This is a genomic window from Oceanobacillus sp. J11TS1 (assembly GCF_018333215.1).
GTDB lineage: Bacteria > Bacillota > Bacilli > Bacillales > Amphibacillaceae > Oceanobacillus.
This window is the reverse complement of sequence record NZ_BORO01000001.1, coordinates 1-57,671: the sequence shown is the minus strand read 5'-3', so window position 1 is coordinate 57,671 and position 57,671 is coordinate 1. Positions and strand designations below refer to the sequence as shown.

The 57,671-nt window shown below is 36.9% G+C and carries 59 protein-coding genes, 3 pseudogenes and 1 riboswitch (1 of these 63 running past the window's edge); of the genes and pseudogenes, 20 read left to right on the top strand and 42 right to left on the bottom strand.

All coding sequences use genetic code 11. The features are described from left to right. On the top strand, positions 1-260 hold the 3' portion of the coding sequence (ymzB, locus tag KI343_RS00295; protein ID WP_212924430.1) for a protein YmzB. It extends 91 nt beyond the left edge of the window; 260 of the gene's 351 nt are visible here — the last part of the coding sequence; its start codon lies off the left edge, out of view; it ends in the stop codon at positions 258-260. A gap of 93 nt (positions 261-353) precedes the next feature. Here ymzB and KI343_RS00290 read toward each other — a convergent pair whose 3' ends face one another. After that, entirely contained in the window at positions 354-893 is a 540-nt protein-coding gene (locus KI343_RS00290; RefSeq protein WP_244856627.1) for a GNAT family N-acetyltransferase, read from the bottom strand. Positions 894-1,112: 219 nt separating this feature from the next. Between KI343_RS00290 and KI343_RS20440 the strand changes: the two genes are divergently transcribed. Together KI343_RS20440 and KI343_RS20435 are read left to right on the top strand one after the other, a co-directional pair. Further along, positions 1,113-1,733: an MFS transporter gene (locus KI343_RS20440; protein ID WP_306432528.1), complete on the top strand. Its 621-nt coding sequence runs from the start codon at positions 1,113-1,115 to the stop codon at positions 1,731-1,733. Beyond that, positions 1,730-2,449 carry an MFS transporter gene (locus KI343_RS20435; protein ID WP_306432527.1) on the top strand — a complete coding sequence of 240 codons (720 nt, stop codon included), beginning with the start codon at positions 1,730-1,732 and terminating at the stop codon, positions 2,447-2,449. The genes KI343_RS20440 and KI343_RS20435 overlap by 4 nt, the downstream gene beginning before the upstream one ends. 228 nt (positions 2,450-2,677) lie before the next feature. On the opposite strand, the gene KI343_RS00280 is transcribed toward KI343_RS20435, so the two are convergent. The 12 genes from KI343_RS00280 to KI343_RS00230 form a co-directional block, all read right to left on the bottom strand. Continuing rightward, positions 2,678-3,346, bottom strand: coding sequence for a ribonuclease H family protein (locus tag KI343_RS00280; protein ID WP_212924429.1), 669 nt, complete (start codon positions 3,344-3,346; stop codon positions 2,678-2,680). Positions 3,347-3,753: 407 nt separating this feature from the next. Next, positions 3,754-4,308 carry a DUF7010 family protein gene (locus tag KI343_RS00275; protein WP_212924428.1) on the bottom strand — a complete coding sequence of 185 codons (555 nt, stop codon included), beginning with the start codon at positions 4,306-4,308 and terminating at the stop codon, positions 3,754-3,756. A 621-nt stretch (positions 4,309-4,929) separates the two neighbouring features. After that, positions 4,930-5,052: a hypothetical protein gene (locus KI343_RS20290; RefSeq protein WP_280530099.1), complete on the bottom strand. Its 123-nt coding sequence runs from the start codon at positions 5,050-5,052 to the stop codon at positions 4,930-4,932. Positions 5,053-5,206: 154 nt separating this feature from the next. After that, positions 5,207-5,617, bottom strand: a complete 411-nt coding sequence (locus KI343_RS00270) for a hypothetical protein (RefSeq protein ID WP_212924427.1) — start codon at positions 5,615-5,617, stop codon at positions 5,207-5,209. Between the two features lie 124 nt (positions 5,618-5,741). Beyond that, entirely contained in the window at positions 5,742-5,948 is a 207-nt protein-coding gene (locus KI343_RS00265; protein ID WP_212924426.1) for a hypothetical protein, read from the bottom strand. Positions 5,949-6,079: 131 nt separating this feature from the next. Next, positions 6,080-6,271, bottom strand: a complete 192-nt coding sequence (locus tag KI343_RS00260) for a hypothetical protein (protein ID WP_212924425.1) — start codon at positions 6,269-6,271, stop codon at positions 6,080-6,082. Positions 6,272-6,379: 108 nt separating this feature from the next. After that, on the bottom strand, positions 6,380-6,547 hold the full coding sequence (locus KI343_RS00255; protein ID WP_212924424.1) for a hypothetical protein: 168 nt from the start codon (positions 6,545-6,547) through the stop codon (positions 6,380-6,382). Between the two features lie 107 nt (positions 6,548-6,654). Next, the gene (locus KI343_RS00250; protein ID WP_212924423.1) at positions 6,655-7,728 is read right to left on the bottom strand and encodes a LolA family protein; all 1,074 of its coding nucleotides are present in this window, start codon (positions 7,726-7,728) and stop codon (positions 6,655-6,657) included. A 3-nt stretch (positions 7,729-7,731) separates the two neighbouring features. Then, positions 7,732-9,189: a HAMP domain-containing sensor histidine kinase gene (locus tag KI343_RS00245; protein ID WP_212924422.1), complete on the bottom strand. Its 1,458-nt coding sequence runs from the start codon at positions 9,187-9,189 to the stop codon at positions 7,732-7,734. Beyond that, positions 9,186-9,896, bottom strand: coding sequence for a response regulator transcription factor (locus KI343_RS00240; protein ID WP_212924421.1), 711 nt, complete (start codon positions 9,894-9,896; stop codon positions 9,186-9,188). The genes KI343_RS00245 and KI343_RS00240 overlap by 4 nt, the downstream gene beginning before the upstream one ends. 132 nt (positions 9,897-10,028) lie before the next feature. Further along, positions 10,029-11,777 carry a sensor histidine kinase gene (locus KI343_RS00235; protein ID WP_212924420.1) on the bottom strand — a complete coding sequence of 583 codons (1,749 nt, stop codon included), beginning with the start codon at positions 11,775-11,777 and terminating at the stop codon, positions 10,029-10,031. Beyond that, positions 11,774-12,487, bottom strand: a complete 714-nt coding sequence (locus KI343_RS00230; RefSeq protein WP_280530098.1) for a response regulator transcription factor — start codon at positions 12,485-12,487, stop codon at positions 11,774-11,776. Before KI343_RS00230 ends, KI343_RS00235 begins: the two co-directional genes overlap by 4 nt. 153 nt (positions 12,488-12,640) lie before the next feature. Here KI343_RS00230 and KI343_RS00225 point away from each other — a divergent pair, with 153 nt between their 5' ends. From KI343_RS00225 to KI343_RS00200, 6 genes are all read left to right on the top strand, one after another. Next, positions 12,641-13,054: a DUF4064 domain-containing protein gene (locus KI343_RS00225; RefSeq protein ID WP_212924418.1), complete on the top strand. Its 414-nt coding sequence runs from the start codon at positions 12,641-12,643 to the stop codon at positions 13,052-13,054. A gap of 28 nt (positions 13,055-13,082) precedes the next feature. Next, the gene (locus tag KI343_RS00220) at positions 13,083-13,778 is read left to right on the top strand and encodes an ABC transporter permease (protein WP_212924417.1); all 696 of its coding nucleotides are present in this window, start codon (positions 13,083-13,085) and stop codon (positions 13,776-13,778) included. Continuing rightward, positions 13,778-14,689: an ABC transporter ATP-binding protein gene (locus tag KI343_RS00215; RefSeq protein WP_212924416.1), complete on the top strand. Its 912-nt coding sequence runs from the start codon at positions 13,778-13,780 to the stop codon at positions 14,687-14,689. Before KI343_RS00220 ends, KI343_RS00215 begins: the two co-directional genes overlap by 1 nt. A gap of 156 nt (positions 14,690-14,845) precedes the next feature. Beyond that, the gene (locus KI343_RS00210) at positions 14,846-16,021 is read left to right on the top strand and encodes a DUF418 domain-containing protein (RefSeq protein WP_212924415.1); all 1,176 of its coding nucleotides are present in this window, start codon (positions 14,846-14,848) and stop codon (positions 16,019-16,021) included. 663 nt (positions 16,022-16,684) lie between these two features. Beyond that, the gene (locus KI343_RS00205) at positions 16,685-16,927 is read left to right on the top strand and encodes a hypothetical protein (protein ID WP_212924414.1); all 243 of its coding nucleotides are present in this window, start codon (positions 16,685-16,687) and stop codon (positions 16,925-16,927) included. A 57-nt stretch (positions 16,928-16,984) separates the two neighbouring features. After that, positions 16,985-17,272 carry a hypothetical protein gene (locus tag KI343_RS00200; protein WP_212924413.1) on the top strand — a complete coding sequence of 96 codons (288 nt, stop codon included), beginning with the start codon at positions 16,985-16,987 and terminating at the stop codon, positions 17,270-17,272. A gap of 124 nt (positions 17,273-17,396) precedes the next feature. On the opposite strand, the pseudogene KI343_RS00195 reads toward KI343_RS00200, so the two are convergent. Next, positions 17,397-18,139: pseudogene (locus tag KI343_RS00195) on the bottom strand (SDR family NAD(P)-dependent oxidoreductase). Between the two features lie 193 nt (positions 18,140-18,332). Further along, positions 18,333-19,265, bottom strand: a complete 933-nt coding sequence (locus KI343_RS00190) for a D-2-hydroxyacid dehydrogenase (protein ID WP_212924412.1) — start codon at positions 19,263-19,265, stop codon at positions 18,333-18,335. Positions 19,266-19,690: 425 nt separating this feature from the next. Here KI343_RS00190 and ileS point away from each other — a divergent pair, with 425 nt between their 5' ends. The 3 genes from ileS to bcbE all read left to right on the top strand — a co-directional run bounded on the left by ileS (position 19,691) and on the right by bcbE (position 24,899). Then, positions 19,691-22,777 carry an isoleucine--tRNA ligase gene (gene ileS / locus KI343_RS00185; protein ID WP_212924411.1) on the top strand — a complete coding sequence of 1,029 codons (3,087 nt, stop codon included), beginning with the start codon at positions 19,691-19,693 and terminating at the stop codon, positions 22,775-22,777. Between the two features lie 208 nt (positions 22,778-22,985). Further along, positions 22,986-23,441, top strand: coding sequence for a YndM family protein (locus KI343_RS00180; RefSeq protein ID WP_212924410.1), 456 nt, complete (start codon positions 22,986-22,988; stop codon positions 23,439-23,441). A 240-nt stretch (positions 23,442-23,681) separates the two neighbouring features. Continuing rightward, positions 23,682-24,899, top strand: coding sequence for a bacillibactin exporter BcbE (bcbE, locus tag KI343_RS00175; RefSeq protein WP_212924409.1), 1,218 nt, complete (start codon positions 23,682-23,684; stop codon positions 24,897-24,899). 215 nt (positions 24,900-25,114) lie between these two features. Here bcbE and KI343_RS00170 read toward each other — a convergent pair whose 3' ends face one another. After that, a complete protein-coding gene (locus KI343_RS00170) occupies positions 25,115-25,567 on the bottom strand; it encodes a nucleoside deaminase (RefSeq protein WP_212924408.1) in 453 nt (150 codons plus the stop codon). Positions 25,568-26,233: 666 nt separating this feature from the next. On the opposite strand from KI343_RS00170, the pseudogene KI343_RS20500 reads away from it, so the two are divergent. Beyond that, positions 26,234-27,415, top strand: a pseudogene (locus KI343_RS20500) (metal-dependent hydrolase family protein). A gap of 147 nt (positions 27,416-27,562) precedes the next feature. On the opposite strand, the gene KI343_RS00160 reads toward KI343_RS20500, so the two are convergent. Next, positions 27,563-27,901 carry a DnaJ family domain-containing protein gene (locus KI343_RS00160; RefSeq protein WP_212924407.1) on the bottom strand — a complete coding sequence of 113 codons (339 nt, stop codon included), beginning with the start codon at positions 27,899-27,901 and terminating at the stop codon, positions 27,563-27,565. A gap of 293 nt (positions 27,902-28,194) precedes the next feature. Here KI343_RS00160 and KI343_RS00155 point away from each other — a divergent pair, with 293 nt between their 5' ends. Continuing rightward, positions 28,195-29,601 (top strand): alkaline phosphatase, encoded by a 1,407-nt coding sequence (locus tag KI343_RS00155; protein ID WP_212924795.1) that lies wholly within the window; start codon positions 28,195-28,197, stop codon positions 29,599-29,601. Between the two features lie 75 nt (positions 29,602-29,676). Then, the gene (locus tag KI343_RS00150; RefSeq protein WP_212924406.1) at positions 29,677-30,336 is read left to right on the top strand and encodes a hypothetical protein; all 660 of its coding nucleotides are present in this window, start codon (positions 29,677-29,679) and stop codon (positions 30,334-30,336) included. Positions 30,337-30,398: 62 nt separating this feature from the next. On the opposite strand, the gene KI343_RS00145 is transcribed toward KI343_RS00150, so the two are convergent. The 6 genes from KI343_RS00145 to KI343_RS00120 form a co-directional block, all read right to left on the bottom strand. Then, the gene (locus KI343_RS00145; RefSeq protein ID WP_212924405.1) at positions 30,399-30,839 is read right to left on the bottom strand and encodes a hypothetical protein; all 441 of its coding nucleotides are present in this window, start codon (positions 30,837-30,839) and stop codon (positions 30,399-30,401) included. A gap of 165 nt (positions 30,840-31,004) precedes the next feature. After that, a complete protein-coding gene (locus KI343_RS00140) occupies positions 31,005-33,170 on the bottom strand; it encodes a type IA DNA topoisomerase (RefSeq protein ID WP_212924404.1) in 2,166 nt (721 codons plus the stop codon). 370 nt (positions 33,171-33,540) lie between these two features. Further along, complete coding sequence (locus KI343_RS00135) at positions 33,541-33,846, bottom strand: hypothetical protein (protein ID WP_212924403.1); 306 nt, start codon at positions 33,844-33,846, stop codon at positions 33,541-33,543. A gap of 224 nt (positions 33,847-34,070) precedes the next feature. Beyond that, entirely contained in the window at positions 34,071-34,760 is a 690-nt protein-coding gene (locus tag KI343_RS00130; RefSeq protein ID WP_212924402.1) for a hypothetical protein, read from the bottom strand. Positions 34,761-34,804: 44 nt separating this feature from the next. Then, on the bottom strand, positions 34,805-35,362 hold the full coding sequence (locus KI343_RS00125) for a DEAD/DEAH box helicase family protein (protein WP_212924401.1): 558 nt from the start codon (positions 35,360-35,362) through the stop codon (positions 34,805-34,807). A gap of 135 nt (positions 35,363-35,497) precedes the next feature. Further along, the gene (locus tag KI343_RS00120) at positions 35,498-36,415 is read right to left on the bottom strand and encodes a patatin-like phospholipase family protein (RefSeq protein WP_212924400.1); all 918 of its coding nucleotides are present in this window, start codon (positions 36,413-36,415) and stop codon (positions 35,498-35,500) included. A 553-nt stretch (positions 36,416-36,968) separates the two neighbouring features. Between KI343_RS00120 and KI343_RS00115 the strand changes: the two genes are divergently transcribed. Then, positions 36,969-37,118, top strand: a complete 150-nt coding sequence (locus KI343_RS00115; RefSeq protein WP_212924399.1) for a hypothetical protein — start codon at positions 36,969-36,971, stop codon at positions 37,116-37,118. Between the two features lie 247 nt (positions 37,119-37,365). Next, on the top strand, positions 37,366-38,106 hold the full coding sequence (locus KI343_RS00110; RefSeq protein ID WP_212924398.1) for a hypothetical protein: 741 nt from the start codon (positions 37,366-37,368) through the stop codon (positions 38,104-38,106). A 130-nt stretch (positions 38,107-38,236) separates the two neighbouring features. Here KI343_RS00110 and KI343_RS00105 read toward each other — a convergent pair whose 3' ends face one another. The 11 genes from KI343_RS00105 to KI343_RS00055 form a co-directional block, all read right to left on the bottom strand. Beyond that, positions 38,237-38,941, bottom strand: a complete 705-nt coding sequence (locus tag KI343_RS00105) for a hypothetical protein (RefSeq protein WP_212924397.1) — start codon at positions 38,939-38,941, stop codon at positions 38,237-38,239. Positions 38,942-39,012: 71 nt separating this feature from the next. Then, entirely contained in the window at positions 39,013-39,864 is an 852-nt protein-coding gene (locus KI343_RS00100; RefSeq protein ID WP_212924396.1) for an ABC transporter ATP-binding protein, read from the bottom strand. A gap of 249 nt (positions 39,865-40,113) precedes the next feature. Next, positions 40,114-41,022, bottom strand: a complete 909-nt coding sequence (locus tag KI343_RS00095) for a sensor histidine kinase (RefSeq protein WP_212924395.1) — start codon at positions 41,020-41,022, stop codon at positions 40,114-40,116. Positions 41,023-41,038: 16 nt separating this feature from the next. After that, positions 41,039-41,788, bottom strand: a complete 750-nt coding sequence (locus KI343_RS00090) for an ABC transporter permease (RefSeq protein WP_212924394.1) — start codon at positions 41,786-41,788, stop codon at positions 41,039-41,041. Next, positions 41,785-42,702 carry an ATP-binding cassette domain-containing protein gene (locus KI343_RS00085; RefSeq protein ID WP_212924393.1) on the bottom strand — a complete coding sequence of 306 codons (918 nt, stop codon included), beginning with the start codon at positions 42,700-42,702 and terminating at the stop codon, positions 41,785-41,787. Before KI343_RS00085 ends, KI343_RS00090 begins: the two co-directional genes overlap by 4 nt. Before the next feature lie 107 nt (positions 42,703-42,809). Then, positions 42,810-43,490, bottom strand: a complete 681-nt coding sequence (locus KI343_RS00080; RefSeq protein WP_212924392.1) for a response regulator transcription factor — start codon at positions 43,488-43,490, stop codon at positions 42,810-42,812. 231 nt (positions 43,491-43,721) lie between these two features. Beyond that, complete coding sequence (locus KI343_RS00075; protein WP_212924391.1) at positions 43,722-44,093, bottom strand: cupin domain-containing protein; 372 nt, start codon at positions 44,091-44,093, stop codon at positions 43,722-43,724. A 34-nt stretch (positions 44,094-44,127) separates the two neighbouring features. Beyond that, positions 44,128-44,928 (bottom strand): GNAT family N-acetyltransferase, encoded by an 801-nt coding sequence (locus KI343_RS00070; protein WP_212924390.1) that lies wholly within the window; start codon positions 44,926-44,928, stop codon positions 44,128-44,130. Positions 44,929-44,957: 29 nt separating this feature from the next. Continuing rightward, positions 44,958-46,247 (bottom strand): alpha/beta fold hydrolase, encoded by a 1,290-nt coding sequence (locus KI343_RS00065; protein WP_212924389.1) that lies wholly within the window; start codon positions 46,245-46,247, stop codon positions 44,958-44,960. Between the two features lie 352 nt (positions 46,248-46,599). Beyond that, positions 46,600-47,715, bottom strand: coding sequence for a 5-methyltetrahydropteroyltriglutamate--homocysteine S-methyltransferase (locus tag KI343_RS00060; RefSeq protein WP_212924388.1), 1,116 nt, complete (start codon positions 47,713-47,715; stop codon positions 46,600-46,602). Between the two features lie 98 nt (positions 47,716-47,813). Continuing rightward, a riboswitch (SAM riboswitch) is annotated at positions 47,814-47,916 on the bottom strand. A 721-nt stretch (positions 47,917-48,637) separates the two neighbouring features. Then, positions 48,638-49,102 carry a ClbS/DfsB family four-helix bundle protein gene (locus tag KI343_RS00055; protein ID WP_212924387.1) on the bottom strand — a complete coding sequence of 155 codons (465 nt, stop codon included), beginning with the start codon at positions 49,100-49,102 and terminating at the stop codon, positions 48,638-48,640. A gap of 866 nt (positions 49,103-49,968) precedes the next feature. On the opposite strand from KI343_RS00055, the gene KI343_RS00050 reads away from it, so the two are divergent. After that, a complete protein-coding gene (locus tag KI343_RS00050) occupies positions 49,969-51,480 on the top strand; it encodes an SLC13 family permease (RefSeq protein WP_212924386.1) in 1,512 nt (503 codons plus the stop codon). A 494-nt stretch (positions 51,481-51,974) separates the two neighbouring features. Here KI343_RS00050 and KI343_RS00045 read toward each other — a convergent pair whose 3' ends face one another. The 8 genes and pseudogenes from KI343_RS00045 to KI343_RS00015 all read right to left on the bottom strand — a co-directional run bounded on the left by KI343_RS00045 (position 51,975) and on the right by KI343_RS00015 (position 56,143). Further along, the gene (locus KI343_RS00045; protein ID WP_212924385.1) at positions 51,975-52,295 is read right to left on the bottom strand and encodes a nucleotidyltransferase domain-containing protein; all 321 of its coding nucleotides are present in this window, start codon (positions 52,293-52,295) and stop codon (positions 51,975-51,977) included. Continuing rightward, positions 52,288-52,707 carry a nucleotidyltransferase substrate binding protein gene (locus KI343_RS00040; RefSeq protein WP_212924384.1) on the bottom strand — a complete coding sequence of 140 codons (420 nt, stop codon included), beginning with the start codon at positions 52,705-52,707 and terminating at the stop codon, positions 52,288-52,290. Before KI343_RS00040 ends, KI343_RS00045 begins: the two co-directional genes overlap by 8 nt. 116 nt (positions 52,708-52,823) lie before the next feature. Further along, a pseudogene (locus tag KI343_RS20690) lies at positions 52,824-52,960 on the bottom strand (transposase); the annotation flags it as partial. Positions 52,961-53,029: 69 nt separating this feature from the next. Next, on the bottom strand, positions 53,030-53,383 hold the full coding sequence (locus KI343_RS00035; protein ID WP_212924383.1) for a hypothetical protein: 354 nt from the start codon (positions 53,381-53,383) through the stop codon (positions 53,030-53,032). 79 nt (positions 53,384-53,462) lie between these two features. Next, positions 53,463-54,446, bottom strand: coding sequence for an alpha/beta fold hydrolase (locus KI343_RS00030; RefSeq protein ID WP_244856625.1), 984 nt, complete (start codon positions 54,444-54,446; stop codon positions 53,463-53,465). A 196-nt stretch (positions 54,447-54,642) separates the two neighbouring features. Then, positions 54,643-54,786: an FbpB family small basic protein gene (locus KI343_RS00025; protein ID WP_212924382.1), complete on the bottom strand. Its 144-nt coding sequence runs from the start codon at positions 54,784-54,786 to the stop codon at positions 54,643-54,645. A 331-nt stretch (positions 54,787-55,117) separates the two neighbouring features. Next, complete coding sequence (locus tag KI343_RS00020) at positions 55,118-55,369, bottom strand: hypothetical protein (RefSeq protein ID WP_212924381.1); 252 nt, start codon at positions 55,367-55,369, stop codon at positions 55,118-55,120. A 177-nt stretch (positions 55,370-55,546) separates the two neighbouring features. Then, positions 55,547-56,143 carry a TetR/AcrR family transcriptional regulator gene (locus KI343_RS00015; RefSeq protein ID WP_212924380.1) on the bottom strand — a complete coding sequence of 199 codons (597 nt, stop codon included), beginning with the start codon at positions 56,141-56,143 and terminating at the stop codon, positions 55,547-55,549. A gap of 91 nt (positions 56,144-56,234) precedes the next feature. Here KI343_RS00015 and KI343_RS00010 point away from each other — a divergent pair, with 91 nt between their 5' ends. Further along, the gene (locus tag KI343_RS00010; protein ID WP_212924379.1) at positions 56,235-56,768 is read left to right on the top strand and encodes a hypothetical protein; all 534 of its coding nucleotides are present in this window, start codon (positions 56,235-56,237) and stop codon (positions 56,766-56,768) included. 17 nt (positions 56,769-56,785) lie between these two features. Continuing rightward, positions 56,786-57,307: an HXXEE domain-containing protein gene (locus tag KI343_RS00005; protein ID WP_212924378.1), complete on the top strand. Its 522-nt coding sequence runs from the start codon at positions 56,786-56,788 to the stop codon at positions 57,305-57,307. Positions 57,308-57,671: the final 364 nt, after the last annotated feature.

Sequence of the window (57,671 nt, the reverse complement as noted above, 5' to 3'; positions counted from 1 at the left end):
ATGATGTCGATCAAACAGTAATGAATCTGCGCAATATATCCTATGGCCAGAACACGCGCAGACTCGATGATTATGTACCGAAACACAGCTTACTTTTACACGGAGACGGCCAAATTGAAACATTCACTACAATGAGCAACGAGCCGCTTCCATCATCCAATTATGAAATCCCTCTCCAAGATAATTCCCTATATGAATTTAATGGGGAGAAATTTTTTATTACTACTGATCGTGGGGTTTATAGGATTGAGTTGGCTTAAAAACTATAAAGGGCTGTAAATAGCCCTTTTGACTTTTTTAATAAAAGAAAAATCTAAGTTATGCATAGGGCTCGCTCAACCACTTTAGATGTATTACAACTTTAAAAATTCCGATCCAAGGATGCTCATTCTTAATCGGTCAACAAATCCATCACCTCTTTTTCGATCTTCTCGCAGAATGCCTTCTTCAACAAAACCAGTTCTTTTATAAGATGTAATCGCCCTTTGGTTATCGATATCTACCCTTAACCATATTTTATGGAGATTTAATTCTTGAAATCCCCAATGCAGCATAGCCATCAAAGCAGCCATCCCATACCCTTTCCCCCAAAAAGTTCTTTCCCCAATCGTAATTCCCAGTTCAGCCTGTTGATTGAATGTATCTATATTTTTTAAATCTACCCAGCCAATATGCTGTCCTTCCCCCGTTAAAATAGCTTTTTGTTCATAACCGTTTGATTTATCTATACATTTTTGAATCCAACTTTTTGTCTCTTCCATAGTGAATGGCGGATAGGTATCTGGAGCATTTAAATATCGCGTAACCTCTTTATCTAAGCACCATCTGTAACGATCTTCTGCATCCTCTAGGTTTAACTTTCTTAATTTCACTTCCGGCAGTTTACCATGCAACGATTCAATCCCTCTCTTGCGGTTGTAGCACTTTGAACTATATAAGAGCAGACTATTAAACTAGCGTTCTGTTTCCGACATAAGAAGACATCTGCTACAATTAAACTAATTAATAGGATATTGCTTTCACTCGCAGTAATTTCCGATAGCCAGAAAACTTCCGCTTATCAGAAGTGTTAACAATAGAAACAGATTATTGAAGTAAAGGAAGGAAAACCAATGATACATAAACAAACAAAACGACCTATCGTACTTATTTCCCTCGTATTATCTATGTTTATGTCGGCTATTGAAGGAACAATTATTGCTACAGCGATGCCTAACATCGTGTCCGATTTAGGCGGATTCACGTTGTATAGCTGGGTCTTTTCCAGTTTTTTATTAATGCAGGCAGTCACCACGATGATATACGGCAAACTCGCCGACTTATTTGGCCGCAAACCAATCTTTGTTATCGGTGTCGTTATCTTTTTGATTGGTTCATTATTATGCGGATTAGCGGAAACAATGACTGCCCTTATTGTCTTTCGGTTTATTCAAGGGTTAGGTGCCGGTGCTGTCCATCCGATGGTAACAACCATGGTCGGAGATATGTATAATTTAGAGGAACGTGCCAAAGTGCAGGGGTATTTAGCAAGTGTCTGGGGAATTTCCTCCGTTGCCGGTCCACTTCTGGGAGGAATCATTGTACAATACACTGATTGGGCTTGGATATTCTGGATGAATAGGCGGGGACAAATTGGGCTTGGCTGTCACCGGAAACACTCGGACTGCTCGGACTGTTTGCCATTTGCATCTCCTTATTTATTTGGCAGGAGAAAAGATGCACCGTACCAATGATGCCTTTATATTTATGGAAAAACAAATTAATGGTCGTTGCCAATATCGCTACCTTACTCTCAGGTATGATTATTTTAGGCTTAAGCAGCTCCCTTCCTACCTATGTACAGGGAGTCATGGGAGAGTCGGCGCTTGTAGCCGGTTTTACATTGAGCACCTTATCCATCGGCTGGCCAATTGCATCTACTGCTGCCGGACATTTGGTACTCCGGATTGGCTTTAGAAAAACAGCATTTCTTGGCGGTATTGCATTATTTGCCGGCACATTTCTCTTTTTCCTGCTTGATGCAGAAAAAGGACCCATTTATGCCGGTTTCAGTTCTTTCATTGTTGGAATAGGTATGGGACTGACTTCTACAACATTTATCGTTGCCATTCAAAGTAATGTATCTTGGCAAGCAAGAGGATCGGCTACATCTTTAAATATGTTTATGCGTGTTATTGGCAGTGCGGTTGGTACTGCTCTGTTAGGCGGCATTCTGAACTTGCGCCTGCAGCAATATTATCAGCGGCAAGCGATTGATGGGGATATACCAAATACAGATGCGGTCTTAAATGAAGGTATGAGAGAAACACTTTCCCCTGATACACTAGCTTTGATGCAGGAAGGGCTAACTCATGCATTTCATACGGTATTCTTAGGCTTATTTTTAATTGGTACATTAACCTTTATTATTCTGTGGTTTTTTCCGAAAGATACAATACCTAATCAATGAATTTTTCTTTTCCCGACAGTTCAATATCAACTATTTGGACAATAATATCAGCGGAATACTCTTAACCAGTCCTAAGTAACCCAACCGTAAATTCCAGAAAAAGCAGGAAGTTCCTTTCCTGCTTTTTCTGTGGTTCTTTTCTTTATAAGCCGTGACCCTAATCTGGTTAAGGGTAATGTGCATTACAATAATCAGGAACCAGCCAAGAATCTTTGTATCGATTATTAGCTAGAGCTGGGGGAAATCTACTTCTTTTCTGCTTGTTATTTCCATTCCATTTAGTGCCTGGGTAGCTAACCGGTCTGCTTCCCGATTTTTGTTCCGCGAAATGTGCTTGTACTCCGGGGAAATTCCTAACTGATTGATTTTATTTTCAATTCGATCTGCCCATTTTGACAATTCTTCTTCATAACATGGCCATTCTCCCCTTAATTGATTCACGACAACTTGGGAATCACCATGAAAAGAAACAGGCAGATGGTGAACACCCAGTTGCTCCACTTCCGACAGTGCCAGGTGTAATGCAGCGTATTCCGCTTCATTATTCGAAAGAAGCTCTTCCACCAATGCATTTTTTCGTATGCGGAAAAATTTATCATTTTGTTTATAATAGATGGCACAACCCAACCCGGAATTGCTTGATTCAGGATTGAATCCCCCATCAAAATAAACTTTCACATCATGCGGCTCTGTTTGAATCTCTTCCATCTGCTTGCGTAGTTCTTTTAAACTCCACGTATGCTCCTGAAAATCGATGAATACAATGCCTTTTATACGTCCGGTTTTCTCCATATCCTCAACGATTTTTAAAGCTTTTGACGCACACATTTCCTCTGAGGTAAAATCTGCAACAATCCCTTTCGGTGTTTGGTATGTGCATTCCATTCGTACTTTCATGGTTTTGCCTCCGGTTTATATTTTGGGAAACGAAAAGATTTTTTCTTATTTTTAATAGTATTAGTATTCCCATGTAACAGTGGATAATTCAACAGTCCGAAGCAGGCGTTTCACATCTTGAGATTAAGTGCGAATAAAGGAAATTATCTGGAAATTAACGCTTTTAAAAGGGCACGTGAGAAGTCTACCCAAAAACAATTTTTTTCTTGGTTGCATCCTTTTTATTTTCTGCAGGTGTTGTTTCAGCATTTTTATGGTTAAAAATTGAAAACGAGTCTTTATCTTTTGCATTTGGGCTTCAAATTGGAAGTATGAATAATTCAGGATCTCTATTTGAATTTCCTAAATAATTGATAATGGTAATGAATGAAAATAAATCTGTTATGAATACAGTGTCTAGTTAATTATCACAAAACAGGCTTATTTTGTTTCTTCCTATAATCTATTGTAAGGAAGATAATCAACAGCAGTAAAAGAATAGCAACTGATAAGGGTATAGCCCATAGATGCTCTCCATCTAAATAAAGTCCTAAAATCATAGTAACAATTGCAATTACTGGTGCCATAATATAATAAGACGTTGCATGATAGAACCAGCCATAAGGGAAAAGGTGTGCTCCTGTTATGATTGCAAAAAATAGAATCGCATTCTCTGGAGTTGTTATCATTCCAAAAAATAGAATTGGAAAATAGATAAGCTGAGCTAAATTAAAAATCAATCCCAAATTGCCAAGTGGATTCCCTTTTAACTGCCAATCTGCTTTGATCACCGCAGACATCCCAATAGATAAAGGAAACATAATTCCTGTGGAAATAAGCATGAATATGTTTTTTTGCTGTATGTCCACAGGCAATAAAAATATAATTGTAATAATTGACCAAATAACAGTGGCTGATAATAAAAATCCTATCCCATTTTTAGCTCTAACCGATAATTCATTTCTTATTTCATTCAATTTCAAAAACCTCCCTCCTCTACTTTTCAATTACTTTCATAAATGAAATTATACCACTTAGAAACTTTTTTGTATCAAGGCTTATAGAATAATAACTTACTATAAATCAAAAGGATGAATTATTCATGAATTAAAACTGGATCGTGTTCCAGTTGATTTTATGGATGAACTCCTTAATATATTACCAAAAAGGAATAGCGATACGCATTATTTTCATAAAGCCTCGTCCCAGGCGAAAATTCAGATAATATTTTAATCTCAATGCATCTCGAATAATTGACTATACGACATGAAATGAAGAAACAGGGAAGTAATAAAAGGATATTATGACCTTTTTTCCTCTTGGGAAAGCTGTTCAATTAGAACTCAGATATGTCTGGATACTATGTTATATAATGTTTGGTAAAAAGATAATTTAATCCTTTGGAGAATAATCAATAAGGGAATGAGCATTTTAAAGGTAATTAGACTGGCCTTTGTCGTGATTAGCTCCTCTCGCTCATCTTGCGTGCTAAATTCCCCTTTTTTGTACTATATCCTTCGTTATTCTTTTTCTTCCCATACCAAAATCGGGCCATGCGAAAAATAATAAACCAGCCTAAAAATAAAAACCAAAAAATACTGAAATCAAAAGAAAAAAGGATTGGACCTTTTATTTACAATAGCAGTCAGAACGGTTTGAATCATTGCCACTGTCGCGAACAAAATAAGTATGATATTACCAATTTGTTCGAATATAATTTTCTTCATAACAGAATCACTCCTTTTCTAAATAAAAAATAGCGTGAATATCCGTTCCCACACAAAAATTTAACGGCCGACCGCCGGGCACTACCTTATAATAATAGGTTTGCTTTTTTAATTACATGCTTTGTTTTAGCTAGTTACCATGAATGCGATAAAGTTAAATCAGATACATCATGTAATAAATCATAAAAACTGTAATGAAAAAAGTATCAGCTATACTCCGAAACCAGACAATCCTTGTTTTTGCCAGTTGTTCTACAGTATAGTTAAACATGGCATGATAAACATCCATGATGATAAATATTCCTAAAAGACAAGCAATGAGTATGTTGCTAGTTAGATTAAAAGCTATTAAATAGATAAGCCAGCTCCTAAGAAATGCAAAAATTAAAGTAAAAAGATTCACTGATACACTTTCTATCCTTATAAATATATCTTCTGGATATATATCTTGTAGGCTTTCTTTGATCTGTTTATACTCACGCAAATACGAAATATTAATATACATGAGTATGCAACAATAGATGATGATAAACGGTGCTTGATTTGCTTGAACAAATTCTACCATAAGAAATCCCCCTTACCCATGGTATTTAATTTTTGAACTGATATTTCCCTTTTATCTCTAATCAGCCAAATTAAATCTTGCCTCGCCTCCATTTATCATCCATGGACCCAGAGGTATTTTTACTTCAGTTCTTGTTATTATCGAAGTCCGGCTTTTTGAAAAAGCACAAATAGCTAACACTTAATAAAACAATACCTAAAACAAGTTCCCATTGTATCGTTTCGCCCATTGTTATACTGTAAAAAATAAGTCCTGTTATGCTTAGTACGAAAATCACATCTGCTATCGTGTTTAAAACTTTAAATGTTTTATTTGAAATAATTTCCGCCATTGCATTTGTCTCCTTCTTTTTTTAATAGCTATTTTTCTAGTTCAACGTATATAAACAAAAGTTCCTGTCTGATTTTCTCCTTTACCCCAATCCCTATTAATGTATCTTCTGTGAACAATTTCGATACCTCCTTACCCTTCATTTATTTTCCGATTACGAAAAATACCATAAACAGCCAAAGTTAATGTAAAAAAACATAATACTATGAAAAAAATAGCACCCGACCTATTATCATCATAATGGCGGTAAGCTGATAATCCATTTGCCAATGTATTGATGAATAAGGCGACAATAATAAGCGGATGTATCTTTACTTTTTTCATGATGAATCACCTCTTGTTATAGGATTCTATTTATCTCCGAACTCTGCTCCATACTTTCTTCAAAAAATCCACCATTGTTTAAAGCTTCCGTTCTTTTATCTTCTACAGCTAACTGATTAATTGTTTTTCTTTTGCCATTTGCAACGTATTCTCTAAGATACTGTGCTCCATTAATTCTTTTCCTTGATATACTTTTGATTCGGATAACGTATAATAATCCATTCCCTTTCCTGCTTCAACCGCCTTGCGCATTATTTCTTTTGCAGCTACATTCATATCTTTTCGCCTCCTGATATGGTAAAAGGCTAAATACTACCCTTTGTTCTTTTTACCGGAATTGGATGGTATTTAGCCTTTTGTATGCTGAACTAAGTTGCTATCTGCTACAGTTCTGAACTCAACATCATATCTTCAGTCAACTCTAGAATCTCCTCTTCTATATCTGGATTAGTAATCATTAAGACATAACGCAAACCATCTTCATCCCAATAATAAGCGTTAATGGATTCTTCATATTGCGTAACGTTCCCTCTAATTTGAACATTAGACGCTTCTATTTCCATATCTTCCGGAGCTTCAAAAATCGATAAAAAAAACATTGGTATATCATCATTTGAAATATAGGTTAAATTTAATTCCTTTCTATCCACTGTCTCTACATTATTGATTTCAATATCATTCAAAGTATACGCTTCTTCAGGAAACATATAGAAAGCTTTACCAAGTTCTTCTTCTGCTTCTTCTGCAGATATAGATTCAGTTGAACCAATATCTTCCATATTTGTAATTTCTACATCATCCGGAATATCCAGAGTAAATGTATCTTCCGCAAAATCCGGGGAAAGATCAAGCTCTGTATAGGTTGATTCCATTTTAGAGTCGCCTGTTTCTGAGATTGTTTTTAAAACCATCCACGTCTCCTTATCCACCCACAGCTCCATGTCTCCCATTAAACTATCCGCTTCTTTTGCCTCTAGCTTAATATGGAATGTATCTCTATCCAGCATCTCTTCTTCCCCTATTACTTCATAATCATGAGAGTCTCTCATCCCAGCCAACATTCTCTGAAAAAATTCTTTCGGAGTAAATTGATAATCTGCAAACGCTGTTGTATCCATTTCCTGTGCTGTTTTATTACTTTTATTATACATCACCATTTTTTCACCGTTATTTAGCAATTCTATTTCTTCCTCCGTACCTTGCGATTGTCCATACGTAACAATTTTTCTATCATTACCAGAAACAAATTCTTCCATAATGCTTTCTTCTATCATTTCTTCTCCATCAAACATTTTCATTTCGGATTTACCATAATACTCACTAACTTCCTTCTCCGATTCAATCGCATTATGAATGATTTCTTCAGCGGATACCTCCATATTTTGTGAGCACCCTCCTAATATTAAAATAAAGATACTGATTGCCATAAAACTTGCTTTCCATCTAAACTGAAACATACGTTATCTCCTCTCTTTTATCCAGCAAGCAAATAAAGTTCCTTTTCCTGCTGTTGACCACACATTTATTTTACCTTCTTGATTTTCCATAATAAATTTTGCAATACTTAATCCCAGACCTGAGGTTGTTCCCTTTCCTCTGGAAATATCGTCCTGATAAAATGCCTCAAACACTTTTTGCATTTGTTTTTCTTCCATTCCTTTTCCTTCATTTTGAAACAGTAGTACGGTTCCATCTGTTCTCCACTGGTTCACTTGTTCTTTGAATTCAGGAAAAATCCAATCAGGAAGTGATTTTGTTGATGCTACTGCTCCCATCCAAATTTCACCGTGCTCCGGTGTATGACGGATACTATTATCCACGAGATTATCCACTAGCCGAATCATTTGCTTCGGATCTAATTCGTAGGCATTTCGAACAGACCATTCGGTAGTTAGCTGAATATTTTTCTTTGCACTGGGTTCTTCATATCCTGAAAATAGCATATCAAAAAACTCTTCTCCATTTACTTGTACCGGCTGGAGAATATCTTTCGATGATTGAAGCGCAGTGAAAATAGATAAATCATCAATCATTTGTTTCATATGGCTTAATTTATCATTGAGAATCAATTGATATTCTGTACGTTCTTCTTTTGATAGATTATGGTTTTCCAAAGCCTCCGTATAGGTACGGATTACTGTCAGAGGTGTTTTTAAATCATGCGATAAGGCAGCTACCATATATTCTTTCTCTTCCTGCTGCTTGACAAGTTCCTCTCTCGTCTCTGTAAGTTGTTTTTTCATTGCTTCAAAGTGAGCATTTAGTTCTCCGATTTCATCTTTCGAATGATTCAGTTTATTACCCACGACTCTCCCAACTGCAAAAGCTTGCATATGCTCCTGTAACTGATAAAGCGGGCGATTTAGCTTGCGGTTTATCGCTTTAATTACAATGATATAAAGCAGAATAAAAAAGCTTCCTGAAAGAATGAACGTAAGGAATAACCGCTGATTGGAGGTTTCGACCCAATCCGTTCTTCCCTGTGTAATTTCGTAAACACCAGCCAACTGTCCCTGCTCATCAAATACAGGTTTCTTATAAACGTAAGTTTTTGGTCGTCTCTGCATTTCGTTTAGATTATCAAACATTCTATCTTGGTTTTGCATTGGGTAATATCCTACATTTCGTTCCATCGTTGAAAATACATGAAGACCATCATAACGATATAAATCAATACGCAGATTATCGTCACCAAGCTGGTTTATTTCTTGAAACCGGTTATTTTCTATATGCTTATATAAAGATGGATCATTCAAGGTCTCATTTAAATTCGAAACAAGGATTTGAAAATCAACATATTCTTTTAAATTCTCTTCTTGGTCATAATTCTGCAAACTAACATAAAGCAAATAAACCGCCACAACCGGCAGAAGCATCACCACAAGATGACTCACCATCAGCCAATTTTTAATCTTCATGATATTTCTTCTCCTACAAAGCGATAACCAGCACCCCAAATCGTCTGGATAAATTTCGCCTGCTTTCCGGTATCCATTAACTTCGTACGGAGACTCTTAATATGCACTGTCACTGTATTATTCCCATTCACATTTTTCAGCTGCCAAATATGCTCATAGATTTGAGCTTTCTCAAACGTAATAAACGGATTCTTGGCAAGTAAAAATAAAATTTCCTTTTCCTTCGCAGTTAGAACAAGTAGCTCTCCCTCTAAAAATACCGCATCATTTAAGAAATCAATGGCCAATCCATGCTTATAATGCGAGATTTGCGCATCAAATGTTTTGCTTGTATAACGCTGATACCTTCTTAAATGCGACTGTACACGTGCCGTTAATTCCTTCAAACTAAACGGCTTCGTTAAATAATCATCCGCACCTAAATTCAGTCCGCGTATTTTACTGTCATCCTCTCCTTTTGCACTGACAATCAACAAGGGCACATCACTTTCTAAACGAATTTTTTCACATAGCTCATAGCCATCCATCTCCGGCATCATTAAATCAATGAGTACGATAGAAAAGGCACCTGCTTTAAAATCCTCCCAGCCTTCTACACCAGTTGACGCCCATGTCACTTGAAAGCCTTCCCTATCTAGATGATCCTTCATAATCCGGGCAATTTCATAATCATCTTCTACAATTAGAATTTTTGTCCTCTCTTCCATTGGAACCCCTCTCCTCTGACTACCCTAAGTATAAATCAAGTATAATACTAACTTTGAATTCTTTATTTTTAGTTAATATTTGCTATGTAAGAACCCATTACAGCATGAAAAACACTGTAACGTGTTCTGTTATTAATCTCTATGATATGGTAAAAACACAGTAACCGTAGTTCCTCGGTCTTTTTCTGATTGAACGGAAATAGATCCCTGATGCAGCTTGGCAATTTGTAAGGCAATACTCATGCCAAGTCCTGTTCCTTCATTTCTCTCTTCCGTATTTGTCCCACGATAATAACGGGTAAAGAGATGTTTTTGTGTTTCCTCATCCATCCCGTCTCCATTATCGATAATTTTGATTTCCAATTTCTTTCCGTCTTCCGATTCAGCTGCTTCTATCTTTACAGCTGTTCCAGGCGAATTATGCTTCCAAGCATTATACACCAGATTATCTATCATTCTTTCAAATAACCGCTCATTGACTTCTATTTTTCTATCTGGATGAATGGATTCGTACACAACGGCATAATCCTTAAAGGCTACATCCTTTCGAAACTTCCCTAAAATCTGCTCCATATATTCATTGACATTTATCATGCTAAACGTTAAGCTGCTGGCATCGTTTTTCAATCGAAAACTGAGCGTAAAGTCCTCAATTAAATCAACCATGTAATCACTTTTTTCATGGATTGTATTTCCAATCTCCTGAAGCTCCTGCTTTGACCATTCATATTCCTTATTTTCCAGCAGTCGCCCGTAGCCCTCCATGGTTGTCAGAGGCGTGCGTAAATCATGGGAAATTCCTGCAACCCATTCCTCTCTGCTTTTTTCCAGCTGTGCTCTTTCTTTCCGGGAAGCATCCAGTTTTTCAGCCATATCATCAAATGCTTGAAAGACCTCTTTATATAATTTATACCTTCTTTTTAATTTGCCATTTTTACGATATACTTTTTTCTTCTCCTCTGTTGTTAAAACTTCTTCATAATTTCCATTCCCCATCCGGTTCAGCCAGTTTGCAAAGATAAACAAAGGACTTCCATAGCGGAAACTATTCCAAAAAGCAATAAGCAAGGTTATCAGCAAAATAGCTCCAGCTAAACCACCTGCAACTATAAGGATAGTCTTTTTAAACATTGTTGATGGCAACTTCTGATTTTGCTCGTTCGGTGTAGTTAAAATCCACAAGTTTCCAGATTCTCTATCTAAAAAAGTGTACTTATTGTCAGAGAAATGGTCTGGAGAGGCATCTCTCTCAATCACTTCTAATGGTAATGCTTCTATATGCTCCTTGCTGCCAAATTCCTGAATAATCTCCCCGGTATCATTGTAAATCACAAGTGTTCCTTCCAGTTGATTCAATTTTTCTTCTACCTCAGATTGGTCTGTTTCTGCAATACTGCCATTGGTATTGACATTTTCTATCAGCTCATTCATCAAGAGTGCTCCATGCTCCTCATACCCTAATACAAATAAATACGTGTCCGTAAATAAAGGTTTTTCTAATGTGTATGATATAGAATATTCCCCCAGCTGCTCTCTTTCCTTCATTTGGGCTATGTCGATACTGTTATAACTATCCTTCAAACCTTCTGGCACATTTCCAGATGCAATGACATTTCCCTCTTCATCAATAATTTGCAGCCACATGTTCTCTGCTAATACATCACTAATATCATACCCATTCTTTTTATACTCCAGAGGATCTCCAATATCCATAGCAAGTTCCTCTACCTGATATTGATAATAGTCCGCCTCTCTATCCATCTCACTAAGAAAATATCCGCCTATAAGTGCGGCAAGAAAAACAACGACAATCATTAACAAAGAAATAAAGCCAAACTGAATCGAAAAATGAAAAAATAACCGGCTCCGTAATCTCTTCATGAAGCATTTCCTTTCACCAATTTATATCCTAACCCTCGAACAGTAAGTAAAAATTCCGGCTTACTTGGATTTACCTCAATTCTTTCTCTGATTCTTCTAATATGTACCGAAACAGTATTTTCATCTGCAAAATGCTCAAAGCCCCAAACAGCCTCTAACAAATCCGCTTTGGAAAAGATTCTGTTTGGATGCTTACATAGGTAGAGGAGTAGTAAATAGACCTGAGTCGGACATGGAACGTTTTCTCCATTAACTTTTAGCTCTCCTGCACTTTCATCTAAAACAAAACGACCAAAGTCATATTTGCTGGACTTTTCAGGTGTATATGTTTCTATTTTAGTTGTTCTCCTTAAATAAGCCTTGATTCTTGCCGCTACTTCTAATGGATTAAAAGGTTTTGTTACATAATCATCCCCGCCTGTGGCAAAACCGGTTAACACATCCAGGTCAGACACTTTCGCTGTTAAAAAGAGTATATACGCATCCGTAAGTTCTCTGATTTTCGGACAAAAATCAAAGCCGCTCCCATCCGGCAGCATCACGTCCAAAATAATAACTTCTATTTGATTCTCTTTTAATATATCAATGGCTTCCTGCCCGGTATAAGCTTTATGTACACGCTGGAAACCCTCTTTCTTCAGCATCATTTCTAACATATTCACAATTGCCTTTTCATCGTCAACGATTAAAATATCTGTTTGTTCCTCCACGTATGACACCTCCATAAGTATCGTAACATAGCAAGTTTACGAACAGTTGAACAAATCGAAGCTTTTTTTATTTATCCGTAACGTTCTGTTCAAATAGAAGACAACTGCGACTGCTAGAGTAAAAGTATAGAAACATGAGGAGGAGAAATTACTATGAAACACAAAACAGAAATGATTTTAACAGCAATCGGTATTTTATTATTTGGCGTTTTATTCGCAGGCAGTATTCTGCTATACGGCAACGTCGAAGGAAATCCTGAGACTTTGGATCTTGTTCAGTCTTTTATGCAGGATGAAAAGATAGTTGAATTCAGTGAACAACAAATCATCAGCTATATAGGTAATCTGTTTATTTATTTAGCTGTCATTTCCTTCGCTTGGATAATCTTCGGGGCGGTTGCTATTTATTTGTTAAAAAAAGAGAACAAGGTAAAAACCGCTGGAATTCTGTTAATGGTTACAGCCATACTCAGTACCCTATCAACAATCGGTTTAGGAATTTTCAGTGGTATTATTTATTTGATTGCCGGAATCATGGCTACGGCCCGCAGTCGTTCTGTCAGCTAACATGTAACGAAGTAAAGGAGGTTGATTTATGTTTACAGTCAGTTTTAAAGAATTTAAAAATTTATTTACCAGCATCCGCTCTATTTTAATGATTGTCGTCCTATTTGGCGTAACTGTCGGTGCAGCCAGTTTAGTACGGCAATTTGAAGCTCCCCTGCAGAAATTAGGCCTGGGAGATGACGCTTATGCGATGGGATTAATGCTCTTATTAATTTTAGCTGCTCCTTTGTTTGTAACCAGTTTATCCCATAACACCATTAATAAAGAAATGGATACACGGACGATTCGTTTTCTAGCGACGAAGACAAGCCGGAACAATATTATCCTTGGCAAATTTATCGGAAGCATTTTATTCTGGGGAGTTTGTATTACGGTTGCATTATTGCTTATCGTCCCATTTTCAAAGTCTTTTTCCATTTTGAACTTAGTTCAATCCATTATCTTTGTTTCTTATTTCATCGGGTTGACGCTTTTTCTTTCAACCATCATCTCAAACCCATCTTTAAGTATGTTTTTAGGGATCATTATTTCGATTGCTTTGCCGGTGCTTGGTTTATGGAGTACAGGGACAGATAATCTTTTTGTGAAAGCGATTGGTTACGTAACACCTTATTTTTATTACATGCAGGAAGAAGCCTATGATTACTATGTCTATTTCGTGGCAGTCTTCCCCATTTTATTTATTTTATTAAGCTTATTTATCTTTAGAAAGAGGGATTTATAATGGAAGCTCTGCAGACACATCAATTAACCAAAAAATATGGAAAGAAAACTGTGGTAGATTCTATTGATCTATGTATTCCCCAAGGAACGATTTTTGGTTTCCTAGGAAAAAACGGAGCGGGCAAATCAACCTTTATCAATATGGTAACCGGACTTATCCAACCCAGTTCCGGTTCATATGAAATATTAGGACATCCTCAAAAAAGGCTGGATTCCATCCAGAAAGAGATTGGTGTATTGCCGGATTACTCCACATTTTATGATGATTTAACAGCGTTCAGTCATCTAAACTACTTTCAGAAGTTATTAAAGCAATCACTTTCTAAGCAGGACATCTTACATATCCTAAAACAAGTCGGATTGGAAGGTGCAGAATATATAAAAGTCAAAAAGTATTCGTTTGGCATGAAAAAGAAACTGGGAATTGCTCAAAGTATCATCCATCAGCCCAAGCTGCTCTTTCTTGACGAGCCAACATCCGGCGTGGATGCCAATGCCGTCTTAAATATCCATGCATTAATCAAGCAAATTGCTGCGCAAGGAACGACAATCTTCTTAACATCTCATAACTTAAATGAAGTGGAGAAATTATGTGATGAAATTGCAATTATGAACAAAGGAGGCATACAAACACAGGGAACGATGAAACAGCTGCAGGAACAGCATCAGCAGGATATTGTTATTCATATCCATCACCGTCCCCTTTATGAACAAGAGCAATCGGAATTACAGAATTCTTTTAAAGGACTTGCTGAGAAAATTCAAATCGGGGATACTACTTCGGAATTTACCGTCCAGACAAAGAAGCTTATCCCGCAAGTAAACAAGTATTTTGTGCGACAAGATATTGATGTCTTTCGACTGGAAGTAGAAGAAGCCTCACTGGAGGAAATTTTTCTGAATTTAAAGTGAGGAAGTATGCATAACCTATGGGTAAGTTTCACTCTTGTAATCTACTTCAAACATTCTTAGAAAAATTACCAACCATTGAAAAGTTATGGTAAAATTTTTATTTATAATTCAGCTTATGGTTAATTAATAACATCGAAGGAAAGAGGGAAGATTTTCATGAATCAGAGAGTTAAAATGATTGATGGATTAAGAGGTTTTTGTCTATTGGGAATTCTAATCGCAAATATGCTGATTTTTCAATATGGCATTTTTGGTAAAGACAATATTGAAACCTTTGCTCTATCAATGGAAGATCAAATCGCATACATTTGGACGAAGATTTTTGTTGAAGGAAGCTTTTATCCGATTTTTATGTTTTTATTCGGTTATTCCCTTATGAAGATGAAAGAAAGTATTGCACGAAAAGGAAAAAAGGCAGGAAGGCATTTGATAAGACGATTTTTACTGTTAATGCTTTTTGGATTCTTGCATAGTATGTTTGTCTGGGAGGGGGATGTCTTACTGGCCTATGGACTAACAGGATTTTTCTTATTATTCTTTATCAACCGTAAAAAGAAAACGGTACTGATTTGGGCTATCCTATTATTTATTGGAGGCACATTATTCGGATTTGGAGAAATGGACCAAACTGTAGAAGAAGCAGAAACTATGGAGTCCTATATTCAAAAAGAAACAACCATCTATTCTACAGGTGATTACATGGCCATATTTGATTTTCGTAATAATGAGCCAATCCCATTTGATTTGCCTAAGTCGTTCAGTATTATTGTATTATTATTAACGCCTATTGTAACTGCTCCAATGTTTTTATTTGGCATGTTCGCAGCAAAGAGTAATTGGTTCACAACACCAACTTTAATGAAAAAAGTATATTTACGCACTTCTTTTCTTTTTGTGTCTATTGGGCTCCTATTAAAAAGTAGCCCATATATTATTGATACACCAGCTTGGACAGAAGCTGCTTATATGGCAGGCGGTACCATCTTAGCAATTGGCTATATTTTCACCTTTGCACTATTCTATACAAAGGAAACAGGCAAACTGCTCAGCTATTTTGAACAATATGGCCGTCTATCGATGACAAATTATTTATGCCAAAGCATTATCTGCACAAGCATTTTTTATGGGTACGGATTAGGTGGCTTTGCTAATATCGGTGTATTTAACGGCATATTACTAGCCATTTTTATCTTCAGTATGCAGGTACTGTTAAGTAATCTCTATTTAAAATACTTTAAAATGGGACCTTTTGAAAAGGCTTTGCGTGTGGGAACCTACTTGTCTTGGAGTGGTAAATCTAAACAGACGAAGCCGATGAAAACAGCATCTTAAACGAATAGCTCTAATAGTGTAAATGAAAAAGAATAAACTTCCCCGTTCCTTGTAAGGCGCGGGGTTTTAGGGTAAACAAGAATAAGATCAAATATCCGGTTCTATTGTTTCTGAATTCTCTCGTTTATCAAGATTTGAATAATTCTTTCTGTCTCCACTTCCTCATCCCAATTTGTCTCCGGAAGCAATTCATACCCCGCACCAACACAAGAAAAAATGAAGCAATGGTTCGAATAATCACATCTGGTTCCATATCAACCAGTTGCCCTTTTTCCTGATAAAAACGAACAATCCCAACCTCGCAAAAACCCCTTTCCAACAGCTTCAATAAATTGTCTATTACTTCGGATGAAAGGCAATTTCCTGAATCAGTATCGCAACAATGGCAAATCAGCATAGCCTTTTTCTTCAAATAATTCTGTTGCAGCTTCTAATATTACTATTTTTTTCGTCCATTTCGGTTCATAACTTGTCATTTCAGATTGCGTCTAATCCAATTAAACATATCCTCTATAAATCCGATAACGCTTGTTATATCAACACTTCACCTAAGGTCTTAGAATAATATTAATAAATCAACTCTTTCTTCAAGACAACTGCCAATCCATCATTTTCCTTTTTGAATATATATATCTAGAACTTACTTTAAAGGAGGAATTTGAAATGTGGAAAAAGTATAATTCAAAAGAGTTTGACGAGAATGGAAACCAAAGTTTGAGTGTTTCTAGATCTAAGGCCGATGCGGATGTCGATTTTGATAGCGATATTTATGTAGACAACGATAACGATAATGATAATGACAACGATCTTAGAAATAAAAACCGAAATTTTGCTATCGCTAAAATTAGTAACAGTGGCAATTCTTATGTAGACGTTGATTCTGATGATAGAAAAAAGAAATATTAAGACTTTATGCTGAGGGATTTTTTAATTCCTCAGCATGTAATCAAGGGCGGTGATGTTTTGAAGAAAAAAATTAGAAATATATCTCTTGCTGATTCTATTGAGTCTGCATCTCAAGTTAGCCATAGCGGTAATTCAGATGTAGATGTAAAGGTAATAGTCGATACCACCCCTATAGCCTACGCTATGCTTTGCACACTTCTATCCACAAAACAAATTACTAATGATGAATTTAAGAGATCTGTCAAACAACTTGAGGATTTAATTCAACATGGTAAGGGTCATTGGGTTGAAGATTCTAACGACTTATCATATGTAAAATTAAACCACAAACTATTAAGAGGGTGAATACCTTCTTAATTTTACATAGCAGGAATAACTAGCCATAATTACCGTCTTTCTAAAAATAGATATTTTATAAAAAAAGGCATATCAACCAAGCAATACCCGTTGAAATGCCTTCTGTAATTATTTATAGCGAACTAGTTGCCCCGCCATCAATCGGGAATTCTGCTCCCGTTGTGAAGGATGAATCATCAGACGCTAAGAACAACACGGTTTTAGCTACCTCAGCCCGTTTTCCTAAACGACCAAGCGGATATTGCTTACCGACTTCTTCCGCAGTAGAACCTTGTTGCTCCGCTCCATAATCAGCCATTTGTGTATCGATATAACCTGGGTGAATGGAATTGACACGGATTTGGTCTTTCGCAACTTCCATGGCAACGTCTTTACTCATAATGCGAACAGCTCCTTTGCTTGCACCATACAATGCATGTCCAGGTGCTCCGCCAAGCCCCGCTACAGAAGAAGCATTTATAATCGAGCCGCTTTTCTGTTTTTGCATGACTGGAAGTACGTGTTTCATACCTAAGAAGGTACCTGTCACATTGATATTCATTAGTTTATTCCAAGTATCTAATTCAATTTCAGTGACAGGCTTAATAATATAAATTCCGGCATTGTTGAATAATACGTCAATCGTTCCAAACTGATCAACTGCTTTTTTAACAACTTCTTGCCAATCTTCTTCCTTGCTCACGTCATGGCTTCTGCTCCAAGCTCTTTCACTTCATTTTCTGTTTCTTTTACACCGTCTACATTCACATCTGTCAAAATAAGCTTCGCGCCTTCTTTCGCAAATAAATGAGCTGTCTCTTTTCCAATTCCTGTACCAGCTCCTGTAATCAGTGTAACTTTATCTTTCACTCGCATTTTAGCTTCCTCCTTGAATCGCCTCAATAAAAATCTAAAATTTACTTTCTTTATATTAGTTCCCTTAATTTGTATGGTTAAACATGATTATGATTGGATTTATTTACAAAACCGGAGAGATAATTGATTTTGCAGAAAAGCTACCTCCTCCCATCTCTTATTTCATGTCACAAACTTGCATTTATAACAATCTTCAATACCCTTTTTGAACATCTACTTTATTTTCTAATGACTTCCCTGTCTCCAGCCGTTTTAACGTATCAACAAAACAATCCACTGCTTCCTTCGCTGTTGTTACAGCGGATATATGCGGCGTTATTGCGATGTTAGGATGCTCCCAAAAAGGATGTGCTTCCGGTAACGGCTCATCACGAAAAACATCTAACACCGCAAATCGTACATGCTCCTTATCTATCGCTTCTAACAAAGCTTCGTCAACCACAGACCTTCCCCTGCCTACATTGATAAATCCAATATTTCTAGCTTGCTCAAAAAAGGTTTTATCAAAGAAATCTGCAGTTTTATCTGTTAACGGCAATGTATTTATCACATAATCCGCTTCCTTTATCACCGAAAAATGTGCATCTATAGCCATAACCTGCTCGAAATCTGGCTTGTGTTTTCCACTTAGAGAAATGCCATACACCTTCATTCCAAAAACAGACAGCATTTCTGCTACCTTTCTGCCAATTTCACCAGTTCCATAAATGACAACTTTTTTGCCTCTTAATAATGCAGGGGGAATCTCATTCCAGGATTTTTTCTTCTGCTGTTTGGCAAATTCCTGATGAGCTTGCGTATCTCTTAAAAGGTAACTCAAACAATATTCCCCAATACGCTGTCCAAATGAACAGACTGTCCTTGTTAACAATACATTGTCATCCCAATCCTGATCATACAGAAATCCGTCCACCCCAGCTCCTAAAGAGTGAACCCACTTTACTTTGCTGTAGTTTGTATTTTTCTTAATTTGAAAACCACAAAAAGCATCTGCCCAGTCCAAGTCTTTCTCCGCTAAACTGTCTTCTGTTAAGTAACGGATTTCCTGATCAAGCTTATAATGTTCTATGTACGCTTTGAGTTCCTTTATCATCGGGCTGACAATAACGATTTTTTGAATGTCCATATCAGCTGCCTCCTTCCCTACTATTTTCTATTATACAGGCGGCTGATCATTTGAAAACCCAATGACTAGAGGATGATAAGTAAAACAAGTTGACTTTTCATTTTCAATCCTTTACCATTATCTTTAATTTAATATCTAATTCGATGACGGGAAAGAGTAGTTATCTTTTTCTTATCTACAGAGAGTTGACCTTGTGCTGAAAGTCAACGTTAAGAGAGCTAATGAAAATCCTCCCTGAGAAGCAAAGTTGAAAAATCGGAAAGCATAAACTTTGACGGCATTCAACCGATATCCAGAACGCGTATGATAGTACGTAGTGAAATCCATTCAAAGCCACTACCTATGAGGCTTTTTTTATTTTTATTAAAGAATGAACACATCCCGATTCTCTCTACGCAGAATCGGGATTTTTTAATTAAATTGAGGTGAAAAAATTGAAAGAAACTAGTGCAGAACGTGAATTAAGAATTCGGGAAAGGTGGGAAAAAGATCGTACCTTTCAACGCTCTATTACCAACCGAGAAGGAAGAGAGACGTTTGTTTTTTACGAAGGTCCCCCTACTGCCAACGGCTTGCCACATGCCGGTCATGCGCTCGGAAGAACCATAAAGGATTTCGTAGCTAGATATAAAACAATGTCCGGATATCAGGTGTTACGAAAAGCAGGCTGGGATACCCATGGCTTGCCTGTTGAACTGGAGGTTGAAAAGCAATTAAACATCCGCGGCAAGGAACAAATTGAGGAATATGGTGTTGAGAACTTTATCGCCCAATGTAAAAAAAGTGTTTTTACCTATGAAAATGAATGGAAACAATTCACGAATGCGCTCGGATACTGGGTAGATATGGATCACCCTTACATTACTTTAAATAATGACTATATAGAATCAGTATGGCACATTCTTTCTGACATTCATAAAAAAGGTTATTTATATCAAGGGCATCGTGTGGTCCCTTATTGCCCGCATTGCGAGACATCTTTAAGCTCCCATGAAGTGGCTCAAGGATATAAAGATGTCACCGATTTATCCGCTACAGCTAAGTTTCAAATTAAAGGTAAAGATAATGAATATTTGCTGGGCTGGACAACAACGCCTTGGACGCTTCCAGCCAATGTAGCTCTTGCAGTGAACCCAGAAATGGATTATGTCCGTGTACAAATGGAAAATGAAATATACGTGGTAGCAAAATCCTTGGTTCAAAATGTGATTAAGAAAAATTATGAAGTTCTCGAAGTTATTAAAGGGCAGGATTTAATTGGCCTTTCCTATACGCCGCCATTTGATTACGTTACGGTTTCCAATGGTCATAAAGTGCTCGGGGCAGATTTCGTTACCGAAACAAGCGGAACAGGAATTGTCCATTTAGCACCAGCACATGGAGAAGATGATTATAAAACCATCCAGGAGAATCAGCTTGATTTTATCAATGTCGTGGATACCAAGGGACGCTACAAGGATGTTATTAAGCCGCTCGCAGGAAAATTTGTGAAAGATTGTGATGTCGAGATTATCAAAATGCTTGCTAAAAATGGCCTTTTATTTGATAAAGAAAAATACGAGCACAGCTACCCACATTGCTGGCGCTGTGACTCTCCCCTTCTCTATTACGCAATGGAAGGTTGGTTCATTAAGACAACGGCAGTAAAAGAAAAAATGGTGGAAAATAATCAAGGTGTTGAGTGGTTCCCGGCACATATGAAAGAAGGCAGATTTGGCAATTTCTTAGATAATATGGTCGATTGGAATATCGGGCGTAACCGTTATTGGGGAACACCGCTCAATGTATGGGTTTGTGAAGACTGTGGGGCACAGAAAGCTCCTAGTTCCATCAAAGAACTAAAAGAGCTTTCTATCAATCCAATCCCTGAGAATATTGAATTGCATAAGCCTTATGTCGATAAAATTCATTTTGCTTGTTCTTGTGGAGGCACGATGCATCGAACCACTGAGGTTATAGATGTTTGGTTTGACAGTGGATCCATGCCGTTTGCCCAATATCATGTTCCTTTTGAAAACGAAGCATTATTCCATAGCCAATATCCAGCTGACATTGTTATTGAAGGAGTTGATCAGACCCGGGGTTGGTTTTATAGTTTATTGGCTGTTTCCACTTTGTTTACCGGGAAGTCGCCATACAAACGAGTGCTCTCGCTAGGGCATATCTTAGATGAAAACGGACAAAAAATGTCTAAAAGTAAAGGAAATGCCCTATCGCCAATTGATTTAATCAATGAATTCGGCGCTGACGCACTCAGATGGGCTTTACTTGCTGATAGTTCACCATGGAATAATAAACGTTTTTCTAAAAAGACAGTAAGCCAGGCAAAATCAAAAGTGATGGATACACTTCTAAATGTTTATTCTTTCTATCAGATGTATGCGAAAATCGATGGCTTCCAGCCTGAAAAAGATTTAGGCGGAAATCCAACTATGCTTGACAGATGGGTGCTTTCCCGTTTGAATACTGTAATTCAAGAGGTTACTCAAAGCTTAGATAATTATGATATCACCAAAGGAGCAAGAGTAATTTCCTTATTTATTGATGAGCTCAGCAACTGGTATGTCAGACGTTCCCGGCAACGTTTCTGGAGTGAGGGCATGACGGAGGATAAACAAGCAGCATTCAGTACCTTATTTGAGGTATTAAAAAAACTATCGCAAATCATGGCCCCTTACGCACCATTTGTGACAGAAGAAATTTACTCAAACTTGACTGGTGACAGTGTGCATCTATCTGATTATCCACAATGTGACAGAACACAGATTGATACACAACTAGAAAAAGATATGGATGCGGTATTACAAATTATCGAGCAAGGACGTTCCCTTCGAAATACAGTTGGAATAAAAACCAAGCAACCCTTAGCTCAAATGATCGTTATGCCTTCAGAAGCAACTGATCTATTGACATTAGAAAAATACTCTCCAATTATCGCGGAGGAGCTAAATGTAAAAGAAGTCCAGTTTAAGCAAATGGATTATCAGCTTATACAATTAGTCTTTAAATTAAACTTCTCTGTTGTTGGTCCAAAGGCAGGCAAAGCTGTCGGTGAATTAAAAAATAAAGTAGAAGCATTAGGCATTACCGAAAAGGAAAAATTCCTTGCAAATAAGGAATATCCGTTCATCCTGCAGTCTGGTGAAACAATTACACTGACAACGGAAGAGGTTCTTATAGAAAAAAGAGGAACAGACGGATTTGCATTGGCTGAAGGGAATACATTTATGACGTTGTTAGATACCCGCTTAACAGAGGAGTTAAAAGAGGAAGGCTTTGTAAGAGAATTTGTTCGTGCTGTTCAAACCTATCGTAAAGAGCTGAATCTGCCGGTCGAACAGCGTGTGCAGTTATTCGTGGATACAGAGGAAGCTTTAAAGCGTATCTTAATAAAATTTGATAAACTGGTGCATAAGCATCTTATTCTTGATTCGATTCAGTTTAAGGAAAAGACTGATATGAAGTCCTTTAAAGTGGAAGGACATGAAGTAGCGTTATTTATTCAGGATTAATGAAAAAGCAGATCAAAAGCTACAGTTTGATCTGCTTTTTCTTGTTACTAAAATGAACTATACAAATCTATCTGACCTAATGCTATCTTCATCTGTCATATCGGTGCAACCTTTCACTTAAACATATCCTCTCTACTGTTGTTCTATTTCAAGAAAGAATAAAATCCTTATATAAGCAAACAATAGGAACAAAAAGGAGGAAAGATTCATGAAACATGGAAAGGCTTTATTGATTAAATTTATTGTATCTCTCGTGCTTCTGTACGTTATCCTTGGCCTAATGTATGGAATGATGACGTTCGGTGAGGTTTTACTTTTATCTGTCGCATTAGGAATTGTTTCTTACATCATCGGTGATATGTTAATTTTACCAAGGTCGAATAATACGGTAGCCACGATTGTAGACTTTGTATTGGCTTGGGCGATTATTTATTGGTTTGCGGATGCAATGACTGTTGCTGACAATGTGTTTACGGCTTCTTTAATTTCGGCAATAGTAGTTGGTGTTTTTGAATTGTTTTTCCACCGCTATGTGGCAAACCATGTTTTATCTGACGATGAGAAGAATGGAGCGAGGGGAAACCTTCAATACCACACTGAACTTTCCGATGAGTTAGAAGAGGAACTGTTAGATAGTAGAAATAAAAAGGACAATGATAAATAATTCCCGAGCCGCAGTGAAAAGCTTAAAAACTTTGGCAACTACAATCTTTTGGTCTTAGTTGCCTTACTTGCATAACAAAAAACGCTTGTACCCACGCGTTTTTCATTTATACGGGGTTTTATTTCGTTATATATGAGGGGGGTCCTGTATTCTTCCGGATATTTACAATAAAACAGGAGAAAGTATTACTGAAAACCTAAATTTCATTAACAAATATATTCTAATTAGTGAGGGAAGAATATGAACAAAAAGAAGTGGGATCTACTCGCACTCGCATCAATACCTTTAGCCATGACATTAGGAAATTCTATGCTTATTCCAATCTTGCCTGTTATTGAAAAAGAGATCGGTGTCTCCTCTTTCCAATCAAGTTTGATCATTACTGTATATTCAGTTATCGCTATCTTACTTATCCCATTAGCCGGTTATTTATCTGACAGGATTGGAAGAAAAAAGGTCATTATCCCAAGCTTAATTATAGCTGCAGTAGGCGGTATTATTTCCGCGTGGGCTGCCTGGAAAGGGCAAGATCCGTATATGTGGATTTTAATTGGACGTTTTTTACAGGGGGCTGGAGCGGCCGGTGCTTTTCCAGTTGTTATACCTACTGTCGGCGATATGTTTACAGATGAAAAAGATATGAGTAAAGGCTTGGGAATCATTGAAACATCCAATACATTTGGAAAAGTTTTAAGCCCCATTTTGGGAGCGGTACTTGCCGCATTGATATGGTATCTCCCTTTTGCAGCTATTCCTGTCCTTTCTGTCATTTCCCTTGTTCTGATTATTAAATTCGTGAAAGCACCGGAAAATAAGGAAAAAAAGAAGATAAAAAATTTCCGGGATTTTATGAAGGAAATGAAAGAAACCTTTCAGTATAACGGCAGATGGCTAATGGCTGTGTTTGTTATTGGCTGTCTAAATATGTTTGTTCTATTTGGTTTTTTATTTCATTTATCTTCCCTTTTAGAGGACAAGTATGACATTACTGGTATTCTTAAAGGGGTTATACTGGCTGTCCCTTTGCTTTTTCTATGTTTGGCCTCTTATATCGTTGGTAAGAAAATTGGCGGAAACAAACGTTTCATGCGGTATATTATTTTAGCAAGCAATGGAGCGGCTGCTTTAGCACTCGTTTTTATTAACAAAGAAATCGGACTTGTCCCAATGATACTTTTACTAACCGCTGCTAGTATTGGAATAGGACTTTCTCTGCCTTGCCTGGATGCATTGATAACAATTGGAATTGAAAAAGAAGAAAGAGGAACCATTACCTCTTTTTATAGCAGCATGCGCTTTTTAGGGGTTGCAGCTGGACCTCCCGTCACAGCATTGTTAATAGAAAACACCTCCAATTATATATATATTATTTTTGCCTCCCTAAGCATACTTGCTGTCGTTTACACCTTTTGGGCTATAAAACCAGAAGAAAATGAAGCTAAGGTAGCGGCAGATTAATGAGGAAATAGGTATTAACCAAGCTGGAGTTTATTTTTAAATTATATTGAAGGATATTAAATTCACATAGAAAAGCCACCCAGGACAGGTGACTTTTCTATTTCTCTGCTTTATTTATTCTTTTTTTAATTGCGTTCATGGGCTGTCAGGGGAAATAAAAAATAATAAAAGGTATTAGCCCTCATAAATGGTGAAGGGCTGCCCCTTAACAAAATCTACTTTCGCTCTTTCCATAGCTCCATTGGGTTTTCTTGCTCTTCATCCAACGGCACTTGTATCATTGTAAGCGCTCGTTCTGATTTCGGTTTTTGCAGATCCTCATATATCACTTTTGACTTCTCTAATCCCACTTCGACCGCTTCCTCAAGTGATGCACAATAAAAAACCTTCTCAATCCCCGCATAGTACATCGCAGTTAAACACATTGGGCAAGGTTCTCCACTTGCGTACATGGTAAAACCCGATAGATCATTCGTTTGCAATTCCTTCTGCGCTCTGCGGATAGCCAGCATTTCCGCATGTCCACTAACATCATACGTTTTATGCAGTTCGTTGACTCCTTCTGCTATAACACGGTCATGTTTTACAAGTACTGCACCAAATGGCTGTCCACCGTCTCTTACGTTTTCTACAGCTAGCTCTACTGCCCTTTTCATGAATTTAACCATCTCGATAACCTCCATTTATCAAAGAATAGCAAGGATAACAACTGCTCTATTTGTTATATATGTATTTTACTATCGAGTAAGCTATATAGGCAAACGAATATGTTGAAGGGTTTCCAACCTAAAAATACTATTTCCTCTAAACAAAAAAGACACCTATACATTTAAGTACAAGTGTCTTTACGAAATTTGTGGCGAAAGACCATGTGTTCACATCCACATGAATTGCATCCTTCGTCTTACACAAATCAGCTCATCGCAAAAGTAAGTGTAACATGATTCCATGTACAAGTCACTATATTTCTGAGACAACCTTTCTTTGTCCGACAATTCCTCTTAATTCGCTCCGCAATTTCCATTACCGCTCCTATAATTCTATACTCGCTCCATAATTCCCGTTACCGCTCCAATAATCCTATTCACGCTCCATAATTCCCGTTACCGCTCCTATAATTCTATACTCGCTCCATAATTCCCGTTACCGCTCCAACATTTCTATTCACGCTCCGTAATTCGTTACCACTCCAATAATCCCTATCTCGCTCCAAAATATTAATTAATCTGAGATTCCCTCCCAGTTTTTTCTTAATTTATGTTATATTTAGGATTATCGATTTTTAAACATGATTCACACAACTTTTAGGAATTCTATCATGAGGAGAGAACAAAATGACAACTATTTTATTTCGAAATGCCAACGTATTTACCGGGAAAAATTCAACGTTTGAAGCGATCGATTTTGCAGTAGACACGGAGTCTGGCATATTTATTCAAAAAGATACTGAAAACATAGAAAAAGTTATTGACTTGCAGGGAAAATATGTCATGCCAGGTCTAATCAATGCCCACACACATATTATGCTCGATCCTTTCTTTGAAATCGGCGGTCTTTCTTCTGTTAGCACTACAGAAACGGGAACTGTCGTAAACACGTATATTGCGATAGATAATTTAAACAAACTCTTAAAACATGGTGTTACCTACCTTCGCGATGTTGGATCTTCCGACAATATTGATTTACACCTATCTAAATTGGAATAACAAAATAAAATAACTGCACCAGGTATTATCAGTTCTGGTCCTGCGATTGTAATGACTGGCGGACACGGTGTTGAGTTGGGATTGGAATCTGACGGTGTAGATGAGGTTCGTAAAAATGCACGTCTCAATATCAAAAATGGAGCAAGGAATATTAAATTAATGGCAACCGGCGGTGTAAGCATGGACGGTGAGACACCGAATGATGTTCAACTCAGTGTGGAAGAAATGTGCGCAGGTGTGGAAGAAGCCCACCATAAAGGCTATACAGCTTGTGCGCATGCTCAAGGGACAGAAGGAATCAAGAACGCGATTCGTGCCGGTGTAGATTCAATTGAACACGGGATTTACTTAGATGATGAAGCAATTCAAATGATGCTTGATAATGATACGTATCTAGTCCCAACATTAATGGCGCCTTGGGCTATTAATCAACATCCTGAGGAATTACCTGCATTTATGGTTAAAAAATCTCTTGCTGTTCAGGAGGCGCATATTGAAAGCATTGGCAAAGCAGCTAAAGCAGGCGTTAAAATTGCGATGGGAACGGATGCAGGAACTGCTTATAATGATTTTGAAAATGGGTCTGCTCAAGAGCTTGAGCACATGGTGAAAGCTGGACTAACACCTTTGCAGGCATTACAATCCGCTTCTATCAATGCGGCAGAATTGCTAAAAATTGACGATCATGCTGGCTCCATTGAGACAGGCAAGCTCGCTGATTTTATTATTATAGAAGAAAATCCATTAGAAGATATTAAAGCTGTCCAAAGGAAAAAAATTGTTTATAAAAAAGGAAAAAAAGTAGAATAAGCATTACAAGAAGTCGGCTGATCTTGTAAAATCACCATTTAAAAACGAAGACACTCCCCAACCCCTTGGATGAATGTCTTCATTTTACTTATGCAAATAAGGAAATTCGATATATTCCTGTTGTCCAAGTCCAGTTTTCGTTTGTAGTTACCACTCTCTTTTCGCTGCTTCCAGGGTAGCTAAGCTGACAAAGCCCTTTTGCAACGGCGGTGGACAGATTCGGTTATGCATTTTAATTTGTTTATTAATCTTTTTGATATCCCCTTCTGTTTGAGCTGCCTGCACTAATAAGCTGATCTCTTTTTGCAGCTTCAGCCACGGTGGCAAATAACCAGCATCCTTCGCTATTTTTTGAAAGTGTTGAAACGTATCTTTTTGGATATAATCTTTCGACAAAGGCTTCCCCTTCCCCGTTAAATCCTTCTCATAGCTATAATCATTCCCTTTGATTATATCGCCAATTAAATCATTGTATTCCTTATCCAATCATCTCATCTCCCCTACTTTTATTTCTTACCATCCAACGCACCTTTCGTATACAGAAAATTTAAACAATAGTATCTCCTTTTTAGTATACTGTTTTTTTATCTATTTTTCTATTTATCATCTATACTTCCCCCTTAAATTCTACAAAATTAACAATTTCCTTACATTACCTTTATATTCGTTTAAAATAGGTTCTTTATTATTGGTGATAGATTGAAACATTGAAGGAGGAATTGGCATTGAAATTAGGTAAAAAGCTATTATCCTTAGCAACCGTAACAAGTCTCACATTTATGAGTTTAACTGCTTATGGCAGCACTGATGCTTTAGCCAGCAAGATGGAGAACGCATCAGAGGAAAATAGGAATCAGAATGCGAAAGGAAATGACGCTGAAGTGAAAAATGTCATCTTTTTAATTGGTGATGGAATGGGCGTTTCCTATACTTCTGCGTACCGCTATTTTAAAGATACCGAGAACGAGAAATATGTTCCCCAAACCGTATTTGACAAGTACCTAGTTGGACAGCAAGCTACATATTCTGAAGACCCGCATGAAAATGTCACCGACTCTGCAGCAGCAGCTACAGCGATGTCAACAGGGGTAAAAACATATAATCATGCCGTTGCCGTAGATAATGACCTGTCGGAGGCTAAAACGGTATTAGAGAGTGCAAAAGAATCAGGCAAATCCACCGGCCTTGTTTCTACGTCTGAAATTACACACGCAACACCAGCTTCATTCGGTTCGCATGACGAGACACGAAAGAATATGAATGGTATTGCCGATGATTACTATGATGAGTTAATCAATGATGAACATAAAATAGATGTTTTATTGGGCGGAGGCACAGCTTTATTTGAGCGTGAAGATCGTAATTTAACAGAAGAATTTCAACAGGATGGGTACAGTTACGTTACGGATAAAGAAGCTCTATTAAACGATGATACAGAACAAATTCTAGGCTTGTTTGCGGAAGAAGGGTTGCCGAAAATGATTGACCGTACAGAAGATATCCCTTCCTTGGCTGAAATGACCAATACAGCACTTGACCGTTTAAGCAAAAACGAGGAAGGATTTTTCTTAATGGTGGAAGGCAGCCAAATTGACTGGGCAGGTCATGATAATGACATTGTAGCCGCGATGAGCGAAATGCAAGATTTTGAAGGAGCCTTCCAAGCAGCGATTGAATTTGCAGAGAAGGATGGCAATACATTAGTTGTGGCAACAGCGGACCATTCAACAGGTGGTTTCTCCCTTGCAGCAAATGATGATTACAATTGGTTTACAGAACCACTTCATGCAGCTAAACGGACACCGGACTATATGGCTGAAGAAATTATGAATGGTGCAGATGTTAGAGAAACATTAAGCAAATACATTGATTTAGAATTAACGGATAAAGAGATTCAATCCGTTGAAAAAGCAACAGAGACTGAAGATACATTAGAAGTAGATAACGCGATTGAAGAAATTTTTAATGTTCGTTCCAATACAGGGTGGACAACAGGTGGACATACAGGAGAAGACGTGAATGTATATGCTTTCGGTCCTAAATCCGAACAATTTGCTGGACAAATCGAAAACACAGATCAAGCGAAACTTATCTTCCGTATTTTAGAAGGTAAAGATGAAAAAACAGAAATAAAAGATGCTGATATGGAAGCAGATACGAAACCGGAGAAAGAAGCTACGAAATAGCATATAAATTCGCCTTATATGATGGCTCAGGCCTCGTCATATAAGGCACATTCACCAAAATAAGGGGTATTCATAATGAAAAAAACGATATGTATGTTTATTTTAATGATTGCTTTGGCCGGCTGTTCTCAAGATAGAGAGGCAGAGAAAGCTGATGCTGCTGAAGCTAAGTCTGTTGCAATTTCAGATTCCAATCCACCTGCCGAATATTTAGAAGGATATATGAAGAATCCGCAATTGCCGGACGATAGAGAATTAGTAGAACCAGACCAAATAATAGAAGATTCGAAGGGGCGCTCAACCCTAATAAAGATGAATCAAGTAAATCAGGTTTATAAAATGTGGAATATCGAATTAACTATCAGAGACGCAAAATTGATTCACCTTCGACCAGCTTACAGTATGATCGACTATTTTCATGGTTTAACAGCCGAATCAGAATTTGATTACATAAAATTTTTTGTAGAGGTAAACAACACATCCAGCCAAAATCTCCAATTTAGTCCAATCGCGCAAATAGAGACAAACCATGGGGAACAGGTTCATTGGGAAGATGATGTCTATCTCGAAGGAATAGATGAATTACTGCAACCTGGTCAATCTCGAAAAGGAAATATGGGATTTATCATAGAGAAGGCAGATAACCTATCCTCTATTACGATAACAACAAGTGATGTATATGATGAGGAAGGCAATAAAGTGACAGATGCTCAAACGATAGAGATTGAAATATAACGTTACACAGAAAAAAGCTGTCCAATTAAGTATATACCTAATGGACAGCTTCTCTTATTGTATTAATATTTATCGCGACTTTTTTTCTTTTCTGAGAATAATTTTCCTCTTTCAACCCACTTTTGTTTGGCTAGCTTTCTTCGCTTTACTTCAGCTTTTACAAGCGTTGGGAAATCATTTTCAGCAAAGTCTTGAATACTATCCCAATCCGAGAAAAAAAGTACCTTCATATCCTTTGAACCATCAGCATTACGACGTTTGTTTAGACACACACCAAAAATCCGGTTCGATTTCTCGAGCATTTGTTTAAATAGACGGGGATGTTTTTCCTGATCGCGATATAGCGTATCAACCATTCCCATATAATTCGCATCGTAATGCTGGAATGGCGTATCACCATCGATGATTGTACTGCTGCGATATACTTTACGGTTATTCGCGTATATCCATATTAATGTACCATAACCCAGGTTCTCCTTTGTACTTACGATAACTTGTTTCATATTTGTCATCCTGTCTAGAGGAAAATTAGCATGGTAAATAAAAATTCTTGAAATCTCCGTTTGTGAAAAAATATGCTACCTCTACTCTCAAGTATACACCATTTCAACCTTAAAAGCTTGAAAACTTAAGAAGGTGTCCTTTTTCATTATGGCTATTAGCGTTATTCACTTTAAAAATTCCATTTTCCAGCTATAGTAATCATTCTCCTTATTCTTTTCATAGCTTAAATAGGCATTAAATTTCTTTCCGCCTTTACTCGTCAGACCTTTAACGAAGGCTTTTTTCTCCTTCAATAACATTTTTACCATTGTTTTGGTCGGTTTCTTGCGCATCGAGGCTAAATATTTATCATTTTTCCAAATCGCAAATGTACATCCTTTTTTCCAATTACTGCAGCCAAAGGCTTTATAATTATCTGTCACCTTGCCACCGCATGCAGGGCATGTACCTAATACTTCATTGGTGGCTCGGGAAGAGGTTACCTTGTGAATAATAACGTCCTCTCCACGCTTTATTGTTTCAACCGACTCTGTTGTAAAATGAAAAACAAGTTGAAGGAATTCTTGTTTGCTCACTTTTCCTTTTTGAATATCTGATAACGTTTTTTCGAGACGCCCAGTGAAATCTAAATCGAAAAGATTTTTTACGGGAAAAGTTTCCACAAGCCGGTTGCCAAGCTCTGTACAAAGCAAATTTTTACTTTCAGTTGTAATATAACCTACATCCTTCAGCTTTTTAATTGTTTCTGCTCTGGTTGCAGCTGTACCAATACTAAATCCGGTTAAAATTCCGCCCATTAGTTCTTCGCTTTCATCCTCTTTATAACTTTTCCCACAAGTCTCCATCACACGAAGCAAGGTTCTTTCTGTATGATGTTTTGGCGGCTTCGTTACATGCGAAGTGACTTCAGCCCCTAAGACATGAACACGCTCCTGTTTGCTAACGGATGGCAGCAACGTATCTTTTGATTGGATTTTCTCTACTTTTTTCCAGCCTTCGATAAGCTGTACCTTTCCTTTTGAATGGAAAACACCAGGCAAATCCAGATCTAGAATTTTTGTGATCAGCTTCGTCTCCTCATATTCAGCTATCGGCATGAACTGCATAATAAAGCGATTTTTAATGGCAGTATAGACAATTCCTTCATCTGCTGAAAGTCGCTTAGGCTTCATATATGTTGGAATGATTGCGCTATGGCTTTCTACTTTTGCATTATTAAAAACGCGCTTTGTTTTCATAAATTTAATTTCATCTTTATAAGGAAGCTCCTCGGAATGTACTTTTAATACATGGGCTGTTTTTCCAACCAAGCTTTCTTCTAATGCGATACTAGATGTCCGCGGATAGGTAATCAGCTTTTTCTCATAAAGTGACTGGGCCACCTTTAATACTTTATCAGATGTCCAACCCTTGTATTTACTAGTTATAAACCCTTGCAGATTGGATAAATTGAATAAAAACGGGGGGAATTCCTTTTTCTTCTCCACTTGCTTATCTGTAATAATTGCTTGCTTGTTTTGAATCTTGCTGTGGATTGTTTCTAATAATTCCTTCTTCTTAAATTTCTCATCTTTGTTTTCTACATATATTCCTTCGTATTCATGGTTACTTGCTGTCTGGAATGTTGCAGATAGTTTAAAATAATCTTCTGGCTTAAAATTTTTTATTTCTTGATCACGATCATAGATTATTTTTAATGTTGGGAGGAGTACCCTGCCTATATTTAACGCTTTACTTTTTCCTTGCTGGTATTTTAACGTTGCCACGGATGTCAAATTAATACCAATCACCCAATCAGCCCATTGTCTGCTAATTCCTGCATCCCTTAACGGCTGCATCATCGTGTTTGGTTTAAGATTTTCCAAGCCTTGTAACACTTCATTTTGCGTCCATTCATTCAATAGCAGGCGATATACCGCAGCTTTGGGTTTCACCCCGCCTCGGTAAATAATACTATCCCCTATCAACTGGCCTTCGCGGTCATAATCACAAGCCGAAATAATTGCCTCCACATCACTCCGTCGCATTAGAGAATGAATTGTTCTTAACTGTTTTGCTGCTCCGCCATCTGTTTGGGCTCGATTTCTCGGACTGCTTTTCACTTTATATTTAAATTCAGGAGGGATAAAAGGAAAATTTTCCATCTTCCAACTCCGCATTTTCCCATCATAGTCTTTTGCATCGTATAACTCGACAAGATGGCCAAATGCCCAAGTAATCAAATAATTATCCCCTTCAAAGTAACCATCTTTCTTTGTTTTAATATTTAATGCGTCTGCAATGTTTTTTGCGACGGATGGTTTTTCTGCTAAAATTAATCGAACTCCCATTTCGAATTCATCGCCTTTCCTATAGCCCATATCAGTCGTTTATTATACTTTGATTCGGCCCTACTAGAAACATCCGTTCGGTTCACTACCATTATGCCATAGATTATGCTTTTTTTCTAACGGAATCCTCCGAAAGATCTTTGGGAATTGGATAATTATACCAAATGAACAACCAGGTTATAAAACTATTTCACGGTTAAAAACGCTGCCAGCGACATAAAGTCGCCAGCTTCAGTGAAGGAAATGAATCTCATCTTCTGATAGGGGGGAGAAACATAAAAAGAAACCATTATAAAACTATTAACGTTTGATGTTACGAAGGTCTGGAACTAATATATACATTATCGACTATTCTATTTAACATCTTTTCTTAATCCATTACATGTTCCTCTCCGTTTTCATCAGTATAAGATTCTAAAATTATTTCGTCATTTTTATTTTTATAATAAAAGTACGTATTTGTATCGTTTTCTATTTTTATACTAACCATATAGTTTCTTACCCCTGGTAAATTAGCTACAAAAGCTTTACTAGATACTATATTCTCTTTGGGAATATTTTTTTCAACCATGACGTGTTCAATTACATCATTCTCTAGATTATTCTTTGCGCAGAAAAAATACCCTGAAATACCAATCCCAATAATTAATATTATAATCCAAATAATTTTTTTCATTTTTATCATCCTAAAAAACAGATTATTTATTTTTAAGATTAATATAAAGACCTAGGAGATAAGTATATAAGAAGGGCTGCAATTGACGCTTCAAACTGTTTTCTAAAAGATTTGCCAATTAAATCAACTTACCTTTGGCAAAACAGACTCAAACTTCCAATAATGAATCCGTTCGGCTAAAAACAGTAGCGTTTCCCCTACAACTTAGTGTTGAATTATCGCGCTTAAGGTTTTGTTTCTTCCTTAAAATCGACACTTAATATATCGCCATCTTCTTCATTCATTCCTGCAGGATTGTGATTTTCATCATAAACAGACAAACCGTAACTGTCTCCATGACTAAAATGATGTTCTACCTCAAAGTAAATTCGCTCACCCTGTTCACCGTGGATGGGAATTAAATGTTCACCATTAAAATATTTGTATTCAACCCCTACAAATGTATCTCTTGTCACCTCGTTCCATCCTACTTTACTTGTAAAATCCAAAGGAATCATCACAATACAAACTAGCGGTGCTGCGAATGTAATCCAGCTGTACCATTTAGATGGTTTTAATTTTTCTTTACCAAAGAGAAAAAGCAGAGAAAAAATACCACCCACTGTTCCAGCAATCAATGCGTATTCGATTGGCATCACAATCAGAAAAATGAGGTAACCGAACAAAAGATAAAGCAACATCTGTTTACCCAAAGAAAAACAAGGTATGAATTTCCCAATAATATCAATAATAAAGGAACTAATTAATCCGTAACCAAAAAATAAAACCCAAATCACTGGGGATATAATCAGTTCATGGAATTCAAACAAATTAAACTGACTGATAATGATCATGATGACAAAAAAGATTGATATTGAAAAACTGGCCCCTATCAACTTCTCTAACAGGCGACTAAAGAATGACATTTTTTTCAAGTATTATCAACTCCAACAAACTCACAGCAAACACCTTTCATTTTCTACAAATTAAATTTTCCTGAAATTATCCCAGCTACTTCGTCAGCACTTAATTTAGTATTATTTATTTTTATGTAATTTTCCCTTTTAATTTCACCCTCGAAGGAGTTCAATCTGTGTTTTTCCATCGTCTTAATAAGTTCATTTTCTGACCAATCAATATTTCTTTTTGTAGGTTTGTGTTCGAGCCGGTGTGGGCTTTTATTCCGTTCTATTCTCTCATCCGTATCCGCTTCTAATTCCACAAAGAAAATATCCGCACCTTTGGATTCAAAAATTTCACAAATCTTATCTACATAGTCCCAATCCTCTTGTTGATCAAATGCCCATACATAGGTGAATATCAGTCCTGCTTGATCACTTTTAGCTACTGCTTTGAATATTTCTCCCCTAAATAGATTTGACATTTTCCACATTTCTGTATTAAATCCCAAGAACGGTTCGAGTAATTCGATCGTCATATGATTGTGAAACAGCTTCAAATCCGTTATTTTCTCTAATTCCTGCCCTACTGTCATTTTACCAACTGCTTGAGGTCCAAATATAAGCACAAACTTCATAACTTCCTCCTTATTCTAGGCTAATCCATCTTACCCTCTGAAAAATGCATTGCGCCTTTAGATATCACTTAAATCTTTTGGTCACTCTATCGATGTATGAAATTTTTCTCAAAGGTACTACGTTCGATAAAACCCTCAATTTTTTCGTTCCCTTCGATTTGCCTTATGAGCTTCAAAATCCCAGTTCGCTAGAAATTTTTTGGCTGAGGAATAGCCTGATTGATAGAGATACTCAATTTCATCGTCACTCAACTCAAAATCAGTGGCAGTAATGTCGCCAGTCGGAATTTGAATCGTCCTTTCTCTAGTTCCTTCATTCAAATGACGGAGATCATGTGCTTGGAACATCGTCTTAAAGATATTCACGAAAAGGTGGACCGGTGTTGGAATCACAGCATCTGCATCAATTTGATCTTTCACAAAATGAAACCCGAACGTTGGAAAACGTGGTTCCCCATCTGTATCAAAAATCCAAATTGGAAAATTGCTAAGCAAGCCCCCATCTAAAATATAGGATTTCCTGCCATTTTTGGCTTTCCAAATCACTGGACGGAAGAAAAATGGCATTGAGGCACTCATCGTGACAGCGGTTGATATTTTCACATCTCCAGGTAGCATGCCATACCGATCCAAATCATCTGGCAAAATTAACATCTGGCCATTCGAAATATCCGAAGCGATAATCTTTAGCTTTTCCTTTGGAAGATCAGCAAAGGTCTGAATGCCTTTTTCAGCTAGAAGAACATCAAGCCACTCGCCCAGGTAATTATTTTTATAGAAACCCAAATGAATGAAAAGTTCCAACAGGCTTCCAATAACGGGAACGCGGTGGAGGATGGTTCTCCCCAGAAGTTTCGAAAAATCCAGTTCTTGCAGAAGTTTTCGAATTTCATGGCTTTTATATCCGCCTGCCAAAAGAGCCGCAGTCACCGCTCCCGCTGAGGTCCCCGCCAGCCTTTGCCACTCTACACCTTCCTCCTCCATCGCCTGAATCGCACCGGCAAAAGCAATTCCTCGGATTCCACCACCTTCAAAAACAGCATCTACCTTCATTTTCTCACCTCACAAATGTTACCCCCTAACGAGAGAGGGAAAATCCTGCCCCCTTAAGTAGCCGATCCTAAAAGCTCGGGAGGACCGAACAGTAGGAGATTCCCCCCTAGAGAGCTCCACTTTAGCTTTCAAAGCAGACTGAAAAACTTATAGTTCTGCCCGCCGAAGCTAGGAAAAGCTAGGAGGTTATCCCGGGCTTTTCAGTTATAATATCAAGTATCAATAACCCCTATCGCTTGGCCTTTACCTCTTTACGCATTCTTCCAAATAGCAGGAGCTTCTGCCATTTCAATCTCTTCTGGCACTTCGGATGACGTGGTAAACGTTGCTTCCCTTTTAAAAGTGATCTAACGAGCTTCCTTCACCATTAGCCACCTATTGGCATTGAATTTAATATTATATCCCATTCCCTATATTTTGAAAATTCAAACCGAAATCCAGTTTTAACCTTAAATGAACAAGGTGTTGCTGTACGCTTATAATTTATGACTGTATGGTTAAACTAGCTTCATAGGTGGTTAAAACACCGGGAACATTCACAGGAGGTGCGATGATGTCTGAGCAAAATAAAAATCGTAACAAGGATAAAGGAAAACAAAATAATCGTAATAAATATAATAAACAGGGTAATGATACCGAATTCGCGAGTGAAAATAGTGAGTTTCTGAACTTGGACAATAAGAAAAACAAACGAAAAAGGTAGCATCTTTACAAAAAAGCTAAGCGGTGGGCAATTCTCGACTTAGCTTTTTTGAAATTGAAAAAGATTTCCTTCTTGCTTTTCAGAATTTATTGCAATCACTACCCATTAACATACATAATTATTATTGAATACTATACGTAGACAACCAAAACACTATATGATAATTTTATCAGAGTTATCTATTAATTCAATAAAGAATTAGGATCGATATGAAATAACAATCTTTTAGCCGAAAGGATGGATTACATTGAAGCTATTCATAAAATTAATCTATGGTAATATGGCGCTAATGTCACTGGTCTTTTTTCTCATTGGCTGTTCGAATAATTCAACCGAAGAATCCAAAAATGATTCTGCTGCAAATCATACTGCTGCAGAGCAAACCGAAGATGCTAACAGCCCGACAGATAAGAAATCGGATAATACTGCAACAGATGATTTATCTGATGAAGCAGGAAATAATCGTTCTTCCGCAGATTCTGCAGACAACGAATCTGATAGTAATCCAAGTGAAGACTCAGAAACTGTTCATTCTTATAATAGCGCAGCTGAAGAAAGTGAAGATAACCATACACTATCCAGCTATTCTTCCGAGGAAATTGAGTATGCCCGTGTATGGCTGCAGCTTGGTCCAAATCAAGACATCGATGAATTGTATGTTGAACATCTTCCATCCGGCACACGACTTGATCCCAATGACGAGGACAATGATGTCAGTTACCCAGAAGATGTTATTCAGATATCTGGTTCTCGTATTGCAGATGGCATGATAACATATAGCGGCAATGGAGACGGAACAATTAATGTATATGAAATTCCATACGGAAATCGCTGGTACGGAGGAATGCCCCGACCTGATGAGATTGATTTAGATCAAGTCGAAAAGGAAATGAGAGATATTATTGAAAACACGGAATCTGTCTACATCAATCCTGGTGATAATGACGAGATTATCACTATTATTGAGAAGATACGTGTTGTAGAATGATAGGCTGTTTAAACACGTACTGATAGAGCGAATGGAAGCATTCATTCCATTCGCGTCCTTCTTATCCTGGTCTTTATGTGTTTGAGTTAGGAATGAATTGATTCACAGATTTAACATCTTCTTCCGATAATTATTTCTTAAGCCTAGCTACTTGGAGAAACAAAATAAATAAGACGACGGAATATATGAATATCCAAATAAAAGGAATTAAAGACAATTCCCCTATCATTTCTCCATCCCATTGAATTAATGGTATTTGTGTACTTACAGCTGGAGGAAGAAGCCAAGCTACATATTTTATAAACGAAGGTAATACTTTATAAATTCCTAGCGACGCAAAAGAGAGAATAAGCGTAAGTACCAAGCCTCCGTACGCATTCACTGTACTTTCCATCATCGATTTATTAAAAAAACTAGCTATACTAATACCCAGCGTAGCTAATAAAATATGATTAGCTAGAGATACAAAGCCAACCTTCAGCGAAACTGGTTCAGCAAACATACCAAAAACAAGAGGATAAACAAAAGCAAACACAGCCAACCCCACCGCAATAAGCCATATAGCGATTAGTTTTGCGATATAATATTTATGACTGCTCTTTATATGTAAAATCATGATTTGTCTCTGTACAGGGGCATCTAAAGATAAAACGCTCATACAAAGCCAAGCAGAAGTCACAAACAAAATTAACGCTGTAACTGCGTAACTATCAATAATTGGATTGGGTTTATAGGTGTAAAAAATAAGTATTAATATAAAGTAAGTAGATGTTGGCGGAAAATACTTTTGCGATCGTAAATAATCATGTAAAGTGTATTTGATTAAATCCTTCAAAAAATTCTCTCCCTACAGTTATGAAAAATTGAAATGTAAACAGTCATTCAACATACTAGAAGCTGCGAATCCTAACCTTTTCGTATTTCTTCCATTTCAACAGTAACAACACGTACCACATTTCCTTTTGCTTCAAGGACTCTCGCCAAAACCTGGTCACTATTTTCTAAACCAACAAATAGCAATAAGCTGTCCGCTTGTTCCTCGATGCGTAATATGTCATTCCACCCCTGGATAGTCGAACTTTCTACATGTTTTACTTCGATTAATTTCAAATCTTCCTTTGCTTTTTTAGTTAGAGCCCCTTCGTACAGGAGACCCTCCTTTATTTCATATGTCCGATCCACCATACACTCAAAAATATTCGATTCATGGTATGTCAACAAAATAGTTGTTCCACTTGCTTTTAATTCTTTTAGTATTTTCAATAATTCCTGTTGCGCTTCAGCGTCCAATCCTGATACCGGCTCATCTAATATGAGTAGATCTGGTGGTTGAAGAATTGCTTGAACAATACCTACTTTTTGGATATTTCCTTTTGATAATTCACCAATACGACGATTACTAAATTGGTCCAGTCCGAAACGTTGTAGGAAAGATGGGATTCTCTCTTTCAAGGTTATTGCTGGTATTCCACTAATTTCCCCAATATAATGCAGATACTCTACCGGGGTAAAACGAATATTCTTCGGAAACCGCTCTGGGACATACCCTATCCTTATACTGTTGTTCGTAAATAAAACCTGCCCGGCATTTAAACTTTCTATTCCAGCAATGATGCGTAAAAAAGTACTTTTTCCCGTTCCATTACTACCTAACACTGCGATAACTTGTCCAGGTTCAATGGATAGTGAAATACCTTTTAAAACTTCTTTTCTGCCATATGATTTACGGATATCTCTTAGGCTTACTAACTCCCCCATCTTCTCACCATTCCTAACTACAGATTCTTTAGCATATCTTTTAAGCCGTTCAGATTACGTTAAAACGTCTAATAATCTAGCAACTACCTGCTTGGCCAACTTTAGATAGTTAAATAAATGCAACTTAGAACAAATCCGCCAACTTATAACCTAATAAAAGCCGCTATGAAATAAAGTAGTTTCTCTATTCATCTTTGCTAATACCCTCCCTCGTCCAACGATTATTCGCCTTATTTAAACCCTTGGTCGTTATGTCCATTTCTTAAAAGATACAACGATTTGAAACTGATTCCCTTTGACTTTAGCATCTACCTTTCCGCCTAATTTATTTACCAATTGCCTGACGATATGCAGACCCAATCCAAGCTCACTGCCAGTTCTACTGCTGTCCATCCGATATGTCCGATTAAAAATCCGATGGAGTTCTGTTTCGTTAAACCCAGAAATATCATTCTCTGCCTGAAGCTGGATAAAATCCGCTTCTTCTTTCATTTTAATGGTAAAATAATTTTCCGCATATCGTAAGGCATTTTGAACAATATTGCTGATAATCCGATTGACTGCTTTTTTATCAGCCAAAACAGGGGAGACGGCCGTCTCGTCTACATCTATCTTTAACTTACTTTCCTCAAAATCGTGATAGAACATCAGCATTGTCTCCACGACAAGCTGATCCAAAGATACCTGTTCCATGCTAAAATGCTGGTCGGAAGAGTCTATTTGCGAAAGCTCATAGAATAAATCTACCATCATGGTTAAGTTTTCAATTTTCTTTTGAATAATAGTCAAAAATTCTTTTTTCTCTGCAGCTGACAAGGAAGAATCTGTCAGCAATTCTGAGAATCCTTTAATTGAGGTTAAGGGTGTTCTCAGGTCATGGGAGAGATTAGTGATTTCTTGTTTTAATTCTTCTTCTCTTTTTTGCTGATGTTGTTGATCCTGCTTAAATAAAAGAATCAGCTGGTTTACCTTTGTAATAAACCGAACCACACTTTTACTGTGCGTTTTTGTACGAACCAATTCATTTGTACCGAAATTCTCATTAATTTCTTCCAGCTGGCTTGTTATTCCTCTGATATCCCAATGGAGTAACAGCAGCATCCCAATACAAACGATTAATAGAAAACTCAAAATGACGATAATCAGCCAGCTGCTCACTGTTACCCCTCCTAGGTTAATCAATATCTTGCTTCGTAAATTTGGCCGCACCTATAAATAAGACAATTACACCGATGACGGCACCTGTAATCCAATAGCGATAATCCACCTGTACAGATTGGTCCATAAAGCTCATTAAATTATCAGTCAGCTGTGTACTTGGTGCAAATTTATAAAATTCATCCAATCCGCTTATCTGCCGGAATAACAGCCGCAGCAAGTCACCGGAAAAAAAGTAAATGAAAATAAGAAGAATTACATTATATATATCCGGAACCTTCAGCATTTTAAATGAATGAGTCAGCAGAAATCCGCTAAGTACCATAGGAACCATATTAAAACTGGCAATGAGAAATTTACTGGTTACCCCCTGCTGATGTGTGAAAAGACTCTCCCCCAATCCAATCATTAAGAGTAAACCTGCTATACATACCAGCAGAAAATAACTGAATGTCAGAATCAGTTTCGACCAGAAGATCGTACTCCTGGAAATTCCAAAGGACACGGCTTGTTTAGTAAGAGATAGATCCTTCCCCGTCAATGTAGCATTATACAAATAGGCTACAATAATAATTTGGGTTCCCATTCCAATGACATTCGAGTAAAAAAAACTTCTTGTAGCATAAGGGAAATTCGAGTCTGCCTTACCAGAATAATACAAAATAAATGCCGCTGCGGTAATTAGAATAAAACAAATGGCCGTTGTGAAATAAAAGCTTTTTTTACGTAGCAACCGGTAGTTTTCACTTTTCAAATAGTTCATCATTTTTCATCCGCTCCTTCCACTAAATCGAAGAAATAATCTTCTAAATTCAGCGATTCCACGCGGAATTCCCTCACAAACACACCATTATCGATTAAAAGGCGGTTAATCTCTCCAGCCTCTTCTATATGGTTTTGGATAGTAATAATCTGATCAGGAAGGGATTTATACTGAATATCGCCATATCTGCGTTCCAATAATTGAGCGGTCTTTGATGTGTCATCCACTTGGAGCTGGATATATTTTTTGCTTTTTTCTTCCAAGAGCTTTCTACTTACGTCCTCCACAATCACACCGTTTTTAATAAATACAAAACGAGTTGCCAAAAGCTGTAATTCCGTTAAAATATGACTGGAAACTAAAATCGTTATTTGCTTTTCGTGATTCAGCTTCATTAATAACCTGCGAATTTCTATAATACCTTCCGCATCTAACCCGTTAATCGGCTCATCAAGTACTAAACAATCGGGACTGCTTAATAAGGAGAGCGCTATTCCTAACCGCTGCTTCATACCCATCGAATAATCTTTAAACTTTTTCTTCTTTTGATTCGCCAATCCAACTGTTTTTAATACCTCATCGATACGCTTCTTCTCAGCAACTCCACGCTGGATTCTAAAGTACTCCAGGTTTTGGATTGCCGTAAAATCTGGAAAAAAGACTGGTGTCTCTATCATAAAACCCATTCTTTTTTGGGCTTGAGTCATATCTTTACCGGATTTTCCAAATAGGTGTATCTCCCCGCTTGTCGGCTCTAATTGGCCTGCCAGCATTTTAAAAATAGTGGATTTACCAGCACCGTTTTTACCAATTAAGGCACATATCTCTCCCTTTTCCACGGAGAAATCAAGCGGTTGAATGATTTCTTCTTGCTTGAATTTCTTTGTTAATTTATACGTCTTAATAACCGCATTCATCTTCTCGACTCCTTCACTAAATGTTCTTCCTACTCAGTTTAGCGCAGGGGTCTTTAAAATCCTTTAAGTAAACCATAAAGAATTCATAAAGAAAGGCAAAACCTTTATTAAACCAGCATGAATCCTACTCCCCAAATCGTCCGGATATACTCATCAGAAGTGATTTCAGCAATTTTTCTGCGGAGATTCGAGATATGGACACTAATCGTGTTGTCATCACCTACATAGGTTCCTTTCCAGATTTTTTCGTAAATCTCTCTTTTAGAAAAAGCATGCTCTGGATGATTGATTAATAAAGTTAAAATATCAAATTCAGCATTGGTTAATTGCAAAGCTTTGTGGTTTAACGTTACAGAAAACTTTTCTGGAAAAATGGCCAGCCCCCGCCATACTTTCTCCTCTATTTGTGTAGGCTGGACCTTCGATTTTCGCAATTGGACTTCAACACGGGCTTCTACTTCTTTCTGATGAAAAGGTTTGGTTATATAATCATCTGCCCCCATCTTCAAGACTTGAACTTTATCATCTATGCCAACTTTTGCGGAAATCACAATAATAGGGATTGCACTCTCCTCTCTAACCTGTGCAATAAATTCTTCACCGCTTATTCCCGGGAGCATTAAATCCAATAAAATCAAATCAAATGTGTTACTTTTTAGTTGCAACAGACCTTCTGTACCGGAATATGCAGCCACAGGAGTCATACCCATCTTTATTAAAATAACATTCAGTAATCTGCTGATTTCCTGGTCATCTTCTATAATTAAAATTCTTTTTTCTTCCTTCACGTTCACCACTCACTTTTGCAGAGTTCTATTACTTTATTATAATTACCACTGTTTCTTGCTATTGGAAAATATTCTTTTTCCTATTTTCCCAAAATAAATAGAGGAGTGCATATCAATATCATTCCAATATGCAGACTCCTTTGTTCTCGGAAAATGATAGCTATATAAAAATTAATACAGATAACACTAATCTTTTCACTTAAAATCAAATAATAAAGATTCGTTATTAAGTTAATAATCTATGATAAGATTCTTTAATACAGGTACATTCTGAGCATTTAAATGCCGTCCCTCTATAACAAAAGCAGTCATTTGCGTGTCCGTTCCTGCAGCATGAAATTCTCCCTTTTTCCAAAAAGCTGCTTTCCCAGAAGCCAGAGAAATGCGTTTCTTATCCTTCCCACAAACCCAGCCTTCACCAGATACAATCATAAAGAGCTGGTCTGCCAGCGCTTCATGAAACGGAATTTCATCATCATCCTCAAGGTACATATAATTCAACCGAATCTCATTCGCATCCAGCAAAATTCGATGCGCAGTGAATTTCGTTGCCTTGGAATCTATCGATGTTCCAAATTCTTTTTCAAACGAAATGATTTTCAAAGCTATCTACTCCTATTCTGATTAAAATAGAAACTTACTCAGCTTCATAACGAATCATTGTCCACATACCAATATCTTCAAAGCCTAACCTTTTATAAATATTTCCAGCTGCCGGATTGTCATAGAAAAGGCATAGCGATTTCCCTTCTGCCAATAAGTCAGTGCATAATTTCTCCATACATTTTGTAGCGTATCCTTGCCGTTCATATCCTGGTCTGGTCCCTACGCCGACAATCATCGCCGATTGGGAATTCTCCGCAGTTGTTGATGCTGATGCTACCATGGTTCCATTTTCATCACGGATAAAATAGGTGCGTCCTGTCTTATTTTTCTCCGCATCTTCTCTCGATTCTTTTGTTAAATTACTTGATGAAAATTCAGGAATGGACTGAAGCATTTTAATATTCTCTTCGTAATCAGAAGCTTTCAGATATTCAACCTGTTCTAATCGCTCTGGATTAACTGGATAACGTAATTCCTCACAAGCAGCGTAGTATGTTTCCTTATGTACACGAATGATTTTATCAATATATTTTAGCAATGGATTAATCAGATGCTTTAGACCACTTAGATTACATCGTTGTTTGTACTTATTAATAATCTCCGCAAACCCTTTTACATCATAATCCCCTTCACTATAAACAATGAAATTTTCGCGATAGCGCAGAAGAACTGCAATTAGATTATCCTGTTTCCATTGCCCCCATACTTCTTGAACGTCTGAATCATAGCCAAATGCCTCAATATCGCCGATAATAAATAAGTTCTCTGCGGCTTTAGGTTCTACCAGCTCCATTACTTTGGCGTGGTCCGCTTTTGTCAACTTTCGTATCATTCCCTCTCCTCCAATAGACTTTAAAATTATTATTTTCTATTATTCTCAGCAAGAAATTCCTGTATTTTATCCCAGGAATCCTTTGCTGCTTCTGCATTCGCTGATTTCGAGCCACCAAAAGTCATTGTCATCCCTCCGCCCACCTGCATGACGACATTGGCAGGCAGATGCACAAAACTATAAGGAAAAGCTAAAAAATGGCCCGCTTTTTCATAATATAAATAACGGTCTTGATATGGCCTCTTTGTATTATCAAGCATATTTTCCATCATTTTTACATAACGGCTGGACGGCCATAACTGATCATCGCCTCCAGAAATAAACATGACAGGAGCCTGAATATTTTCCACCGGAATTCTGGCTTCTGTTGTTTTCTCTTGCTTTTTCAATGTATTATCCCATATAGCTGAAAAGGATATCGGCTTTTTTATTAGCCAATTCTTTACCGTGGAGAATATCATAGAAAGAGGGTATTTAAACTTCAGGGCAGGTAAAGCTTCCTGATTGAAAACCCATGATGTTACAGGGGCAAAAATGCCATTTTTCATTCCTGGTGTTACATAAGCGCTTGGTGCACCTGCAATCACACATTGGTAGTCATCAAACGTTGCTCCTAGAAGCAAGGCAAGTTCTCCGCCTCTTGAATAGCCAATTAAGCTTACTTCTCCATTCGCATAGTCGTGATTTTTCAACCATTTCGTTGCTTGTTGAAAATATTCTAATGGAATTTCCTCCAGATTTTCTGGCAATCCTTCCATACCAAAATAAGCCAGAGCAAGTACTGTATATCCTTTAGAAGCTAATAAAGCCGCTGCATGCTCCTGCATTCCGCCATCTGATCCACTTAAAATTATAACAGCAGGATAGCTTCCCCTCTCTTCCGGATGAAATAGTGTCCCTTTAATTTGATTTTGCTGAACTGCTTCCTTGGTGACGCCCTCCTTATAAAAATATCGGTTAATTGTTACGGAATCTTTCTCTTCCCCATTTACTTTCAACATTAACGTAATCGAAACTGATTCCGGACTGCTCTTCTCATAGTAATCTCCCCATTTAGAAGCTGTATGTTCCATAGACCAAAACAAACCTGAAGCATCTGCTTTATTATAAGTGCCTTCCAAAGGCTTTTGGGATGAAACATCAACAACCCCTTCATGATCTGCAATAAACGTCGCATATGAACAAAACTTCTTTTGTTCTTCATCATATGTAGTTGCATGTATGATCACTTTCTCATTGGCGCGGTATCCAATTACCTTTATACTAACTGTCTCGTCAATATAGGAATCGATGGAACTGACTTGTAATTTAGGCGACATAAAATCCTCCAATAAAATCGTATGATAGTAGACTGTATTTCTTCGTTAACGTATATCAAACTATGCAAGCCCTATTTTCACAGTGATGTCCTTCTTTTTTAATGCCCTGTTATGTGTATTTATTCTAGTTCTTTCCTATCCCCTTCCACGGTGATTATTCATGTAAAAAGCCAGTTATTATTCTATATTTCTAATATATCAAAAAATTATATCCATGTCTGTCTCCGTTTATGATTAATATGCGCGACTATCACATGCTGTTTAAACAAATCTATTTTTATTGAAAAGATTTGAAAGAAAAAAGAGATTCGAAAAGTTCATCACTCTCCAAATCCCTATTCTTATATAAGATTTAGTTCCACACGTCTTCAGCAATTCGAACAACATGACGGATTTTTTCCCATTGCTCTGCCTCCGTCAGCAAATTCCCTTCCTCTGTGGAAGCGAACCCGCATTGAGGGCTTAGGCACAGCTGGTTCAACGGTACATAGTTCGCTGCTTCTGCAATTCTGGCTTTAATAGCTTCTATATCTTCCAGCTCACTGAATTTAGATGTTATTAGGCCTAGTACAATATATAAATCATCTCGGTTCACATGACGCAACGGTTCAAACCCGCCGGAACGTTCATCATCAAATTCTAAGAAAAGGCCATCTACCTGCAAATCGCCAAAAATTGTTTTTGAAACAGCTTCGTAACCGCCGCTTGACATATAGGTAGATTGGAAATTCCCCCGGCAAATATGCATCGTTACCAGCATATTATCCGGTCTGTTTGCAATGGATTCATTGATTGCTCTTGCACATAGCTCCGCAGTTTTCTCTGGATCTCTTCCTTTTTCAATGAGCGAATTTCTACCTTTCTCTGAGAAAAAAGTTGCCCAGGATGTATCATCTAGCTGCAAGTAGCGGCATCCTTCATCATATAATGCTTGAATTACGCCTTGATAAGCAGCAACCAAGTCCTCAATAATCGCTTCATCGCTTTCATAAATGCCTTCTTCAAAATCTGCACGGAAAAAGAGCATATTTGGACTTGGAATAGCAAATTTCGCAACGGCGTCTCCAGCAATACTATGAAGAAACTTGTAATGTTCTATCATATAATGATTGCTGAAGCCAATTTTACCAGTCACCTTAATTCCCCGTTTTTTGGTTTCCACGCCAGTGAACTGCAAGCCCTGCTCAGCGTTATAACCTTCCACTCCATCTAGACCTTCCAGAAAATCAAAATGCCACCAGGCACGGCGGAATTCCCCGTCCGTCACAGATTGAAGTCCTGCCGCTTTCTGCTGCTCTACCAGTTTGATAATTTCCTCATCTTCAATCTGGCGCAATTGTTCAGCGCTGATCTCCCCTTTTGCCTTTTGTGCACGCGCATCTTTTAAACGCATAGGACGGAGAAAGCTCCCCACATGATCTGCTCTGAATGGAGCACGTGTATTTTTTGTTTCTATTGATACTGTCATCAAATACCCCTTCTCTCTTGATTTGCTAAATTAATTTTATTATCCATTTAAAAAACCCCTTCCGAAAATAGAAGAGGTTCAATAGGATAAACGGTCTCTTCTTATCTTCAAGCAAACATGCTTCTGGAATTAGCACAGTACGAATAATCGTCTGCTGCTAAGGTTTCAACGGGCCAGTCCCTCCACCTTTCTTGATAAGAATATATGGAATTGTACGAATACTTATAAGATAACTCTACACGGAAGTAATGCATTCGTCAAGAGATGGTTTATTTGAGTGTTCATTCCCTTCTCCCACCTATGCAACTTAATGACACGATGAAACTTATTCAGATTATCTCCATGAATTAAAAGCCGATATACTCATTTCAGTAATCGTTTTATCGTCAGATCCAACGCTCCATAATACAAATATTTTCCATTTGGTTGATCTAGCTTATTTGATTCATCAAAAAATAAATCTCGTATTCTACGTATTCCACCCCCCTTAGATTAATCTATCTTGACGTTGTATGTAATGCATATTACAATAATATTAGGTTAAAGAGCGCACTCCTTCCCCGTTACCACTTGCAGGGCTGGAGCAACTCTTGAACACCATTTCCCCGCTACCATCTGCAGGGCTGGGGTGTTTTTATTTATGAAAAATCCCATCATTCCCTTCCCCCTAAAGAAACATCTACTATAATGATATAACAAGATAAAAAGGATTAGACAAATCATTAGGTATTGAGACGAGCTCGTTCGGTTAATTTATTTATTGTCCTTGTTGGAAACATATATTTGAGCTTTCCAAAACTCAGGTCAGTTCAAATGACCTTTAATATTTCCTAGCTTTTAATTTCTTTATCACTTAAAAAGTCCTACTTTACAGATCCCCTTCTTTAATAGTCCTCGCAATAACCTCACATTTTTTTATTGCTCATATGTAATGTTTGGAAGTATTCGCTGCAAAATAACTATATAAATTACTTGTCTTTGTCCACTTATAATATTTTTTAGTCATGATTTCTTCATCAGTATGTGATTGGATTAACTTCATTACCCGTTCGTGGCTTAACTTCAATTTTTTCATAGCTTGATTAATGGTTACATCCTGGTAATTTTCCCAAATTCGCATATTAAGCTGCTGGATCGTTCTCCACATATAACCCGGTGCAGGCATAAAAGGCGTATCTCCATCCATTCCTTCTCTGTACCATCTCTCAAGCATCGTATGCCACTCATACAGATGCATTAATATATCTCGAAAGTTTTTATCTCTTTCTTCTGTCTCAACCGTAATACTTCTTTTTCTAGGCGGTATGGATTCAATAATTTCAAATAACGTTTTAAATTTCTGTTCGCTCTCCGCTAATAGAAATTCTTTCCCGTTCTTCTCCGTCATTATATTGCCTCCTTTTTTCTATATTTTAGCACAGGTTTTCAATTTATTAAGTTAATTTTCAGAAAGAACTCAGCTAATAATGCAAATAAAAATCACTCCAATTTAAATTCATAGCCTATATAGTTAAATACATTTTTGAATCAATATTTTCTGCAATGGCGATTGAAGACTTGTTAACTCCATACAATCTTCTACAAAATAAAGGCTACTTTTTGTGCTAACTTTTACCTTGATGCTCTGCCAAAGGTTTCTATATCAATGCAGTGGACGTTATTTATGAACGGAAAGAATTTACCTTTGCACTTGAATAAACTATCAAATTATCATGTATTATCGTTTGAGACAGGTACAGTTAATACGCAAATACAAAAAGGTCTACTGAAAACGTTACAACCTATCATTCTAATAGGACATTTCTATAGCGGTTTATGCACCCAACATTTTTCAAAATTATATTCAAATAGAATAGGGGGTTATGATATCGGATTCCCCCTCTGTTAATTTGTATAAGCTAGAGCAACAAGATAGTTATAAAGATGCTAATCTTCTTTTTGCCTTAGACACTGATCATAATAATTATTTAGACCAGACTCAATTAGTGATCAACAATCTAGTTTTATGGATGAATCTGCCGGGAATAGTACTACAAGAAAAACCTGCAAACAATTTATTTTTTTAACCGCTGCGGATTTGGAGTGATTATGCATATTTTCTTTCATTAAGAGTAAGTCCACTAACAGGTAATGATATAAATGTTGAAGCTCGATCAGTAGGTTCGATATTTGTCAAACTAAAAAAATTCAGATACAAGATTTATATAAAAAATGAGACAATCAATTTGTACATAATTCGGAGGGGAAAGTATTATGGAATCCAAAGAAAATACTGAGAATCAAGAAAATAAGCCCCATTATACAATACGCAACTGGGTTGGACTCATTCTAGGACCGATATTGTTTGTACTCGTTTATTTTCTTATTCCCGAAAGCGTTTTACTACACGAACCAAAAATAGTTTTGGGAGTAACACTTTTAGTCGCGACTTTCTGGGTCACAGAACCTATCCCAATGGCTGCAACGTCCGTGTTGCCACTTGTACTGTTTCCTGCTTTTCACGGTGCAGATATCGATACAGTAGCACCCGCTTACGGCAGTTCAGTTATATTTATGTACGGAGGCGGCTTTGTCATTGCCCTGGCCATACAAAAGTGGAATCTTCATCGACGTATCGCACTCAATGTTATTAAAATGATTGGAACAAAAAGCAACCGGATGATACTAGGCATCTTGATCGCCACAGCAGGAATCTCGATGTTCGTTTCCAATGCAGCAACAGCTTTAATGATGTTGCCAGTTGCTATTGCACTGATCGATGAAGTGAAGAACAAAGAAATACTTAAAGGACAAAACGTTCAATATTTTTCGAAAGGCATATTACTTGCTGTAGCATATGCTGCAACAATTGGTGGTCTTGCGACGTTAGTATCCTCGGTTCCGAACGCCCTGTTGGCGGGAATTGCATCTTCACAGCTTGATCGAACAGTTACCTTTGCTGAGTGGCTGTTCTTTGCTGGACCAATTGCAATTATCTTATTAGTTATCTTATATTTTTATCTTACAAAGATACAATTCAAAATTAATGTCTCAGAAAAAACCGATGACGCATTAAGTTTTGTTAAAGAAGAATTAGATAAACTCGGTAAACTTACTTACGATGAAATAAAGGTTGGAATTGTCTTTTTGATTACTGTCATGTTATGGATTATATCTCCATTTGTTTCCCTCATCGGATTCATACCTGAAAATATTGGTACATTCTTTGATAACCTTGATGATGCGACCATTTCTGTCTTTGGAGCTGCACTCTTATTCTTTCTGCCCAGCTCAAGACAAGCCGAACGGATACTTGAATGGAATGACATGAAGGAGTTACCCTGGGGTATTCTCATTCTTTTCGGGGGCGGTATGTCTATCGCAGCAGCATTTAGTGAATCAGGATTGAATGATTCAATCGGAGAGGTGCTGCAGATGCTTCAAGGGATGCAATATATCTTTGTTTTACTGTTACTTGTGATATTTGTACTCAGTATTACCGAAGTTCTTTCAAATACAGCCGTATCGAATTTACTATTACCGCTGACTGTCGGTCTTGGGATTGCTATTGGAATTGATCCACTTCCACTTATGGCAGCCGCAGCATTATCTGCCGGATCTTGTTATATGCTTCCTGTTGCGACTCCGCCGAACACAGCAGTGTTCAGCGCTGGATATTTAGAAGTTTCAGACATGGCTAAAGCTGGTGTATGGCTGAACCTCATATCTGTTGTAGTTATTACTGTTGCAGTCTACTTCTGGATGCCAATCGTCTTCAACTTGTAAGGTAACGGAAAACACACCACTCCAAATGCAAATCAGTCAACAAATAATGGTAATAAACCAAAATAAACTAATTCCGATCATCTAATTTCGATGATTGGAATCAGTTATAAGGTTTTTTTGGCTAGTTCTATCTCAATCTCTTCCTCTTGAGTAACGAAACTAAATCGAAGTGATCTATTTCTGCCTGTTTACCTAAACGGCCAAGCGGATAGGTTTCACCAACTTTTTCGTTCGTTTTCCCTTACTGCTCTGCCCGTAGTCTGCCATTTCTGTATCGATATAACCTGGATGAATAGCATTCATATTATCCTCACCATATCTCTACAGATAAGTATAGTATCACAGACCTAAATACGTTTCCATTTAACCTGCTGCACTCTTACAAATAATATTTCATATACGTTAAAAAACGCAGTATCTATCGGTTTAGAAATCGCCATATACACTGCGGCTATATGTTAAGATTTTCTTTATCTAACTAAGTGTATATGCTTCTAAGAGGTCTCCCTATCAAAAACTGCCCCTCCCGAATAAATCACCTTGCCGTTTTTCATAATCTCATCTTTTAAATCCTCCGGAGCATCTTCATACTTAATCAAATCCAAAAATAGCAATGTATCTAATTCCTCTTCTAAAGCAAACGTTAATTCCACCCATTCTTCCTTCGTCATATTTGGAGCAACAAATGCTAAATCAATATCCGATTTTGGCGTATGATCACCAACAGACCTTGAGCCAAAAAGAATGATTTTATTAATTGTATTTATACGGTGACCAACGTTAGATAATTGATCTTTTATTTTTTGCTCAATCATCGATAGATTCACTCCCTCTTTCTGTATACTTTTCTTTTAGAAACTTAAAGGTCTCCTTCATCTCAGGGAAGTAACCAACAATATTTTCATAAATATGTCTTGCCTTCTCTTGATCGTATATACGGGAGGTTTCATATCTATCACGGAGCATCCGCAACCAAGATTGTTCATTTTCAATCCAATCTACTGCATATGCTTGCTTTAATGTCTCTCTGGGGGTTTTTGCTTCAATACCTTCTTCTTCAAGCATTCGTTTTAACGTTTTCCAATAAAGCTCAAATGTAAACTCAAAGCGTTGGATTGCCCCATCAATAAACAAACTATTCTTAACACCTTCATTTAGAGCCTCTTCTAGTCTTCCGTTAGCTTTCTCCAAGTTAGTTAAGCTCTGCAGGGTCTTTCTTGCCGACATAAATTATTCCTCCCCCTATATAATTAAACGCAACAAGCTTATTGTTATATATTTTACTATAATGTGTACGCTATATGGGCAAATCTGTAATTAGTCTTTGGATAGTTGATGCTCTGGAAGACCTTGATTACTTCTGTTTTATTGCAAAGATGCCCATAACCCTATTTAAAATATCATTTTCCTCTTCTAGCTAACGTAATCGTTTTTGAAGGTCCCGCATTTCTTTATCTTCTGGCTTGAGATTACCACTGCCACACCTTATACAGTATAAAATCCAGATTTATTCCCTCTGTAAACTTTATAATACAGAAGCTCACTTTCATTAATCTAAGTACATAAGTTTTAAACGATACTCTCCTTTAAAGAGAGATGTAGGAAATCGAAATTTCTCTATACTCATCTGGTAGTTTGAATGGGTTGTAATATTTTCAAAAACATCTTCCGTAAAATTATAGTACTTCTCACCATAAATAATCTGTGTTTTGTCATTTATTTCAATTTTTTGTTCCTTGTCTTCGTCTATTAATTCCACAATTAACTCGAATTTATCATTTGATTTTTGTTTGTCGACCACTTCAAAGCTGCCAAAAGAAGAAGTGGAATAAAGAATGTAATTTATAAGAACATAATAGGCAATGACAAGACCTAAAATCATGAAAATAGTCCTTTTTATCATCAAATCTTCCCTTCTGGTAAAATATATCATTTTTTACTATAACATATGAAGAAGGAAGAAAACTTTCCCATTTACATGATTAATCGCCTGCCAACATCTCAATAAACGCACGAACTTCCTTGCTTATTTCCTGATAACGTGTCCAATGCAGATAATGATGCCCCTCTAAGGTAACAATTTTACTGGCAGGAGAATCCGTTACCTGTGTTTCATAAAAAGTCAGCATATTTTTACCATCCTCCGTTTCCTTATCTTCTTTCCGGGTAAAAAGTAAAACAGGCATATCCCTTGGAAATGTCGTCTCTGCTGTTTTCTCAATATTATTTTCTATCTCATTGGCTTCGGCAACAATATTTTTGTTATAAACCTTCCAAGCTGAGATAGCCTTGGTCATTTTTACGTTTTCTTCAGAATATGTACCGTCAGCAGCAATTGGTAAAAAATATTCAGAGCTAATATATAATGCTAATCTTGCCAATCCAGTTGGTGCTAAATAGCTCATATACTCGGGCATTGCAGGAGCAGTTTCATCAAAATATGCTAGTGCCTTTGGCAATGTAGGGTCAATCCCTATGACAGCTTTAACCTCCTCTGGATATACATTGGCAAAATACATACTATAGATCCCCGAAACAGAATGAGGCATCAATATATAGGGACCATGGATATTCGATTTCTTTAGAGCAGTCCTTATTTCCTCAACGATATTTTCCACTGTTCGTTCCTTCTCGGTTAAATCACTCCAGCCATAGCCAAAACCTTCAATCACGACTACCTTATTGTTCTTTGCTAATTCATTTAACAAAGGTTCAAAATCCAGTGCTGGCGCTGCTGTCCCAAGCCCGCTCATTAACACAATCGTATTATCTCCTTCCCCTTTGATATAAATATGCATATCCTTCCCTTCCACTTCAACCAATTCTCCAATTGGCGGGTACTTTTTTTGTTCAAATGCAGCCATGACGTTGCTAAAAAGGAACCAAATAACAAATGCAGCAACGATCATTAAGAAAATATTCCTTAAAACCTTCCACAGTCTAAATGTCTTTTTCGTCTTTTCCATTACTTCTTATGTCCTTCTTTCTATTTTTATTCTATCTTACTGTTTTAGTGAATTTTCAGGAATGAACCTTAGGAATATTTAAAGGTAAGTCTTGAGGCTTATTGGATACTATTGTATATTTGTCAGCATTTTCCTACGCAACACTTATTTACACACATTAAAAACCGTATTAGTAAGGGTTTCCTTACTAATACGGTTAATTCTTTTTATGACCCAATGAAAAAGCTTCTTGTTTCTTTTCTAGCTTCTCTTCTATTTGTGAAATTCTTTTTTCATCGTTCAGTAACTCTTGCCTGTTCAAATCGACAAGCTGTTCAAAATTTAAAGTTTTTGGTCGCAAAGTGTATCCTCCTCTCTCTATACCTTTATTATACCTTACATTAGTTCTTATTAATCTAAATTATTTGAACATTTATTGAATTATTTATTATTTTTATTTGAAGATCATCTTCAAGCAATGTTAATTGATTCCTTTTAGAAGTTGTCTTTACTAAGCTAATCTCCAATAAACTTTTAAGGTTCTTTTTAGCAGCCCAATTAGATTCAATAAAAAGAATCCATTGTATAAGATGAAATAGATTCTTTTTATGAGGTATTGTGCCATATTTCTAAATAAGTTGATTATTTTTTATCTATGTTCTTTTGCCATTGCTCGTATGTTGTATACATGTTCATTCATCACAAAAGTACTCTACTTCTTCCCACTTGGAATCTAAATTATCTGCTTTTCTCCAAACCTGCCCCGAAGTCGTTTCATACATATAAATAGTCCCATCTTGCACAATCATTCTAAACGAATCATCCGTTTCTTCATACTGATTGATACTATCTGCTACATCGGTTAGTCCTCCCCCGATAAATCCACCAGCAATTAAGATACAAATTCCTAAGAAAATAAAAATACCGTTTTTCTTCTTTTCCAACTTCCTTATCCCCTTCGTCTACTTATTGTAAAATTTCACCATTATTTTTTACTTTTTTATAATATCATATTCCATTTATTGAAAATATGGATACCGATCAAATACACGATAAAATACTAACATAATTTTAATGATTACAAACCGTGTCTTTCAGAATCAACAATTAACATATTGCGTTTATTGTAAGAGAGAATGAAGATGATAGTTTAACGTCTCCGTCATGTTCTCATGTGTAAAGTGATTAGGATTTAATAAATGATGCATCGCCATTCCATCAACCAATGCATGAAGTCTGTGAACCTCCATATCGGGATCAAGCCCCTCTTTTGTCATATCTAATGACTGCAATGCATAAATAACATTCTTTAATCCTTGATGCATATCGTTATAAACTTTATTGCTAAGCTCCCGGAGCGTATTATCTACAAGCACTTTTGCGGAAAAAGCTAACCACACCTCCATTTCTATCTTACGCTCTTCATCAATAGGCAGCACTTGACATACACCCTCTGTTACAAATTCTAACGTATCTTGATCTTTTAACATCTTCCTTGCTTTCGCTCGTTGAATGACTCGATCTGATACAAGCTCCATCGAAAAGTGCAACAATTCCGATTGCGATGTGAAATAATGTCTTACAGCACCAACTGAGAGACCGGCAGCTTGGGCAATTTTTCTTACGGTTGCTTGTTCAATCCCCTCTTCCACAATAACTTTCCATGTCGTTTCTGCGATTTGAATTTTACGTTTATGATGATCAACTTTTTTTGGCATACATTTATTTTAGCACACTTGTATTAAATAAACAATCATGCTATTATTTTAATACAGTCGTACTAAAATAAATAAAAAGGATGTGTTTCATTTGATTGGGTGGTTAATTATAGCTTGTGAGATTGGATTTTGGGTATTTGTTTTAGCTGGGTTGGGAGCCCGATACATATGGAATAAAAAGAAATTAGGTGCTTTTTTACTGATTTGTACACCTATAGTGGATCTAATCTTGCTAATAGTAACTGTATTTGATTTAAAAAATGGATCTATTGCAACTGCCTTCCATGGAATGGCTGCCATTTATATTGGCGTAAGTGTAGCCTTTGGTCCACAGATGATTCAATGGGCAGATGAGCGTTTTAATTACCGATTTAGAAATGGTAATAAACCAGTGAAAATTAAATATGGAGTAGCACACGCTAAAAAAGAACGCAATAAATGGTATCGCCATCTTCTGGCCTGGTTCATCGGGGGAATAATATTTACAGGTATTATTCTCTATATTAACAACAATCCGCAGACGGAAGCCTTACAACGTACCATGCTGTTATGGTCTGGGGTTTTGGTTATTGATTTTATGATTAGTTTTAGTTACACACTGGTCCCCAAAAAGCAAAAAGCATAAATCAAGGAGGAAATTCAATGGATATAAATCTATTAATTTGGTCTTTTTTGATCATTTTCATGCTTCATAACTTTGAAGAAATTATCATGATAGAAAGATGGTTTCATAAAAAATATCCGGAAATTCGTAAACGCATACCAACCTTTGCCATAAACGAATTAGAGAAAGTCAAAACAACGACATCCGTTCAATTTTCTATCGTTGTATGTCTTCTTTTTATCGTAGCAGCTGCCTTAATATTAGTTACAGTTATCACGGAACAATACTTTTTATTTTTTGGTTTAAACATCATTTTTGCTTTAAATATCTTTACTCACCCGCTTCAGTCATTATTGCTAAAATGTTATGTTCCAGGACTATGGACAACATTATTGCTCATTATCCCCTACAATATTATTGTTTATATGGAGTTTTATCATCTCGGAATCTTGAATTTAACAATAGGTATTCATGCATTGTTCGTTATTGTATTATTTATTCCGGTGTTTATTATAAGTCATACCATTGCGGAAAAACTGGTTATCCACTTAGAAAGATAACTTTTCGTCAAATAGTTTCAATAATAAATAATTTTCATTATGTATAACATGTTAATCTAGAAAAAATCCATTTTGAAAAAAGATGGATTCTTATTCTGTCGATTTAAGTAGGCTTTTTATAAAATTTCTAGCTTTATTTTGCTCCATAAGCGTTGGAATTGAATACTTAATGCTATTATTAATTCTCTTTGATTGACCTTAATACTTTAGTATACTTGTTCATCATTTTTAAATTATAGGTACTGTCAATAAGTTTGTGTAAATTAATAGGGTATCCTCTCTATTGGGATGTATTTTCAGACACCTTCCCCGGGTACCCGGGGAAGGTGTCTGAAAATTAGCTCGTTTCTTACCTACTCCCCGT

What these genes read in the sequence shown, in the direction of transcription:
- KI343_RS00245 (WP_212924422.1), bottom strand. Translation starts at nt 9,189, where the DNA reads ATGAAGATTAAAAATTGGCTGATGGTGAGTCATCTTGTGGTGATGCTT.
- KI343_RS00180 (WP_212924410.1), top strand. Translation starts at nt 22,986, where the DNA reads ATGAAACATGGAAAGGCTTTATTGATTAAATTTATTGTATCTCTCGTG.
- KI343_RS00205 (WP_212924414.1), top strand. Translation starts at nt 16,685, where the DNA reads ATGTGGAAAAAGTATAATTCAAAAGAGTTTGACGAGAATGGAAACCAA.
- KI343_RS00115 (WP_212924399.1), top strand. Translation starts at nt 36,969, where the DNA reads ATGTCTGAGCAAAATAAAAATCGTAACAAGGATAAAGGAAAACAAAAT.
- KI343_RS00090 (WP_212924394.1), bottom strand. Translation starts at nt 41,788, where the DNA reads ATGATGAACTATTTGAAAAGTGAAAACTACCGGTTGCTACGTAAAAAA.
- KI343_RS00170 (WP_212924408.1), bottom strand. Translation starts at nt 25,567, where the DNA reads ATGGTTAAATTCATGAAAAGGGCAGTAGAGCTAGCTGTAGAAAACGTA.
- KI343_RS00015 (WP_212924380.1), bottom strand. Translation starts at nt 56,143, where the DNA reads ATGCCAAAAAAAGTTGATCATCATAAACGTAAAATTCAAATCGCAGAA.
- KI343_RS00145 (WP_212924405.1), bottom strand. Translation starts at nt 30,839, where the DNA reads ATGAAACAAGTTATCGTAAGTACAAAGGAGAACCTGGGTTATGGTACA.
- KI343_RS00135 (WP_212924403.1), bottom strand. Translation starts at nt 33,846, where the DNA reads ATGAAAAAAATTATTTGGATTATAATATTAATTATTGGGATTGGTATT.
- KI343_RS00060 (WP_212924388.1), bottom strand. Translation starts at nt 47,715, where the DNA reads ATGACAGTATCAATAGAAACAAAAAATACACGTGCTCCATTCAGAGCA.
- KI343_RS00215 (WP_212924416.1), top strand. Translation starts at nt 13,778, where the DNA reads ATGGAAGCTCTGCAGACACATCAATTAACCAAAAAATATGGAAAGAAA.
- KI343_RS00055 (WP_212924387.1), bottom strand. Translation starts at nt 49,102, where the DNA reads ATGACGGAGAAGAACGGGAAAGAATTTCTATTAGCGGAGAGCGAACAG.
- KI343_RS00040 (WP_212924384.1), bottom strand. Translation starts at nt 52,707, where the DNA reads ATGTCGGCAAGAAAGACCCTGCAGAGCTTAACTAACTTGGAGAAAGCT.
- KI343_RS00005 (WP_212924378.1), top strand. Translation starts at nt 56,786, where the DNA reads ATGGATATAAATCTATTAATTTGGTCTTTTTTGATCATTTTCATGCTT.
- KI343_RS00250 (WP_212924423.1), bottom strand. Translation starts at nt 7,728, where the DNA reads ATGTTTCAGTTTAGATGGAAAGCAAGTTTTATGGCAATCAGTATCTTT.
- KI343_RS00120 (WP_212924400.1), bottom strand. Translation starts at nt 36,415, where the DNA reads ATGAAGGTAGATGCTGTTTTTGAAGGTGGTGGAATCCGAGGAATTGCT.
- KI343_RS20440 (WP_306432528.1), top strand. Translation starts at nt 1,113, where the DNA reads ATGATACATAAACAAACAAAACGACCTATCGTACTTATTTCCCTCGTA.
- KI343_RS20290 (WP_280530099.1), bottom strand. Translation starts at nt 5,052, where the DNA reads ATGAAGAAAATTATATTCGAACAAATTGGTAATATCATACTTATTTTG.
- KI343_RS00225 (WP_212924418.1), top strand. Translation starts at nt 12,641, where the DNA reads ATGAAACACAAAACAGAAATGATTTTAACAGCAATCGGTATTTTATTA.
- KI343_RS00070 (WP_212924390.1), bottom strand. Translation starts at nt 44,928, where the DNA reads ATGATACGAAAGTTGACAAAAGCGGACCACGCCAAAGTAATGGAGCTG.
- KI343_RS00240 (WP_212924421.1), bottom strand. Translation starts at nt 9,896, where the DNA reads ATGGAAGAGAGGACAAAAATTCTAATTGTAGAAGATGATTATGAAATT.
- KI343_RS00260 (WP_212924425.1), bottom strand. Translation starts at nt 6,271, where the DNA reads ATGAAAAAAGTAAAGATACATCCGCTTATTATTGTCGCCTTATTCATC.
- KI343_RS00270 (WP_212924427.1), bottom strand. Translation starts at nt 5,617, where the DNA reads ATGGTAGAATTTGTTCAAGCAAATCAAGCACCGTTTATCATCATCTAT.
- KI343_RS00210 (WP_212924415.1), top strand. Translation starts at nt 14,846, where the DNA reads ATGAATCAGAGAGTTAAAATGATTGATGGATTAAGAGGTTTTTGTCTA.
- KI343_RS00235 (WP_212924420.1), bottom strand. Translation starts at nt 11,777, where the DNA reads ATGAAGAGATTACGGAGCCGGTTATTTTTTCATTTTTCGATTCAGTTT.
- KI343_RS00050 (WP_212924386.1), top strand. Translation starts at nt 49,969, where the DNA reads ATGGAATCCAAAGAAAATACTGAGAATCAAGAAAATAAGCCCCATTAT.
- KI343_RS00085 (WP_212924393.1), bottom strand. Translation starts at nt 42,702, where the DNA reads ATGAATGCGGTTATTAAGACGTATAAATTAACAAAGAAATTCAAGCAA.
- KI343_RS00155 (WP_212924795.1), top strand. Translation starts at nt 28,195, where the DNA reads ATGAGTTTAACTGCTTATGGCAGCACTGATGCTTTAGCCAGCAAGATG.
- KI343_RS00140 (WP_212924404.1), bottom strand. Translation starts at nt 33,170, where the DNA reads ATGGGAGTTCGATTAATTTTAGCAGAAAAACCATCCGTCGCAAAAAAC.
- KI343_RS00150 (WP_212924406.1), top strand. Translation starts at nt 29,677, where the DNA reads ATGAAAAAAACGATATGTATGTTTATTTTAATGATTGCTTTGGCCGGC.
- KI343_RS00190 (WP_212924412.1), bottom strand. Translation starts at nt 19,265, where the DNA reads ATGGACATTCAAAAAATCGTTATTGTCAGCCCGATGATAAAGGAACTC.
- KI343_RS00035 (WP_212924383.1), bottom strand. Translation starts at nt 53,383, where the DNA reads ATGATAAAAAGGACTATTTTCATGATTTTAGGTCTTGTCATTGCCTAT.
- KI343_RS00280 (WP_212924429.1), bottom strand. Translation starts at nt 3,346, where the DNA reads ATGAAAGTACGAATGGAATGCACATACCAAACACCGAAAGGGATTGTT.
- KI343_RS00125 (WP_212924401.1), bottom strand. Translation starts at nt 35,362, where the DNA reads ATGAAGTTTGTGCTTATATTTGGACCTCAAGCAGTTGGTAAAATGACA.
- KI343_RS00100 (WP_212924396.1), bottom strand. Translation starts at nt 39,864, where the DNA reads ATGGGGGAGTTAGTAAGCCTAAGAGATATCCGTAAATCATATGGCAGA.
- KI343_RS00255 (WP_212924424.1), bottom strand. Translation starts at nt 6,547, where the DNA reads ATGAATGTAGCTGCAAAAGAAATAATGCGCAAGGCGGTTGAAGCAGGA.
- KI343_RS00045 (WP_212924385.1), bottom strand. Translation starts at nt 52,295, where the DNA reads ATGATTGAGCAAAAAATAAAAGATCAATTATCTAACGTTGGTCACCGT.
- KI343_RS00065 (WP_212924389.1), bottom strand. Translation starts at nt 46,247, where the DNA reads ATGTCGCCTAAATTACAAGTCAGTTCCATCGATTCCTATATTGACGAG.
- KI343_RS00030 (WP_244856625.1), bottom strand. Translation starts at nt 54,446, where the DNA reads ATGGAAAAGACGAAAAAGACATTTAGACTGTGGAAGGTTTTAAGGAAT.
- KI343_RS00220 (WP_212924417.1), top strand. Translation starts at nt 13,083, where the DNA reads ATGTTTACAGTCAGTTTTAAAGAATTTAAAAATTTATTTACCAGCATC.
- KI343_RS00265 (WP_212924426.1), bottom strand. Translation starts at nt 5,948, where the DNA reads ATGGCGGAAATTATTTCAAATAAAACATTTAAAGTTTTAAACACGATA.
- bcbE (WP_212924409.1), top strand. Translation starts at nt 23,682, where the DNA reads ATGAACAAAAAGAAGTGGGATCTACTCGCACTCGCATCAATACCTTTA.
- KI343_RS20435 (WP_306432527.1), top strand. Translation starts at nt 1,730, where the DNA reads ATGATGCCTTTATATTTATGGAAAAACAAATTAATGGTCGTTGCCAAT.